This window comes from Ralstonia sp. GX3-BWBA (assembly GCF_003290055.1).
Taxonomy (GTDB): Bacteria; Pseudomonadota; Gammaproteobacteria; order Burkholderiales; family Burkholderiaceae; genus Ralstonia; species Ralstonia holmesii.
Map to the genome: position 1 here is coordinate 1 of NZ_QMKS01000028.1, position 55,397 is coordinate 55,397.

63 protein-coding genes (1 of these 63 running past the window's edge) are annotated in these 55,397 nt (G+C 58.1%); 3 read left to right on the top strand and 60 right to left on the bottom strand.

Annotated elements, in window-relative coordinates; genetic code table 11:
• Window positions 1–324: 324 nt before the first annotated feature.
• The 14 genes from DOD19_RS25605 to DOD19_RS25665 all read right to left on the bottom strand — a co-directional run bounded on the left by DOD19_RS25605 (window position 325) and on the right by DOD19_RS25665 (window position 10,119).
• The gene (locus DOD19_RS25605) at window positions 325–1,095 is read right to left on the bottom strand and encodes a PRTRC system ThiF family protein (RefSeq protein ID WP_024979627.1); all 771 of its coding nucleotides are present in this window, start codon (window positions 1,093–1,095) and stop codon (window positions 325–327) included.
• The gene (locus tag DOD19_RS25610) at window positions 1,085–1,723 is read right to left on the bottom strand and encodes a PRTRC system protein A (protein WP_024979626.1); all 639 of its coding nucleotides are present in this window, start codon (window positions 1,721–1,723) and stop codon (window positions 1,085–1,087) included. The genes DOD19_RS25605 and DOD19_RS25610 overlap by 11 nt, the downstream gene beginning before the upstream one ends.
• The gene (locus DOD19_RS25615; protein ID WP_231973466.1) at window positions 1,723–2,454 is read right to left on the bottom strand and encodes a PRTRC system protein B; all 732 of its coding nucleotides are present in this window, start codon (window positions 2,452–2,454) and stop codon (window positions 1,723–1,725) included. The genes DOD19_RS25610 and DOD19_RS25615 overlap by 1 nt, the downstream gene beginning before the upstream one ends.
• Before the next feature lies 1 nt (window position 2,455).
• Entirely contained in the window at window positions 2,456–3,343 is an 888-nt protein-coding gene (locus DOD19_RS25620; protein ID WP_231973468.1) for a hypothetical protein, read from the bottom strand.
• 155 nt (window positions 3,344–3,498) lie between these two features.
• Complete coding sequence (locus tag DOD19_RS27620; RefSeq protein ID WP_162634492.1) at window positions 3,499–3,726, bottom strand: hypothetical protein; 228 nt, start codon at window positions 3,724–3,726, stop codon at window positions 3,499–3,501.
• A gap of 3 nt (window positions 3,727–3,729) precedes the next feature.
• On the bottom strand, window positions 3,730–3,942 hold the full coding sequence (locus DOD19_RS25625) for a PRTRC system protein C (RefSeq protein ID WP_024979623.1): 213 nt from the start codon (window positions 3,940–3,942) through the stop codon (window positions 3,730–3,732).
• A gap of 12 nt (window positions 3,943–3,954) precedes the next feature.
• Window positions 3,955–4,458, bottom strand: a complete 504-nt coding sequence (locus DOD19_RS25630) for a PRTRC system protein E (protein WP_024979622.1) — start codon at window positions 4,456–4,458, stop codon at window positions 3,955–3,957.
• A 116-nt stretch (window positions 4,459–4,574) separates the two neighbouring features.
• A complete protein-coding gene (locus tag DOD19_RS25635; RefSeq protein ID WP_024979621.1) occupies window positions 4,575–6,350 on the bottom strand; it encodes a PRTRC system ParB family protein in 1,776 nt (591 codons plus the stop codon).
• A gap of 176 nt (window positions 6,351–6,526) precedes the next feature.
• Window positions 6,527–7,267 (bottom strand): A24 family peptidase, encoded by a 741-nt coding sequence (locus tag DOD19_RS25640; RefSeq protein WP_024979620.1) that lies wholly within the window; start codon window positions 7,265–7,267, stop codon window positions 6,527–6,529.
• Window positions 7,268–7,287: 20 nt separating this feature from the next.
• The gene (locus tag DOD19_RS25645; protein ID WP_024979619.1) at window positions 7,288–7,614 is read right to left on the bottom strand and encodes a hypothetical protein; all 327 of its coding nucleotides are present in this window, start codon (window positions 7,612–7,614) and stop codon (window positions 7,288–7,290) included.
• 53 nt (window positions 7,615–7,667) lie between these two features.
• Window positions 7,668–8,501, bottom strand: coding sequence for a hypothetical protein (locus DOD19_RS25650; RefSeq protein WP_024979618.1), 834 nt, complete (start codon window positions 8,499–8,501; stop codon window positions 7,668–7,670).
• A gap of 1 nt (window position 8,502) precedes the next feature.
• Window positions 8,503–8,676 carry a hypothetical protein gene (locus DOD19_RS25655; protein ID WP_235193286.1) on the bottom strand — a complete coding sequence of 58 codons (174 nt, stop codon included), beginning with the start codon at window positions 8,674–8,676 and terminating at the stop codon, window positions 8,503–8,505.
• 105 nt (window positions 8,677–8,781) lie between these two features.
• Window positions 8,782–9,375: a hypothetical protein gene (locus tag DOD19_RS25660; protein ID WP_024979616.1), complete on the bottom strand. Its 594-nt coding sequence runs from the start codon at window positions 9,373–9,375 to the stop codon at window positions 8,782–8,784.
• A 117-nt stretch (window positions 9,376–9,492) separates the two neighbouring features.
• Entirely contained in the window at window positions 9,493–10,119 is a 627-nt protein-coding gene (locus tag DOD19_RS25665) for a hypothetical protein (protein WP_231973470.1), read from the bottom strand.
• 369 nt (window positions 10,120–10,488) lie between these two features.
• Between DOD19_RS25665 and DOD19_RS25670 the strand changes: the two genes are divergently transcribed.
• The 3 genes from DOD19_RS25670 (at window position 10,489) to DOD19_RS25680 (ending at window position 15,410) form a co-directional block, all read left to right on the top strand.
• Window positions 10,489–11,310 (top strand): hypothetical protein, encoded by an 822-nt coding sequence (locus DOD19_RS25670; RefSeq protein ID WP_024979615.1) that lies wholly within the window; start codon window positions 10,489–10,491, stop codon window positions 11,308–11,310.
• 114 nt (window positions 11,311–11,424) lie between these two features.
• Window positions 11,425–12,246, top strand: a complete 822-nt coding sequence (locus DOD19_RS25675) for a hypothetical protein (RefSeq protein ID WP_024979614.1) — start codon at window positions 11,425–11,427, stop codon at window positions 12,244–12,246.
• A complete protein-coding gene (locus DOD19_RS25680; protein ID WP_024979613.1) occupies window positions 12,243–15,410 on the top strand; it encodes a helicase-related protein in 3,168 nt (1,055 codons plus the stop codon). The genes DOD19_RS25675 and DOD19_RS25680 overlap by 4 nt, the downstream gene beginning before the upstream one ends.
• 460 nt (window positions 15,411–15,870) lie before the next feature.
• On the opposite strand, the gene DOD19_RS27795 is transcribed toward DOD19_RS25680, so the two are convergent.
• The 46 genes from DOD19_RS27795 to DOD19_RS25935 form a co-directional block, all read right to left on the bottom strand.
• Complete coding sequence (locus DOD19_RS27795; protein WP_182557887.1) at window positions 15,871–16,008, bottom strand: hypothetical protein; 138 nt, start codon at window positions 16,006–16,008, stop codon at window positions 15,871–15,873.
• A gap of 77 nt (window positions 16,009–16,085) precedes the next feature.
• On the bottom strand, window positions 16,086–16,613 hold the full coding sequence (locus DOD19_RS25690; RefSeq protein ID WP_024979611.1) for a hypothetical protein: 528 nt from the start codon (window positions 16,611–16,613) through the stop codon (window positions 16,086–16,088).
• Window positions 16,614–17,019: 406 nt separating this feature from the next.
• Complete coding sequence (locus DOD19_RS25695; RefSeq protein WP_231973472.1) at window positions 17,020–17,346, bottom strand: hypothetical protein; 327 nt, start codon at window positions 17,344–17,346, stop codon at window positions 17,020–17,022.
• Between the two features lie 197 nt (window positions 17,347–17,543).
• Window positions 17,544–18,218, bottom strand: coding sequence for a hypothetical protein (locus tag DOD19_RS25700; protein ID WP_024979609.1), 675 nt, complete (start codon window positions 18,216–18,218; stop codon window positions 17,544–17,546).
• A gap of 112 nt (window positions 18,219–18,330) precedes the next feature.
• Entirely contained in the window at window positions 18,331–19,371 is a 1,041-nt protein-coding gene (locus DOD19_RS25705) for a phosphoadenosine phosphosulfate reductase family protein (RefSeq protein ID WP_024979608.1), read from the bottom strand.
• 81 nt (window positions 19,372–19,452) lie between these two features.
• Entirely contained in the window at window positions 19,453–19,995 is a 543-nt protein-coding gene (locus DOD19_RS25710; RefSeq protein WP_024979607.1) for an NADAR family protein, read from the bottom strand.
• 652 nt (window positions 19,996–20,647) lie between these two features.
• On the bottom strand, window positions 20,648–20,992 hold the full coding sequence (locus DOD19_RS28040) for a hypothetical protein (RefSeq protein ID WP_231973473.1): 345 nt from the start codon (window positions 20,990–20,992) through the stop codon (window positions 20,648–20,650).
• 113 nt (window positions 20,993–21,105) lie between these two features.
• Entirely contained in the window at window positions 21,106–21,612 is a 507-nt protein-coding gene (locus tag DOD19_RS25725; protein WP_024979605.1) for a membrane protein, read from the bottom strand.
• Window positions 21,613–21,712: 100 nt separating this feature from the next.
• Window positions 21,713–21,958: a hypothetical protein gene (locus DOD19_RS25730; protein WP_024979604.1), complete on the bottom strand. Its 246-nt coding sequence runs from the start codon at window positions 21,956–21,958 to the stop codon at window positions 21,713–21,715.
• Window positions 21,959–22,337: 379 nt separating this feature from the next.
• Window positions 22,338–22,520, bottom strand: coding sequence for a hypothetical protein (locus DOD19_RS25735; RefSeq protein WP_024979603.1), 183 nt, complete (start codon window positions 22,518–22,520; stop codon window positions 22,338–22,340).
• 165 nt (window positions 22,521–22,685) lie between these two features.
• The gene (locus DOD19_RS25740) at window positions 22,686–23,162 is read right to left on the bottom strand and encodes a hypothetical protein (RefSeq protein WP_024979602.1); all 477 of its coding nucleotides are present in this window, start codon (window positions 23,160–23,162) and stop codon (window positions 22,686–22,688) included.
• 206 nt (window positions 23,163–23,368) lie between these two features.
• The gene (locus DOD19_RS25745) at window positions 23,369–24,226 is read right to left on the bottom strand and encodes a ParB N-terminal domain-containing protein (RefSeq protein WP_231973475.1); all 858 of its coding nucleotides are present in this window, start codon (window positions 24,224–24,226) and stop codon (window positions 23,369–23,371) included.
• A gap of 177 nt (window positions 24,227–24,403) precedes the next feature.
• Complete coding sequence (locus DOD19_RS25750; protein WP_024979600.1) at window positions 24,404–24,721, bottom strand: hypothetical protein; 318 nt, start codon at window positions 24,719–24,721, stop codon at window positions 24,404–24,406.
• Window positions 24,722–24,916: 195 nt separating this feature from the next.
• A complete protein-coding gene (locus DOD19_RS25755; RefSeq protein WP_024979599.1) occupies window positions 24,917–25,645 on the bottom strand; it encodes a hypothetical protein in 729 nt (242 codons plus the stop codon).
• A gap of 240 nt (window positions 25,646–25,885) precedes the next feature.
• Window positions 25,886–26,377 (bottom strand): hypothetical protein, encoded by a 492-nt coding sequence (locus DOD19_RS25760; RefSeq protein ID WP_024979598.1) that lies wholly within the window; start codon window positions 26,375–26,377, stop codon window positions 25,886–25,888.
• A gap of 12 nt (window positions 26,378–26,389) precedes the next feature.
• The gene (locus tag DOD19_RS28045; RefSeq protein WP_239498109.1) at window positions 26,390–27,448 is read right to left on the bottom strand and encodes a DUF1643 domain-containing protein; all 1,059 of its coding nucleotides are present in this window, start codon (window positions 27,446–27,448) and stop codon (window positions 26,390–26,392) included.
• A 114-nt stretch (window positions 27,449–27,562) separates the two neighbouring features.
• Window positions 27,563–28,717 carry a hypothetical protein gene (locus tag DOD19_RS25775; protein ID WP_024979596.1) on the bottom strand — a complete coding sequence of 385 codons (1,155 nt, stop codon included), beginning with the start codon at window positions 28,715–28,717 and terminating at the stop codon, window positions 27,563–27,565.
• Between the two features lie 110 nt (window positions 28,718–28,827).
• Complete coding sequence (locus tag DOD19_RS25780; protein ID WP_024979595.1) at window positions 28,828–29,262, bottom strand: hypothetical protein; 435 nt, start codon at window positions 29,260–29,262, stop codon at window positions 28,828–28,830.
• Window positions 29,263–29,312: 50 nt separating this feature from the next.
• A complete protein-coding gene (locus tag DOD19_RS25785) occupies window positions 29,313–30,197 on the bottom strand; it encodes a DUF5131 family protein (RefSeq protein WP_024979594.1) in 885 nt (294 codons plus the stop codon).
• A gap of 66 nt (window positions 30,198–30,263) precedes the next feature.
• Entirely contained in the window at window positions 30,264–31,766 is a 1,503-nt protein-coding gene (locus tag DOD19_RS25790; protein WP_024979593.1) for an AAA family ATPase, read from the bottom strand.
• A gap of 80 nt (window positions 31,767–31,846) precedes the next feature.
• Window positions 31,847–32,416, bottom strand: coding sequence for a hypothetical protein (locus tag DOD19_RS25795; RefSeq protein ID WP_024979592.1), 570 nt, complete (start codon window positions 32,414–32,416; stop codon window positions 31,847–31,849).
• Between the two features lie 128 nt (window positions 32,417–32,544).
• On the bottom strand, window positions 32,545–34,644 hold the full coding sequence (locus DOD19_RS25800) for an EAL domain-containing protein (RefSeq protein ID WP_024979591.1): 2,100 nt from the start codon (window positions 34,642–34,644) through the stop codon (window positions 32,545–32,547).
• Between the two features lie 9 nt (window positions 34,645–34,653).
• Window positions 34,654–35,892, bottom strand: a complete 1,239-nt coding sequence (locus tag DOD19_RS25805) for a site-specific DNA-methyltransferase (RefSeq protein ID WP_024979590.1) — start codon at window positions 35,890–35,892, stop codon at window positions 34,654–34,656.
• A 1,115-nt stretch (window positions 35,893–37,007) separates the two neighbouring features.
• Window positions 37,008–37,766 carry a phospholipase D-like domain-containing protein gene (locus tag DOD19_RS25815; protein WP_024979588.1) on the bottom strand — a complete coding sequence of 253 codons (759 nt, stop codon included), beginning with the start codon at window positions 37,764–37,766 and terminating at the stop codon, window positions 37,008–37,010.
• Window positions 37,767–37,977: 211 nt separating this feature from the next.
• Window positions 37,978–39,606: an ATP-binding protein gene (locus DOD19_RS25820; protein ID WP_024979587.1), complete on the bottom strand. Its 1,629-nt coding sequence runs from the start codon at window positions 39,604–39,606 to the stop codon at window positions 37,978–37,980.
• Window positions 39,607–39,940: 334 nt separating this feature from the next.
• The gene (locus DOD19_RS25825; RefSeq protein ID WP_024979586.1) at window positions 39,941–41,755 is read right to left on the bottom strand and encodes a hypothetical protein; all 1,815 of its coding nucleotides are present in this window, start codon (window positions 41,753–41,755) and stop codon (window positions 39,941–39,943) included.
• A gap of 118 nt (window positions 41,756–41,873) precedes the next feature.
• A complete protein-coding gene (locus DOD19_RS25830; RefSeq protein ID WP_024979585.1) occupies window positions 41,874–42,329 on the bottom strand; it encodes a hypothetical protein in 456 nt (151 codons plus the stop codon).
• Window positions 42,330–42,512: 183 nt separating this feature from the next.
• Window positions 42,513–42,731 (bottom strand): hypothetical protein, encoded by a 219-nt coding sequence (locus DOD19_RS25835; protein WP_024979584.1) that lies wholly within the window; start codon window positions 42,729–42,731, stop codon window positions 42,513–42,515.
• A gap of 278 nt (window positions 42,732–43,009) precedes the next feature.
• A complete protein-coding gene (locus tag DOD19_RS25840; protein WP_024979583.1) occupies window positions 43,010–43,195 on the bottom strand; it encodes a hypothetical protein in 186 nt (61 codons plus the stop codon).
• Between the two features lie 108 nt (window positions 43,196–43,303).
• Complete coding sequence (locus tag DOD19_RS25845) at window positions 43,304–43,642, bottom strand: hypothetical protein (RefSeq protein ID WP_024979582.1); 339 nt, start codon at window positions 43,640–43,642, stop codon at window positions 43,304–43,306.
• A 420-nt stretch (window positions 43,643–44,062) separates the two neighbouring features.
• Window positions 44,063–44,347: a hypothetical protein gene (locus DOD19_RS25850; RefSeq protein WP_024979581.1), complete on the bottom strand. Its 285-nt coding sequence runs from the start codon at window positions 44,345–44,347 to the stop codon at window positions 44,063–44,065.
• A complete protein-coding gene (locus DOD19_RS25855) occupies window positions 44,344–44,622 on the bottom strand; it encodes a hypothetical protein (RefSeq protein WP_080693756.1) in 279 nt (92 codons plus the stop codon). Before DOD19_RS25855 ends, DOD19_RS25850 begins: the two co-directional genes overlap by 4 nt.
• 179 nt (window positions 44,623–44,801) lie before the next feature.
• The gene (locus DOD19_RS25860) at window positions 44,802–45,317 is read right to left on the bottom strand and encodes a hypothetical protein (protein ID WP_024979580.1); all 516 of its coding nucleotides are present in this window, start codon (window positions 45,315–45,317) and stop codon (window positions 44,802–44,804) included.
• Window positions 45,318–45,441: 124 nt separating this feature from the next.
• The gene (locus DOD19_RS25865; RefSeq protein ID WP_048932974.1) at window positions 45,442–46,428 is read right to left on the bottom strand and encodes a hypothetical protein; all 987 of its coding nucleotides are present in this window, start codon (window positions 46,426–46,428) and stop codon (window positions 45,442–45,444) included.
• Between the two features lie 453 nt (window positions 46,429–46,881).
• On the bottom strand, window positions 46,882–47,442 hold the full coding sequence (locus DOD19_RS25875) for a hypothetical protein (protein ID WP_024979577.1): 561 nt from the start codon (window positions 47,440–47,442) through the stop codon (window positions 46,882–46,884).
• Window positions 47,439–47,813, bottom strand: a complete 375-nt coding sequence (locus DOD19_RS25880; protein ID WP_182557885.1) for a hypothetical protein — start codon at window positions 47,811–47,813, stop codon at window positions 47,439–47,441. Before DOD19_RS25880 ends, DOD19_RS25875 begins: the two co-directional genes overlap by 4 nt.
• A gap of 76 nt (window positions 47,814–47,889) precedes the next feature.
• Window positions 47,890–49,143, bottom strand: a complete 1,254-nt coding sequence (locus tag DOD19_RS25885) for a hypothetical protein (protein ID WP_024979576.1) — start codon at window positions 49,141–49,143, stop codon at window positions 47,890–47,892.
• Between the two features lie 553 nt (window positions 49,144–49,696).
• Window positions 49,697–50,392, bottom strand: coding sequence for a hypothetical protein (locus DOD19_RS25895; protein WP_024979575.1), 696 nt, complete (start codon window positions 50,390–50,392; stop codon window positions 49,697–49,699).
• A 54-nt stretch (window positions 50,393–50,446) separates the two neighbouring features.
• The gene (locus DOD19_RS25900) at window positions 50,447–50,641 is read right to left on the bottom strand and encodes a hypothetical protein (RefSeq protein WP_024979574.1); all 195 of its coding nucleotides are present in this window, start codon (window positions 50,639–50,641) and stop codon (window positions 50,447–50,449) included.
• Between the two features lie 254 nt (window positions 50,642–50,895).
• A complete protein-coding gene (locus DOD19_RS25905) occupies window positions 50,896–51,216 on the bottom strand; it encodes a DUF1294 domain-containing protein (protein WP_025584864.1) in 321 nt (106 codons plus the stop codon).
• A 290-nt stretch (window positions 51,217–51,506) separates the two neighbouring features.
• Window positions 51,507–52,004, bottom strand: a complete 498-nt coding sequence (locus DOD19_RS25910; protein ID WP_024979572.1) for a hypothetical protein — start codon at window positions 52,002–52,004, stop codon at window positions 51,507–51,509.
• Window positions 52,001–52,489: a hypothetical protein gene (locus DOD19_RS25915; protein ID WP_024979571.1), complete on the bottom strand. Its 489-nt coding sequence runs from the start codon at window positions 52,487–52,489 to the stop codon at window positions 52,001–52,003. The genes DOD19_RS25910 and DOD19_RS25915 overlap by 4 nt, the downstream gene beginning before the upstream one ends.
• Before the next feature lie 165 nt (window positions 52,490–52,654).
• Window positions 52,655–53,026 (bottom strand): hypothetical protein, encoded by a 372-nt coding sequence (locus DOD19_RS25920; RefSeq protein WP_024979570.1) that lies wholly within the window; start codon window positions 53,024–53,026, stop codon window positions 52,655–52,657.
• Between the two features lie 388 nt (window positions 53,027–53,414).
• The gene (locus DOD19_RS25925; protein WP_080693754.1) at window positions 53,415–54,191 is read right to left on the bottom strand and encodes a hypothetical protein; all 777 of its coding nucleotides are present in this window, start codon (window positions 54,189–54,191) and stop codon (window positions 53,415–53,417) included.
• 553 nt (window positions 54,192–54,744) lie between these two features.
• Complete coding sequence (locus DOD19_RS25930; RefSeq protein ID WP_231973479.1) at window positions 54,745–55,074, bottom strand: hypothetical protein; 330 nt, start codon at window positions 55,072–55,074, stop codon at window positions 54,745–54,747.
• Between the two features lie 180 nt (window positions 55,075–55,254).
• A protein-coding gene (locus DOD19_RS25935) for a hypothetical protein (RefSeq protein ID WP_024979567.1) crosses the window boundary here: on the bottom strand, window positions 55,255–55,397 show its 3' portion. The gene runs 85 nt beyond the window's last position; 143 of the gene's 228 nt are visible here — the last part of the coding sequence; its start codon lies off the right edge, out of view — the gene reads right to left on this strand; its stop codon occupies window positions 55,255–55,257.

Genomic DNA, 55,397 nt, shown 5'->3' on the forward strand with positions numbered 1-55,397 from the left:
CCCTCCAGGAGTTGGCGTTAGCATCTGGGTTTCCATCCAGCTATTCTCACGTCACTGGAGCTAAATAGATACCCCTTATATTTATACAGTATCGGGGCGACACCCTGGCCGGTCAATGCCTGGCTGATACGCGTGCCCGACGGAGCACATAGGATCGTGTAATCCGACCTCCGCCCGTTGGCCACGCAGACGCGGAGGAACGTTGGGCCCGCCGGGTTAAGCCCAGCAGTGGCGAGAACAATCGTGGGACCAAAAAAAAAAGCCCCAGCCGCCCCCAACATCGGGGAAGGCTGGGGCTGGTAGCCAAATCGAACTTCGATCAGGCTACGCCGCTTTCGGCAGTGGCGAATATCCCATCCGCGTCCAAACTTCGTCATCCACCGGGATCGGGGCAACTCGCCCTGATACCAAGTTGACGAAATTGCCGTGGAAAGACAACTTGCCATTGCGAAACATCTGCCAGAGAAGCTCTGACGCCCAACCTACGATCATCCGGTTGATGAACAGGTTCTGCCGCTCAAGCGCCTCGGCCATCGAGCACGACGGTTGGTCGTCCTCAGGAAGGGTCGTATCGGCAATCTCGGGGAACAGGTCAACCGCGTGAGGCAGTCTGTCCTGGCGCCCATGTCCTTTGCAGAACTCTCCCACGACAACCTGACCGCTCGCCGCGTTGTTGCCGAGGTCCATGTAGTACCCCTGCTTAAACGACTTGGCGATAAGGTTTCGTGCACGCCGCGAATCCACACAGGAAATCACCATGTCGGTCTTGAAGATGTCGACGTTGTACCCGTCAAACATCACCGGCATCGACCTCCACTGAGTACCAAACCCCATGTTGATTCGCTGAATCATAACGTCGGTCTTGAAGTGTCCGACGTCGCAGGGGTAAAAGCCCTGCCTGCCCACATTGGACGGCGAAACCGTATCACCGTCGATTGCCGTGACTTCGAGTCCTGGATGACCAAGCTCGCCGATCGCGTAGTTCAGCGTGGCCAGCGCAGCGAGCATCGCACTACCATTCCCGCCGGCACCGACCACAACGATCTGAACCTTTCTCGATAGGAATTCCGAACGCACCATGTGATCACGCTGCATGACGCACCTCCTCAAGCGAGAACTGCTCGCTCACGGGGATCGTGATGCCGAGAGCGCACAGGCGCGCGGCAACGTCGAACTCCGAGAGATCGCATCGGTGGCAAAGACCATATACCACCGAAAACTTGACCTCGCCTCGATCGTCCTTGTTGTCCGTCGAACTGAAGTACGCCGGCGAACTACCATGGCTGTGCAGGTCTACGACAAGGTGCTCACCGGGCTCGAGCTGCGGGCGTTCTACGACAACCTCCGCCGAAGATGCCTTCCGCTCGACCAGCGGCCGATATCGAAACTTTCGGGTGTGCTCACTCCATGTGATCCACGCCGCGGTCTCAATTTCGCCTGCCTTGCTGGCCTGCTCCGCAAACTGCCAAAGCAGATCGCGGGGCACCTGGCCACACAGCAACTCGAACGTTTCCGACACCTCCCCATAGGGAAGCACCAACCCGCTCTCGTTCTTCATGGCCAGCTTGCGCATATACAGCCACGGGCGACGGACTTCGAGCGCCAAGCCGTTGCTACCGACCAGGAACCGATGCCCAACGCCTGCGAGCCGCTCGAAATCGGCGAATTTCGACATGGGAAGCGTCGGAAACTGTGATTGAAGGAACATGTCACGAGAATCCATCACTCGTCCCCCCGAACCAGCTTGTCGAACATCTGACCCAGCGTAGCGCCAGCTGACTTGAGCACGCGCGTCGGAAAGGCTTGATGCTTGCCTTCCAGCAACTCCTTCCAGAGGACAAACGGGTTGGCCCCCTTCTTCAGCAGCTGATCCTGCGGCACATTCGGGTGGGTAAACCACGTTCCGAAAAACGCGTCTTCCCACTGCTCGATTGGGGCATTCACTCGCTGCTTAGGCAGATCGATATTCCCGACGCAGATGCGCCCCGCCTCCCACACGTTGAAGAAAGGGCTGCGCAGCAGCCGAGTCTTCTCAGTCGGCCTCGCCTTACCTGCATAAGCGAAGACGAACCAGGCGTCATTCTTCACGAAGAAGACGAGGCCCGGTAATGGACACCTTCCAGCTTTGTCACCGTCGAAGCTCTTATTCCGAAACGCCACGTGGCGCGTCTCTGGACGGGTGTACCAGACCATATAGTCCGGCCCCCTACCAAGGACACGCTGGTGGAACAAGGAACGCGAGCTCGAGCGATCGGCGAACTGGTCGAGCGCTTCAATCAATGCCGCCTTACTAGCCGGCTGCCCGGGTGCAATCACTGCGTTGTCACCGTCGATCCGTACAGGATTGATAGTCACAAGGCCTTGGCGGCCGTCCGCGGAACTGCCCGAGTACATGAGGATGGCGTGGTCCAAACGCAGCGACCCGCCAACACCTCCAACTTGGGTATTGATCATGTCAATTTCCATATTCAACGGGATCCGTCATCGACTGCAGCAGGCGATCAGTCGCGCGCAGCAATTTCAATTTCGCATCCCAGGTTCTCAAGGTGCCTCGCAGTTGTGCGGGGCTCTCACAGGACAGCACTTCAGATCCGAGTCCGTACGACCAGCCCTCGCCACCCGAAGTGAGCAAGTTTGCGTAGTCGTCCCAAACCCGAAAAATGTTGTCCCGCTTACCGTCGTATTGCGCTTCCGGGTGATCCCATGCCAGGGAGAACACTGGGTACATCGACGTGAAGTCGGTTCCCCACATGTTCGGCCAAGCTGCTTTCTTGGGCCGGCGCGCCTTGACCAAAGCGACAAGGTCAGCGAGCAGTGGCGGCAGAACTTCATGCCGCGCTGCCACTTCCTGCACGAAGCGATCCATCTCCTTGGTGCAGGGCATCTTCAGAAGATCCGGCATCGGGCAATCCCTTCGGAAAGCCCGTGGCGTGTAACTGAAGAACGCATCAGAACCATCCTCGTTCTCCGGTTCACCTCCCTCTTCCTCCAGCTCGTCGTCCGAGTAGCACTCTTCCCATCCATACGTGCATGAGCCCGTGTTGGACAGAATGTGCTTGTGATCGAACGTCCAGCCGATTTGATGACCAGCGGCAGAGAGAATCGTGGTTGCCGCGAGCCCCAGCCCATCAGCGATCGCATTCATCGCTTCAAAGCCACGGCGCAGGCTACGAAAGTTAGGACCGCACCGGCCGATCTCCACAAAAACGGCAAGACCGTCCGATTCCTCCTCCATAGGCTCAGCGATCGCCCCACTGTCATAGAGATCGCTGACCGTGGTGAAGACCAGATCGAGGTCGATGACCTCAACCCCGGCGGTACGCTCAGCGAACCATCGGGACATTGCCTTTTCGAAAACCTGACCTGGCGAATACCAGCTACGCAGGTCAGAAGATCGAATCATCTTGCAAGCATTCAACGATTGAACCGCGTCTAGCCACTGCGGCCCCCGATGCCCGCCAAACTCGACCGGAACATCGCTATGTAGCCGCGGTAGTCTCAGCCAAGAATGGGAAGATCCAGGGGCGCGGGGCAAAATCGGCCGGCTGGCTGATCCCGCTTGGACTGGGCGATCATCGCCATCAAAATGCACACGCATTGGGATACCTCCTCAGGTGGTACGGGCACGGGTGCAGCAGACCCCGAAGGTTCTGCCGCGCCCATCACCTTTTCCACCGATGAGCCTTCAGCCTGGGCAAACCAGGCGTCAAACGTCATCGGCTTCATGGTTCAGCCCTTTTGTCCCACCTTGCGGCGGACGTTGTACACAACGGTGCCATCCTCCCGCACGTCCCCTTGTTCGATTTCCGCCGTTGCAATGTCCGGATGCGCCATGGAAAGCACATCACGGACTTGTTCGAGCGTGAGCGAGGGGCCCGGGTCGGCGAACTGAGTGCCGTGGTACATGAAGACGCGCTTCAGCGTTTGGACTGTGAGTGCCATGGTTGGTCCTCCTTAGCCCACCAACGGCGTGCCGCCGAACAGGCCGCCGGTAGCGTTGGACTGGTTGGTAGCAGCGTCATCAGACTGAACACCGGCAGTGGTAGCACCAGCCGATTCTTCAGAGCTCTCATCGTCATCCTCGGCGCCGATCAAGTCGCCAGCGGAAACGATGCCCGAATCAGCCTTAGGCGCCGGCTTGGCGACACCCTTGGCCTTATCGACAGCCTTCCCCTTCGCCACATTGAGTGCGGCGCTGGTTTGGGCAAGTTGATCGACAAGCGACTGACGTTGCTCCGTGAACTCCGAGAGGCAACGGACGAACTCGAGATCGAGCTCCTCCGGGGTACCCGTCAGCACCAGCGGCGTCAGCAGCCCGCTCTCGCTGGCATCCTTCTGATCCGACTTTGGCATTGCGGCCACCGTCAGTTTTCCGGACTTGTCAGCGACGATCGAGAACATCAACCGGCCGCCCGATTGCTGGGCGAGCGACTGCAGCTGTTTGAACAGCGTGGACATATAAACTCCTTGGGATGCATGTGCGAATTCCGCCTCTCGGTAGAGGGGAAACCCGCGAACGGAAATAGAAAATGCTGGCCACCAGAACGGTGGACAGCGACAGGAACCACGGCTGCTTAGTTCAGCAGCATGACGGCAGGAATCTTGCCGTTGAAATCGAAATCCGACGTCGCCAGAAGCCCCTTGATCATCTCGTCTCGCTTGCCCGACATGATCTTGGAGAACTTCTTGTCGAGGTGCTGTTTCAGGCCGATCTCTTGGCACAGGCTTTCGATCTCCGCCTTCGTCATCACCTCCATCAGACCCGAGCAGACTTTCCAGTGACTGGCGAAGTCCACACCGAGGAACGATGCAAGCGCCTTCACCTCGGACATCTGGATCTTATCGACGACCGACCAGGCGACCATGTCCAGCAGGCGGCCGCGCGGCGTCTCATCGAGGCCTTGTACAACGTCCAGGCTGTCTTTCAGCTTGACGCCGTTACCAACCTTACCCCCGCTCGCCTTGCGAACCTGCTCAGCGAGAGCGCTGTCGTCGATATGACGCAGCAGCCCTTGCGCGGCGAGAGTGATGATGAGCACGTCCGTTTTGGCCGAGCTGCGCAGAATCACGGTGCGCACGACCTCCCGCCAGGTCTTCTCGCGATATTCCTTCACGCGAGGCGACACTGCCGAGATACTCGGTTTGGCACCCGTCTTCCCTTTCTGGGCGGCGCTGCTGCCAGCACCCGATTTCCCGGATGTCGACGCAGAACCCTTGCCCGGGCCGGTCGAAACCGGAGCGAGCGTGGCCAGATAGGCCTTGTTCTTTTCCTTGTTGCATGCAACGTCCATGCAATAGTTCGGGAACGTCTGGCCAACCTTGCCGGGCACCGCAGAGATCAGGGCACCGAAGTTCGCACACCCCTTGCAGGCATCTGCCTGTTCGGCGCCGACGCCCGTGTCGCCGTCCGCCTTGAGGGCGATTACCGTCTGGTTGTCGCCGGGGCGGACCACCTGGATGCGTTGATACTGCCCTTCCAGGCTCTTTTTCACGGATTCGATCAGCGCTTCGTTCTTCGCATCGAAGCACGATTTCTTCGTGCAGCGACCATCGTCGATAGCCTCCGCAAAAAGCGCGCGCTGATTGGCCGAATTGTGATGGCAGGAAACGCACTCGCTCTTGTCAAAGCGCGCGTTGTCGAGCCGCAAAGCCTGCGCTGCCAGCTCAGTCCTCAGATCGGGGACCGAGACTTTCTTCTCGATGATGAGCGGAAGAATCTGGGCCTGTACGTTCTTCGGAACGGCTGCGAGCAGCTCAGCATGACCGAGCAGGATCTTGCGCTCATTCAACGCGTCCTGAACAGCGGGGATGCAGTTTTGCAGCGCGAGGCGGCTTTCCAGCTTGGGCATTGACCACCCGAGCCGCTTCGCCACCTCATTGCGATCACCACCGTAGAGGCCCATCGCCGTAACCGCGGCACCCGATTCTTCGGTGGCCGACATACCTTCGCGCTGGATATTTTCAGCGGCGGCAGCGGCAGCGGCCTCCGCATCGGTCATCTCCCGCGAGAAAGCTGGGATTACCCCGTCGGGCCCATACGCTTCGTGCGCGCCACGTAGGCGACGTTCGCCTGCGATGAGTTCGAGGTACCCATCCTTCGGACGGACCAAGATGGGCTGCAGAATGCCCTGAGACTTGATGGACTGAACCAACTCAGCCATCGCCTGCGGCTCAAAGAACTGACGTGGGTTATAGACCACGCGAACATCGCCGATGCGGGCAAAGATGAAGTTCGCGCCCCCCGGAGCCAGTTCCCAGTTAACTGCTTGTGCCCTGTCTTCCGGCATAACAGCGCCTGCGTCTGGCAAGGGTGCAGTGGGGACCAGAGAGGTCTCGGTTGAGAGTTGCATGGATTCTCCTGAAGTACAGAGGCAGAATCCATGCCCCGCGTGGGATCATGAATCCCACCAGGGTTGAAAGTGTCGACTTGTCGTCGTTTGGCTAGTTGCGCCCAGCTGCGCATTCTGACGGGACCATTGCTGCTTCCCGCCAAGAAATTAGACCGATTTTAGGGCAAAAAACTCGTTTACGGCAACAGATGGCCGAAAAGGCTAGCGGTGTCGCACAACGCCAGCACCGCTACTCCTGCGATGGCCAGATATGGCCCGAAAGGGGTCTCCCTGCGACCAGCGCCCCGAGCCATCAAGCTCACTCCCGCCACTAGAGCGAAAAGCAGCAAGGCCGTCGTCAAGACGGCCAACAGCGCCGGCGCACCGCTCCAGGCACCGATGGCGGCAAACATCTTGAAGTCGCCTTTGTACATACCGGACTGTCCAGCGGTAAGCTGGAAAAGTAAGTTCAGCCCCCAAAGTGCACTGTAGCCAGTGACAGCACCAATCACGGCTGACTGCAACGGGACGAATGTGCCCGCACAATTGGCCAGCAGCCCACCCCACAGCAGCGGTAACACTATGACGTCTGGAATGATTTGATGCTCTGCATCGACTAGCGCGCAGGTCGCGAGCATGGCTGCATACAGGACAAAAAGTCCGATAGTCGCCGGCGAATCCCATCGCCATGCTGCTAGCAGGCCTGCACCTGCGAGGAGAGTGCAGCAGACTACAAAGGTGGACCAAGAAGCCCACGTACTCGGAGGTTTCATGCGGGAGAGCGCCGCCAGAAATACACCCAGCCCCTCCCCAACGCCGTCTTCGTCGACACTCCATTGCGCTTCGAGGAATCGTGGAATCCATCCCGCCAATGCAATGCTGCAGCCGCCGGCCACCAGGCCCAAAATAGTGGCCCCCAAAACGACTGGAACTTCCATCCGGATCCTCGCCTACTAGCTCAATGCTCCGCGAGCAAGAACCCTTCTGGCATGCTCGCAAAAAAGTCTGAAACTTCCGCTTCTTCAGCTTCGATATGGCACCGGTACATACCAGCATCGTGCTGTAGAGTGATTTGGCCACGTCTGCAGCGCATTCGGTTGGCCATCTCGCCTTGCCGGATGCGCAGCGCGTAACTTTCGCGCCCGCCCTTTTCGATCACACGGAGCGCCAGTTCGCCTTCGACCGATTCGGCCATGAGAATCTTGTCGTCGGCCAGCAGAAGATGACCGGGCATGGTGGGTCGGATTGGCGTCGAACCGACCTTGAATCGCTTCTGGATCTGCATCTAGCTCCCTTGGTTTTGGAACAGCTTACGCCGCCGACGCCAAGATACCAGCCCTACTGGTGCCCCCAAACAAAGCGTGCCCGAAGGCCAGCCCACCAACGGCCAATTCGCCGCGAAAGGTCATTGGCGGCGATGATTGCCACCGTCGCAACAGTCAACAACCCGGTAACCAGTATCAGGCCACTTGTTACGGCATTCGGCGCGAGCTCCAACGCAGCAAAGGCGAACGCAAGTGTCGCCAAGCACGCCCAAACCGCCAGCGTGAAAAGCCCGTCTCGCTGGGTCTTGACCAGATCCTCCAACACAACCCGGTCAAGCACGGTGATTCCACCTGTGGACTGCTGGGGAAACGCCTTTCTGACTTCACGCGCCAAGAAGTCAGCGCTGGGATTGGCTCCATCCTCCCACGTGAGGCGAGCTTTGATGCCCTCGACTGCGGCACGGGCGTCTGCAATCGCCTTCGCCCGGGTCTCTTCGCGAATGTATTTTGGCCAGTCGTCACGGACAGTCGCCTCAATCACATCCGGGACCTCCCCTTCCCAGTAGAACTCATAGAAGAGTTGGAGGAGCGTGAGGAACGGCGTTCCATGGTAGCCACGGTAGCCCCCGTAACTGAGACACGCCCAGTGAGCGAGCTCATGCAGGAAGAACTCGTCAGTCGGTACCTCATGGAAAGCGGCCACGCGGAAACGGTCACGCCGGCGCCAGTCGCCGACCACGATCTTGCTCAAGAGAGATACTTTTTTGGCTAGGCGCAGTTCCGGCGCCCTCTTGATACCGAGTTCAAGGCAGATGGCTTCGTACCGCTCGCGTGCCGCGGCAAAGTTGTCTGGCTCGATAGCACCGGACGCAACGGCGCCCCATTCAACTAGTCGTCCGAATAGCATGTCAGTTCAGCGCAGGCTTGTACGAGCAAATGAAGTTGTGCATCAGGGCGAAGCCCTCGACATCGCCATCGAAGTAAATGTGGCCCCCGCTAATACTTCGCACGGTGACCTCACCGCCCAACTCCCCGTCTGTGCACTCGTAGGTGCGATCCACGACCACGTCTGCTGCCGTCATAGCCATGTGACTCCTCCCACCACCATATTGAATATTTCGGGTATCCGGGTCTCGTGGTTGATATCAACGTTGAGACGTCACCTTGTCTTCCCGATTTCCAAACGCCTAGTCGATATCAGCGTGCCGCTTATTCGTCCACAATCCGGATGCGATCTGATTCCATTCAAAGAGGTCAACCGCATTGATCCGCATCGCCCATCCTGAGTATCGGCCGTAAGCCGGATGCTCGGGAGTAGTCCATTCCCATTCGTTCGTCGTGACATGGACGCCGAGCCGATTCATGGCCTCGCGTTGCCCGTCGTGCCCGGTGTGAATTAGCGGGAAGTCGTCGGGGAAGTTAGCGAGTGCTGCGCGTAGCTCGCCGACGGTGCGCGCGTAGGTGCTCTGCCAATAGCGCCTCGAGAGCTCTTGGTCTGGCGATAGCGGGCGAGGCCCGCCAAAAAACCGGTAGATCGTGTCTAGGGATTCGAACGTGCTGAACTCCACGTGCCCGGGAAGCTTGCACCGCTCGACGGCGGGTTGAACGTTGAATGCGACCAAAGACTTGTCGCCGCGAATCAGGTCGACGGCCGCCTGATAGTCGCCGTCGTAGCTAGCCGTCACCAAATACGGCAAGTCTTGCCCGCCGACTTCATCATCGGCGTCAGTGTCGTAAATCTCTATTAACTTTAGCAGTGAGGAACCCGTGGTTGCATTCATGCTTTTCGACTCCAATCAGGTCATCCCTGGTTATCGGTTGCGGAAACTAAATTGCATTTCGTGGTTGATATCAACCGAGGGCCCATGCGCCGTACCTGTGAGCCAATCAATAGTTGTTTAGCGATTGCCTAAAGGTGCACCGCCGCCCTGTTGCGCAGAGAGCGCACGAAGCTCTTCGGCGACGCTCTCGCAGGATTTCGGCGTGATGCGCCGTCCTTTGGCTACGATCTCCGCGTACTCAGCAGAGAATCGGATGTCGTCGGGGACGTTCCCGCCAACGGTGAGACTGAACGCCGAATCGCCGATTGCCGTGTACACAATCGGCAAGTTCATGACGGTGGCCACCTTGCGGTTGACGAGCTGCGGCGACATCTCGACTTCAGGCAAAGTCTTGCCAGCTTTGGCATTGATGAGGCAGGCGGCCATGTAGGCTGAATAGAACTGCTGACGAAGGAGGCCGCCCGCTTGCGCTGGTAGCGTCGACTTCGCGCCAATCTTTACCTCCGGTTGAGGGGCGTCTCCACCCGCGACCGCCGCAACAGAAGAAGAGTCGCTTTTGGTGTCAACGGGCGCTCCGGACGGAAATTCGATGTCGGGGTGAGTACCGGTGTACGTGGTCCAAGCCACTAGGATCACCACAGCCACCATGAGCACGCGCAACGGTAGATTCACGTCGAATGAACGACCGAATAGGGTCATCCTTGTCGGATCAGAAGCTGGGAAATCGTCTTCCAGGTCCATCATGTAGGTTTGCGCGCCACGAAGATTCAGGGTGGAGATCAGGTTTGCGACCGATTCCCCCGCTCGCGCGCAGTTCAGCCAACCTAATCTTGGATAGTTCAATTATCTGGTCGCGTTGGCTCGCCAACCACTCGTAAAGAGCCCGCATCCCGGCCCTCTTTCGGTCCCAATAACGTCGATTCCACTGGCGAGGCACAGCAACGAAACTCGATTTCCTGGTAGGAAATTGCTGGTATACTCGACCTCGATCCTTGATCCGGTAGCTGGACCGTACCTAGCCCTTTCTAGGCGCACCTTGCGCCACTTTCCCTTCGGGGGGACATCACGCTCCCCTCAAGGGGCATGGTGTCTTCCATCAATCAGGAGACATCAATGAACCATTTCATCGACTGCATGGAGCAGTACTGGGCGTCCTACAAGGATCTCATGCTGCAGCAGGCTCGCGACCGTCTGGAGCTTGACCATCGCTACAAGGTAGAACTGGCAATGGCCAGCGACGCCGCTCACGCGAGCCCCTCTTCCGAGTACGTAACACGTGCCGCGGAGGACGGGATCGAGTCAGCGGCCTGGCGGCTTATTCAAGAGTTGCTCGCCCATGCAGTCCGGGAGTTTTCTCCAAACCCAGCGACACCTTTAGAGCTGCACAGCAAAGAACTGATCGATGAACTTGGGTATCGGGCAAAGCCCGGATCCTTTAGCCCAAGCGGCCTGTGGAGCGCACTCGAGGCGAAGTACAGGGATGGCATCGGTCACACACTCGCCTACAAGAAACGCGGCGAATCGCTTGGGAAGTACTTCTCTCTCTCCGCGGGGGACGACGTACTCACCAAGAATGGCTGCATTCAGCTCACGCGGGATATTCGCTACGTGGACAAGTCCTACAGCGTGCCGGTGCTCGGTCATGCCGAGAGCGAAACACTCCGGCTGGAAGTGCTCCCAGCGCTTGCTAGCTTTGCAATTTGGGCGGGCAAACCTGGATTGGCAGAGGACATCGCCAAATTGGTACCGCATTTCAGCTACCCAGCTGGCGTTAAGTCCCGTGAGGCTTTCAAACTTGGCTCCGCGCAGGAAGGTCGAATCAAGCTCGTGACCTACCAAACGTCATTCGAGTGGATGTTCGAGCGCCCTGTTGCAGAACCGCTTGCCCTCTTCCTGGGCGAGTTCTATTTCGCGCCGCTACAAACGGCAGATTGAGTCCGGGTAGGACGCTTCTACCAGACACTGCAAGGTGCATTGCACCGTAACCCTAGAGGGACACATGCGCCCTTGGGGGGCCGTGTGTTTCTCCCAAAACCGCTGGAGAAAAACATGGAAGTTCGTGAACTGATCGATGCCACCCAGAAGTACTGGGAAGAAGTTGCTCAAACAATTCTGGGGCATGGAAAGGAAATCACTCGTCTGCGCAAAGTCGAAACTGCGATGTTCGGAAGCGAACGCTTCATGACCGCTCTTCCGGAGTACGACGAGATCGACCAACGCAAGCATCTGCGTAAAGCCGCAACCGGGCTGATGCAAAGGCTGACTCAAGTCGCGATCAACGAGTACTCTCCGAGTTCCTCGTCTCGACTCGAAATCAACTGGAGCGAAATCGCTGAAGCTGTTGGTTTTTCCGATGAGAAGCGGACGGAGTTCGATGCACACGTCTTCTGGCAGGAACTTGAGAAGCGGTACGGTGGAGGCAATGGCGCAAAGAATGCGTACCAGCAAGCCTCTTCTGTCCTTATCGATGAGTTCCGCATCAAGCCAGAGACGGGCGTCGAGCGCCGCAGAGGCGGGATCGTTCTCAATCTCGACATTCGTGCCACGCAGAAGTACAGCACTCGCTACACCATCGACTGGGGTAACGCCCAACGGCTGACTCGTACGCTGATTGCCCTGAAGTCGTTTGCTTCTTGGGGCGACATGTTTGCGCTTCAGCACGGCATGAGTACGTTCCTGAACGTGTGGTCACAACGTGGTGATCAGGTGCACTCGCGCGAGGCATTTACCTACGGCAACGTCGAAGGTGGCCAAATCAAAATAACCACCTTCTACAACCGGTTCGAGTTTGCATTCGATGCTAAGGCGTCCGAGAAGCTGCAACTCTTCCTCGGTGAGTTCGGCTTTACGCCGGTATCGGAGGCAGCATGAGCTGGGCAAGCAGCTTGCTCGAGATCCGATCAAAAGGATCAATGACGGCAAAAGCGGGCTCACTTGCCGGGCTTCACGAAGCTCGACAAGTCCACCAAAGTCAGTTCTTCACCACTGTGGCACTGTCGCAGTTCTGTTGGCGCCTTGTGGAACCGTCGATGAACAGGATCGCGGAAGAAGAAGGCATTGCTGAAGGAAAGGCGCTGAAGCTGAGCGTGCTCGACAACAGCGTCGGCAGCGGGCGATTGCTGCACTGGGCAAACCCTGAAATCCACTCGCTGTACGGGGTGGACGTCGATGAGGGTTGTATTGCAGCGCTAGGAGAGGCTGCAAGGGAGGCAGGGTTCACGTATGAATTCATCCATACAGGAATGGAATCGATCCGGCCGAAAGATTTTGACGTTTGCCTGATCAATCCGCCCTTCTCTATCAACCTTCAGAGCCCGTTCCTGGCGCCATACGAGTGCACTTCGTACGGGGCCTTTGGCCCCAGCACGAGCGCGCGCAGTGATGAGTATGCACTTTACCAAGCGCTTAGCGCGGCAAAGTGGGTTGTCGCGATACTGCCAACGACACTGGCCGACGAGGTCTACCTCAAATCGGTCAATGAGCACTCCAAGCATCAGTTCCGACGACTGCTGGCGATGTACGACATGCCGCAAGACGTTTTCCGGGAGGAAAACGCAACTGTTCGCGTGACCGTGGCACTGTTTGACACGGCCTTTCACGCAATGCCCGCCACACGGCAACGCGTAACTGACCTTAGCGCAGCTGTGGAGGCTCCAAGCTTGTTTGGAGGCATCCGCCGCGAGCCTCGGCTCAAGCACTTGGAATCGGAGAAATCGGGGCCTGCTATCAGCCGGCCCGTCACAGGCGATCCCGCTGTTCGGGTGTGCCATGACGGCCGTTGGATCAAGCTGAAGTTCAGGTGTGGGCTGACAGAAGCACTCGTGCTGAACGCGGTATACCAAGACCGCATCGGCGCCCACAGGCCCCACGAGGAACACCGATATCCGCGCGAAGTGAAATACGTTGGTCAAGGTGTCCTGGACCTGCAGATCCATCTAGCACAGCCGGATCCGATGAAGAGCTTTTGGGACTTCATCGCAGTCATTGGACGTGCGGGCGGTACTCCGGTAGTCGATGCCGGCTTGCTTCGCTACCTGCGGAGTCAGATCAAGGTGACGGCGACGCAGAAGACGCCTTTCCGACATACAGTGCTGATGCCTGGCACGGGTTCCGACACTGAGGGGCCGATGCAGGGAACCGCCAAGAAGGATCATCTGGTCGATCCTACGAAATGGGGATCTGCAGTGATCAAAGCCGGTACCACGGTCAGCTTCGTGGAGGTCGAGCACGGCAGGCATCGTTTCGAGTACCAAGGGAAGCAATACGTCCTGCCATACGAGGACATCTTGGCGCGCTTCGATTTGATCCAGAAGGAGGCGGCATCAGAATGGAAAGAGGTCTACCCAGGCCTCGCCGTTCAGAATCCGGAGCTTGCTGCAGTCTGGCGGGCTCGGATCCGCTCTCTCGGGATCGATACCTGGCTGACTCGCGGATATCAGGTCGACGACCTGGTGGAACTGGCACTGAAGCGGGGCGGCGTGGTTGCCTGGGCTATGGCTCTAGGCAAAGCTCGCGCAGCGCTGGCGATTGCCTTGCTTCTTGGGGGCAAACATTCGCTGGTCGTTCTCAAGGCGGCCTTGGTCGACGAGATGCTGATCGAGATCCGCAAGATTTGCCTTGATGGCGAACTCTGGCAGGTGATCGAGACGCCGGCGCATCTGCAGTCCCTGCGTCGGATCAACATCATTTCGGTGGATCGGCTGAAAGCTCCCATTACTCCAGAGCGGCCGCGCATGACGTACGCCAAGAAGTTGAGGCGACGCGTCGGCACGATTATTCCCGACGAGGCTCATTTTCTCGGGAACATCGATACCGATCAAACCGGCGCCGTTTGGCAGGTGTCGGCGAAGCGCAAGTTCCCACTCACCGGTACGCCGGCGGGCAACTATCCGCGCGACTGTCACGGTCTATTGGCATTCGCAGGGGGAGATGGAACAGCGGCCCAGCCGTACGGGTATCGCCGGTACTACCTTGACCCCAGTCTGCGCCACTCCATGGCACTGGCTGAGCGAGGTATTGATCGCGTGTTGAACACGTTCTGTGAGTTTGTCTGGGTCACCCGCGAGTTCGAAGATGAACTCAAGGGTGCAAAGCGCGAAGTACCCCGGATCGCCAACCTAGCTGAATACCGCAGGATGTTGGCACCGTGGATCAAGCGCCGCGTGGCCAAGGAACCCGACGTAGCTTCGTGCGTCTCGATTCCTGAGCCGACACCAGAGACACACCTGATTGAATTCGACATGGACCATCTTCTGCATTACCTGGTCGTGTCGGAGGACTTCTCCAAGTGGTATCTGGAAGGTCTTGACGAAGGGAAGCGAAACAACCTCGTCACCATTCTTGCTCGCATCAAGGCTGTGGAGATTGCCAACAATTTCCCGCAGCATCCGAAGGCGACCAAGGGGTATGCACCTCTGACGAGCAAGCAACGCTTCTGTATCGACAAGATTGAAGAGCTCGTGGATCTGCGTAGGCGGCCAATAATGTTCACCGGCTACCCCGGGAATGCAGAACTGGTTGCACGCCACTTAGCCAAGCGCCACATCGATTCAGTGGTGATCCACGGCGGCAAGACGATCAAACGTCGGAACGCCGAGTTCGAGGAGCGATTTCGGAAAGGAACAGTTCCGGTTGCTTTGGTGACATACGGCAGTATCGGGGAAGGCACCAACATCCCTCAATGCAGTGACGTGCTACTGGCTGACAAAAGCTGGTCCGCACGAAAGGAGAGTCAGGCGATCGCCCGGGCGCTGCGCGACGAGAACGAGTGGGATGAAGTGAAGGTGCACCACGCCATCACCGAACACTCAATCGATTCGTATATGCAACAAGTAGTGTCCTATAAGGCCGACAGCTTCAACGCCGGCTTCGATTGGGGCACGCCGACCACGTTCGATCAGGAATTCCTGCACATGGACGTGATCTTCCGGCGATTCTGCAGTGACCTGTCCAAGCTAGTGGGCGTTCACGCGCTCGATCTACGCAAGTATCTCGAAAAGGAGGTGTCGCATGCTCAGCAACGCATCGCGGCTTAAGCCGATTCTCCCCACGGTCTCAATCGGGAGCGAATCGGTTGTGATCCGGAGACCCGGTCAGTCCCAGCCCGTTGTCGCCAACATTCTTGGCACATTCAAGGATGGGAACGGCCAGGTGAGCCGGGTTGTACTCGATCGGCTGGTCCACCGGCTAGCCGAGAGCGAGTACGAAGGTTGGCGGTGCTCCGGTGCAGTGGTAACAGAGCTACACCGCGCGCAGGAAGCCGACGACTAGCAACAGCAGAAGCGCAACGCCCCGGGGACATCCCTGGGGCGTTTTTTTTGGGCGAGCGAAACTACAGCTCAGATTGCCGCGAAAGCAGCAAAGCGCTGGGGAGGGAAAACATCTGGAAGTGGGGGGGACTGCAGGTAGGAGGAGAGGAGGTTTCAATTGTGCTGGGAAGGACACCACCATCCCGCAAGCGGGATGGTGGAGACCTGAACGGCACTGGCCAACAGATCAGGCCACGGAAACGGTCACCCATTTGCCGTTGACCTTGATATCAGTCAGCACAGAACCATTGAGCCGGTAGACGCGGCGCGAATCCGTTGTCGAAATCACGTGCCTGCGGCTTTGAGCCTCGAACGAGGTGTACATGGTGGAACTCCTTTCGGTTGAAGGGAGCGCCACTGCCCCTACCGGGACAATGGAGCCCCGGATGGGAACGACGTACATCAGCGCAAAGCGAGTGTTGCAACCTGCGTGATCTTGCCCAGAATCCTCTTGTAGAAGGGTTCGGACTTGATAAACGGCGCGGTGTAGACCCACTTGCCAGTTTCAGCCAGTTGAAGGTGACGCTCGCGCGCCTCAGCAACCGGTTCTCGGAACATCTGCTCGGCCATCTTCGGTGCAACGATGACCTTCGTCTTCGTTGCAGTCGTTGGGGCCGGTTGGAACCCGAGATAACGGATCCACGAAAACCGCAACTGCTTGCGATCTTCAATGGAATCCACGAAGGCGACGACAGTCGCACCTTTGATCGTGGTGTGGAAGACCTGCAGTCGACGGATCAAATCCGCGTCATGCGTGGACTCCAGGCACCACTCGACAATCACCCCTGCCTGCTCATCCGAGCTAACGAAATTGCGGTACCCATAAGGAGCACCGCTGGATGTCATCGTCCATACGCGCTTTTCGCCTGATTCCAGAGCCTGACGAACGACAAAGGAAACCAAGCGAGTGCGGAGCAATTTCTGAAACATGTGGTTCTCCAAAGGAAACTTGGAGCCACCACGTCTCCCCAGGGGAAAAAGTGGCGCCCCGGGGGTGACAGACACACAATGGATGTGCGAGAAGACGATGCCAAACCGCGCAAATGCGATCGGACATCAAACAGGTGAAGAAGGCAGGTTGACATGCTCCCGAAAAAGGGAAAGGCAAGTCGCAACTACCAAATGGCTAGATCGCGGCCCAGCTACCGGACGCCGTGACACAAAGGTCAGGGAGGCGTCGGAGTGAAACAAAAGCACGCCAATTTTACCTCGATGCGCTTCCAGATGGGAAGTGGAAACGCTAGATCGTCAACACGACTGGATGCACCTCCCCGGCCCGAAAAAGAAAACCGCTCGACGTGGGGACGTCGAACGGTTCTAAGGCGAAAACTTGGGACTACTCTACTTCCGGTGGCGAGATCAGACCAAGGTCGATGCCTTCCTTGATGATGGCAACGATGGCTTGATCTTCCGCGCCACCCTCCTTGCGCCACTCTTGCCATTGCTGCTGCCATTCTGCCTTCTGCGCGTCGGTTGCCGTTGCGAAAGCTGGATTGCAGTCGGCTGCCAAGAAAGGCGGATGATTCTCGAGCAGAGCCACACTCGGCACCTCCAAATAGCGAACATCGAAATGCTCCTCATCGGTGGTGCTGTGGGTCGTGTAAGAGTACCTACACGCACCCTGGTCGAAGTCATCGTCCTCGTAGGCGTGGTAGACGGTCACGTCCCGGTGCGTCAGAAACACTAGGGGCTTAACCCAGACTGTACTTGTCGGCATAACAGACTCCTTGATGTATAAAAAGTCGCGGAGCTGCCCCTTTGCGGGGGATGCAGCCTCCCGCGAAGGATTCGTATTGATAATCGGGCTCACTGCACCCGTACAGCAAGCACTGCACTTATGAAGTACCGCGCTCCGGTTGGTTAGGAAAGCAACTTCGCCACGGCGAGCTTGATTTCCAGTTCACTCAGAACGAGACCGAGGATGTCACATGATTCTTCGAGCACCTCTTTGGCGTGCTCCTCTCCCGTGACTGAAAAGCCGTACTGCTTGCTTCGACTCTTCACATCTTCAACTGCAGAGTCGACATCCTTAATCGAGACGCCCCCCTCCAGGTTCGAGTAGCCCGCCAGAACGTACACATCTGACCAGCTCGCCTCGCAAGCATTGCAACCCATCTCTTGCGAGGCGGTACCTCCGTCCGCGTTGAACGAGTCGCCGCTGAGGTCCTCGGTACTTCCACACGACGGGCACTTACAGCCCTGGTGGGCAACGTACTGCTTGCCAGTCATTGCTCCAGCGAGCGGCGACCATACATCATCGATCACGTTCGCCGCAGGCAAGATGCTTTGCGCTTTCTCTTTGAACTTGGTGAGCGTGGAGATGACTTGGTCGACGTCAGCAAGGAACTTGTCGGAATTGCCGTCGGCTACCGCTGCGATCCAGTTCTCGACCAGTTCCTTTGCCGCGGCACGCGCAGCATAGCCAGGGAGATCCGCACCAAACAACGTCGCGCCTTCGGCACTACCATCACTGATGCTCACAACTGCATTGAGGCGAGCCGCAACGCTCTCCGCCAGTTTGATTACTCGATTCATATTGCTTCTCCATTTTGTTTGCGAGAAGCGGCTCCCTTTGGGGGCTCGCCCCCGCATGGGTTGAACATGATGATCTACGCAGATCTGACGACCTGCGCAGGCACCCAGTTTTTCAAATCGGTCCGGTTGCCTCACCGTACGCGCCGGCGGGAAGCTCCCAGTGGCCATCGATAAGAATCGACTCGGTGTATTCGGTCCGTCCAGCAAGCTCGAAGTAGCGTTCGTCTGCCTGGTAAGGCGTTCCTTGAGCCGCACGGATCCGCACCGAATCTCGGCGGTGGATCGTGACGCCGAACTGTTCCTCGTACTTAGCGATCCGCTCAAAGGCAGCCGGATAGTACTTCGCAATTGTCGCCCACTGGTCAGGAGACCCGAAGATGCAACTCCTGCACGAGCATCGTCCAAACCCACAGTAGTAGGCAGGATGTGCACGCACCCTATGCCGCTCGAAGATCTCCCAAACCTGGCGTTCGGCCCAGCGATGAACAGGACGCCAGTGATCTACGTAACGCTTCACGCGCTGCCCGTCTCGATTGTCCGTGCGATCAGGCTCGAACATGCTGTAGCGGGCCCTAGAAGCCGACTCTTCCGCTCGTTCGCCCGTAACTACCAACGTCTTTCCCGACTGGAATCGGGATTCGGTTGTCATCACGCGCGCGAGCACATCAATCTTCGTGTAAGCGCTGCACCAGCGAGTTGTTAGTGACGCAGAGACCTGGGGAAATTTCCTTCTGGTTCCCAGCTTTCCCCCATCACCGCCGCAGATCACCACTTCGCCGGCTTCGCTATCGAATGCAACCGGCGCTGTCCGCTGCTCCAAGCGCAACATTTCGCGCTCAAAGCCACCGACCTTCCAGCTGAAGTAGAGCCTCAGCCCAAACGCGCGTGCAAACGCTGCACAGTAGGCCTCGGTTACAGGCCAATCCATCAGTTCCGAGCCTTCTCGACCGTCAACCAGGTGGTGGTGGAGTTCGATCCTGTCTGGATCTACGCCCCGCTCGAGCAAGTGGAGGACACAAGCAACACTGTCCTTTCCCCCGCTGAATCCGACCACGAATCTGTCGTACGTAGCGAGGTCCGGTTCGACCGGCTCAGGCAAAGGCGTGACGACTTCGGTGATTGGCCAAAAGCCCATCTGTAAGTCGATGGACATGTTTTTCTCCGTCTGACGCGGAAGCCATCAACCCCTGCAGGGAAGATGTCCCCGCTTGGGTTGAAATTTGAGAGCCTTCGGCTAGGCGCGCGCAAAGCTCTCTGGTTTATGCACTGTGCCCGTCACGGTGGCGCGTACGCTGCCTTTCGACAGCCAAGAGCGAACCTCCATGAGCACGTCTCCGAGAAGGTTTAGGCCTTGCCACTGGCCGACGTCTCGGATACGCGGATCATTCCACGCGAGCCCCACACCATAGATTCGATCGTATGGACTGGCCTCGACCAAAAGTGTGTCCTCTGTCCCGAGCAGGATTTCGCCAAGAGGCGGGTTCTGCCAGAACTTCTCACGGCAGCCAACGATCACGATTGATTTGCGCTTCTTGACCCAGACCGCTTCATCAAACCCTCGGACTTGGCGGCCTAGTCGTTTTTGCTCACGCGGTTGAGAGGCCGAAAGAATTTGCCTTGCGGTCTCATCGTCATCGAACAGTCGCGCCTTGGAGTACATCATGAACTGCTCGACTGAAGTGAACTCGACCCCGCGGAACGTGAACCGAGCCGGATGCCAGTTGCTTAGTGCATCTTCGGCGCCGAAGAACAGAGTCATTCCTTGGATCTCATGCATTGCACACCTGGTTAGGTTGGGCGCCATTGCCAGGGCGGCGACGGCAGAGTTGAAGGAAGACCGGCCACTCCAGCCAGCGGTGCGTAATAACGCGCCCATCCATCACAATGACCCGCCGACTGCCTAGGTAGCCGTTTGCGAGCGCGTAATCGGTTAGATCCGACGCGCTGCCCGCACGAAGCATGTTGGAAATATTCTCCCGCGACATGAAGCGGCCGAGTTCCCCCTTTCTCGAGGGACGAATTGCCGTGGGACGATTGGAAAGTTTATTCATAGCTACCTCAATGTGAAAACAGAGAGGCAACTCCCGCTCAGGGCAAGGTTGCCCCGAATGGGTTGAATAACTGGAGACTGGCTGCAGAACAGCCACAAGGCACCACCCTTGACGGGCGGCAGGGTTGAAAACGTACGCTAGATGCGGCCCAGCTGCCGGGCGACATCACAAGGATGATCGCCGGGAAAGATCGACCAAATTCTACCGCCTTCTGTTCCTGGTGAGAAGTGCGGCGAATCCGGTCGGTCGAAGTTCTGCACTCGGCGTCAACTTGATATCGCGTGCCGCCTCTATGTAACTTTGAAGGAAATCGAGAGGTGCGCCCGACCCGCGGGGCGCGCGCTGTCCCTCGGGTTGCTCTGGCGGGAGCGTCCGGGACTATTTGGCCTTTGCCAGGGCCAGGATTGCGTCGCTGAAGAGTCGCTTGCGCCAACCCCGCCTGCTGTATTTGCCATAGGCCATCACCATCCGCTCTCCAAGAACGAAATTCCGCATGGTGATGTCAATCGTGACACTGCCATGCGGTGCCGTGATGACTACGCCAAACTGAGTGTCCGGCCGCAGCTTCCACCCTTTTGGTAGTTCAATATCCTCGATCACGTAATTTTCCTGACCACGCCATTTGGCGTGTTGGACACCGTGGTCCGCCCTATTTTCAGTGCCGAGGCCAGTTAATCGAGCCCCGCACCCAGACAAAAAACTGAGTTTTTCAACGTCGCCCATTATATGTTGGCCTTACCGCCTACTGCCAGCGAATGATGCCCCCCGCACCGAGGGGTGCGTAGGTCAAAAAAAAAGCGGTCCCCGAAGGGACCGCCGTTGCCACTGTGACATCGTCACATGTGTTGGACGCGCAAACGCCCGTTGACCTGAACGATTGCAACCACCTGGCCAGCTCGAAAGACATTGCCATCGCCGACCTCCTGAACAACCGGGATCATCCGGTTGTCTTCGGTTCGCACGATCAGCTCAACGGCCTGCGTTTTGCTGATCGCGCCACCCGCAGCGTAGCCAACCAACGTGCCCACACCGCCGGCAATCAGCGGTGCAGCGTTGGAGTTGCTGTGATGCATGCCGAGGACGACACCAAGGATGCCGCCAACGGTTGCCGAAATTTGGCGCGCGGTGCCCGAATCGAGTTCAATCGGCCGCGCGTTGATAACGACGCCCAGAACTGCGGAACCACCACCGCGCAGAGCGTCACCCGAGTTGTACGTCGAGTTCGATCGAGAGACCGGCTCGCCTACTTGGTTGACTGACCCATACCACTGAGCATGTGCGAAAAACGGCACCAGCGCAAAAGCGACGAACCCTGCGCGGACGATTTTTGCGAACGATTTCATTTCTATTCCTTTTCAGAAAAGATGGCCCACCGCCAACAGCCAATGGCCATCGGAAGCAATGCCGTTACAGAGCAAATGACGCAGAGCAGCGTCGAACGAGTTAGTACTGGCGTCTGCCACCTCGAAGGCTTCGGCCAACAGCGTTGGCCATGCCCCCAAAGCAGCGGATCAGCAGAACACACACACACACAACAGCGAGCACGATACCGATCAACGCAAGTCCTGAAAGGGCGTGACCACGCATCGCATTACCCACCATGTTGTAGACGACCGAACGAATTACGGCGTCGACGATCATTGACCCGATGCCGTAGTGGCCACCGAACAACGCGTGAAACTGAAGCATGCAAACCTCCTGGTAGCGAAATACCTCGGAGGCCTACTTCCGTACGGGAGCAAACACCCCGCAGGAAATTAAGGTAGGAAGAGCCGGTTCGGAACGAACCAGCCGGTCGGTTCTCGCTCTAAGAAGCGAGGGAAGCGCTCACCAGAAAACACTGGCGAGGCAAAGTGGCTAGAAGGGCCCAGCTGCCGTTACAAAGTCGCAAATGACTTCGTAGAAACGAGGCTGATTCTATACCTGATGTTTCCTGTTGGGAAGCAATGAAGCACGGCGTGCCCAAAAAGCAAAAAAGCCGCACTCCGATTTCGGGGAGCGCGGCCTAAGGCCGTTCGACGCAATCAGGAAGGAGGACTCAACCAGATTCGTCTTACAGCGCTTCAGATCAAGCGAAGGGATGGAAGACCACCCCAATCACCTGTGCGGCAATAGGAATCCCCGCAACACCGGCCAGAATGGCCCATGCGCGAATCGCCTCTTGCTTGGATTTTCCTCTCTTCATTCCATACCTGGCTACGAACACAAGACATACGAGCACGACGACGTAAATGGCAAGATTGCTTCCCATAAATCGCTCCCGGTCGAACTTGCTTCGAATGCCTCGCCGGCGGCATTGTTTTGGGCCGGCGCGACGGTTCGCTGCTGAACCCATCAAGCAGCGAATTCTATTGTCGCGCAAATCGGTGGGATTTTTCTGTCCGCCACTTGGCCTACAGCCGGCGCTCTCAGGCCGTTACTGCTCAATCCCCCTGAAGACCCGAATCTGCGAGATGGCACGGATGTACCAGGACTTGCGCCGGGCGGTCGGGTGCGACGCAGCATCTTCTCTGAGGGTCTCCTGCTCAACCCAAGCCCGCATACCTTCCCAGGCTGATGAGGACAGAAAGTACTCTTCCCGCACGTCGGGTGAGTCGAACCGGTCGCCTGCCGGCGGGATTCCAAACTCATCGCCAAGCCGTGCTGAGTCGTCTGCGGTGAACCCGCTCAGGAAAACGACTGGCTCGTTCTCGCCGCGGACCAGCCACCAGCCCTCGCGCTCTTGGCGATCATGAGTAGGGGGCGCTTTCGTCCACTGCAAAGACGCTGCGTACAGCGGCACACCCTCGCCTGAGGCCTTACAGCAGATGAACAGTGAGCCGGTCAGAGCGATAACCCCCTGGAATTCCCGCCCGGCCACTGTAGTTCGAAAGAAAACGTCAGTCTCATTCATTGGTTCTGTTGGCCCTAAGGGCGATCTCCACAACTGCTCTGGACAGGTCTGTGGACAAGTCAGTTACGCAGCGTAAAGTTGCCCGCTATCATCGGACAACTTCTTATGTTGCCTATAAATTAGGCATGCCACACACGCGTTTGATATGGTCATGCCCGCCGGCGCGCACGACGCTATGCGGCACGCCACACCGAGCACCAGACGATCTATTTGTCGACCGGATCTTCCTTCTCTGCCTCGCGAACCTTCTCGAGCAAATCGCTGATCGATTCACGCGTTTCGCGCCTAAGGCGTTTGAATCCGGGATCTGCTTCTATGTCCTTGATCGTCAGTAGCAGTCTTGCGCCCACTTTGCGCATGACCCGCTTCAGCCGCTCCCCGGGTAGATCTCGTGGTCGGACCTTGCCTTTCCCCGCAGTCACTTCCACCAGACGCTCGGGAGCACCGTCCTTGTACAAGCGGATCGCTTTGATGGCCGTTGTCGCTGTGGTCTTGTCTTCAATGACCAGATCCTGGATCCGCCGGTCGGCGTTGGCGAGCAAAAGCAACCCTTTGATGTGCATCTCTGAGCGCTTGAACTCCGAGGCAATCTCCATTGTGGACATGCCGAGCTTCACGTGAGCTCGAAAAGCAACGATCGCGGTCTCGAAGACGGTCAGGGCAAGCTGATCGTTCCGTTGCATTACGCTCAGCGTGAGCGACCGCGGGTCCGCCCATTCTTCGATAATTACCGGCAGCTGATCGATTTGCCGATTCTTCCCATCGTCGAGATAGTGATTGGCGAGCCGCACTGCCTGCAGTCGTCGATGCCCGTCCCGCACCGCAAGCACCGTCTTACTGCCCTCGCGGATCGGGAACACCAGGAGCGGTTGACTCTCATCAAAACCGTTCTCGGCAATCTCGAGGGCCAGACGCTCGATGCCGGCCTTGTAGGCGGCCGTCTCGATCCGAGGATTGAAGCCGCGAACCTCACGAATCTCGTCGACGGCCCACCGGTACTGGTGGCTCGCTCCCGTACCCAAGTTCAGCGCTTGACGATCCCCAAATTCCAATTGGGAGTCCATCTCAAATGGAATAGTCGGAGCAGCTCCGTCAAGGACAAGCTGAGGCTGTGTCTTCGCTCGCACACCCTGACTCCGTTTTGTTGCCACCACTTGCATACTCCTGAACTTAGCTATGGCGCAAGTGCCCGAGCGCTCATCGCACGGACAACCCATTCCTTCCGAAAACTCAGTTTTCCTTCACGGCACTGGAGAGGACTCTGCTCGCCCACCATCCGCAACCAGCTGCCAGACAACCAGGCCGCCCTCGCTGAGAGACCAGTCGACGAACTTGCGATCACGAAGAGCCACAAGCACTCTTGACGCTCGCATCAACCGTTCGCTCTGGCTGATGAGCTGCCCGGGAAAGGCCGCGCGGGCGACCTTTCCTGTTCCTTCCACGGCTCCCCGGCTCGCCAGCACTTCCATGACGGCGCGCTCGTCGTCACTGAGTTGAGCCTTGGTCAGCCAACAGAGTGGAAGTCGCACCTGACTTTCCGAGCCAGTCCATACGGTCATCAAATATTCCCAATAGCCACTGTTTCTACGCGTTGCCGTCTCCGCAACGAAACGCAATTTCGTTGTCCAGCCAGCAACACAGCCAACATCGAAGCGAGACGTTTGAAGGAGAACCCGTACTTCGACTGCGCCCTACGAAATGGAAGATACCGAGTGCGAATGCCATTTCTAGCCCTCAAAAATCGGCCGGCTTCCTTACTGATGTACGCGCTCCTCGGCCCCTGGGATGATTTCCGCTCGGGAAATTTTCATTGGGGCGAACGTCACGGGCCCAGCCTGCGGCGAAACTTGAAGAACGCCCTTGTTGCACGCCAGCCAGAGCACACTGTCCACGGTGGCAATACTGTCGCCGGAAGCGTCGGAGAGCACGCGGCACAGTCGCATGCAGGCGTCAAACCTCTCAAGCCCGCGGCGTCGCGGCTTGTCTGGAAAGCCCGTGAGACGGCAAAGCCAGATATCCGGCTTACAGACGTCCTCACCGAAGTTCTTGGCCAACTGGTACTTCGTATCGACTCCCACCCACGGAAGAGCGCCGCACCATTCGACTAGTCGAATGGGGTTGTTCTGGCTTAGGACGTCCTGCAGCGAATGAAAGTCGGCCGCGCGCTCGCGCCACACTCTTTCAATTGCCTCAGCTTTGGCACGGAATCCAAATGCACTGACGACGGGGCGCCCTTCCTCGATTGCATCCCAGACGCGCTTTTCGATGGTGCGTGCAGCCTGGGCGGAACGACCCGCGCAAAGTACGATCCAGATGATTTCTGCTGCCATCTTTTCAGGAGTTTCCGGGCGGCAGCGGCTTTGGTTCGACCACTCAATGATTCGTCTGGCGTCGGGGTCATTCTTGAGCAGCCAGTCACGCAGCTCGAGATACAAGGCGCTCGGAATCCGGCTCTCGGGGTTCGGAATTTCACTCTTGGCCAAGATGCCCTCCGGCATTATTTGGCCGCACAGCGCAAGCTGCCATCCGCGGCCGTTTTGTTAAGGAAAGCGATAATTAGTGATTCCCAACGGGAAGCACTAAAGTAAGCCGAATGATACTCCCTTAGTCGCCCCTAGGAGGCGTTCCCTACACCCACGGCAACCCTTACCCGAGACGCCTTAATCGGCACCGAAAAAGCAAAAAGGGCCGCAGATGCGGCCCTTTTCATTGATTATGTCGGTCTAGTCTGTCCGGCTACATCTGGCGTCCTGGATCGCCCAGCCAGCGCCGATCAGGTCCGTGCCTTTCGTCGGCAGCAGTCGCAACTGGCATCGTTCTTTCCCTGCATTCGCAACCGTAGTGGCTTGTCCATTCCTTTCCAGAGATGCACCGGTTACCTGAATTTGATTGGGCGGAGGCGCAACGTTGGCTTGAAACAGGAAAGGAGACGCAGCCAGGTAACCGGCGGTGAGTTGCGCTGCCGCAGCGAGCGTGCCTGGCTCCAAAGTCTGCACTAAGACGCGCTTCACCCTGCTTTCTGGATCGTCAGCCGAAGCCACCAAGGTACCGATGCCCTGTCGGACTTTCTGGAATCCGCGCCCTTGATCGTCGATCCATTGGGCGAAGGCCGCCTCATTGCCTGCAATGACCTTCAGGCCTGCACACGAGACGATGCCAAAGATAATCAGGACGCTGACCGCCTGCGCAGCAATCTCTCTACGTGTTCGGAACATCACCCTCCTCCCTCATCCTTGAATGCAACTGCGCGACCGTTCCAGCTTTCCTTCGGTGTTACCGCTTGCGCGCGACGCAACCACCAAACCTCCCATTTGCACCGCCCACCACACTATGGCTGCAACGCCCCCACCGATTCCGGCGAGGAACAGAAGAGCGTCGGCGATCGCCTGTGGGACTACGGCAGCAACTCCAAGCCCGGTGTAGCCGCTCAGGCCGAAGACCGCAGCGCATGTCGGGCCAAACACCGGACTTTCCGATCCGGTGACACCAGACACCATCGCCAGTACCACCAACATGCAGAACGTCACCCCAACGATGCTGGCCGATCCGATGCCGACCGCCATACCCAAAGCGAGTGAACTGGCCAGGCAGCTCACCGCCTGAACGCGCTGTCGCGTTGTGTTGAAACACTCTTTGCGGATCGTGTTCGCAATACGCATCAACTGATTTGGCATCGTGTGGTCAGGCGACAGGGATGGAATAGCGCCACGGCACGGGGCGCAGCTCGGCGGGCAAGTACAGCGGGTGTTCGGGGTACCCGGAGGAGGTAATTCGCAATGCGTGCACGGCAGATTGAGCCGGAGGATGTCGTTGAACCTGGCATCCATTAGGCGCCGGGTACTCGCCTTTCCCTTCGGTGTACCCCAAGCGGCAATCAGGACGCCACCGCGCGACAGACAGAACTCGGCGGCAACCTGGAGCGCCTCATCGGCCATTGGTCCGATTGGGTCTTCCATTTGGGCAAGCTCGTTCGCATCAGTCGCTACTCCGGTCGCGGCGTTCACGATGATTAAGTCGCTAGCACCGAGCGCATTAGCAAACCCGACTCCCCGCCGCGCGGTTGGATCGTTGTCTACTGCATCAGCCGTGCTGGGGTTATGCAGAATAAACGCGACTGGGACGCCAAACATGCTCAGCTGGCGTCGCAACCACACCCGATGTTTCTCACCGGAAAAATACGCGTTCTGCTCGGTCCAAGCCGGAATTGCTGCACTCACAGTTTTCCTCTCTGACATAGCACGCGCGCGTGCCGCTTCCGCCGCCTCATGCTTCTTGCCAGGAAGCATTCTACCAACACGCTCCCCAGACCAACGGGATCAACGCGCTCTGGAATGAAAAAACCCCGCTCAAGGCGGGGATGTGTGGTGCAGAAGCCCACACCGTGGGCCTGCTAGCGGACCTTACGAACCGGCGCCGACCACCGGCACAGTTTGCGGCACATAGCCCGGCGTAGTAACGAGCACGTGACTGCGATTGTTCGTGCCAACCTTTCCGTCGATGGTGTTGACGTAGTTCTTGTAGGTCGGGCATTGACCGGAAGTGAACAGATCCGGCTGGCCGGCTTGCAACGGGAAGCGAGCGTAGTACGGCGCGCTGTTACCGCTGTTGCAGTCCGCAATCACGTATTCCCAGACCATGAACTGATGCATCTGGGCGTACGGCGGAGGCGCACCGTTCGCTTCCAGCTGGCCGAGCGTGTATGGTGCTGCCGGATTGAAGACGCCGCTCTGCCATTGGCCGATGTTGATCGCATTCCCGTTCGGCAGCGTGCTGGATGCCGTGCCGGTCAGTTGGCTTTGTGCCAGCACCTGCACCGAGACCGAGGACGGGAGGTCGTACTGGACGCCGTACGCCTCGACGGAATTCAGCGCGTCGGCGTATGCGGACAGGGCATCACCGGACGAACCGGGCACCAGGGCCAGGTAGTTGACGCCAGCACTCTGGTCGCTCGGGAGGATTGCGTTGGTGAAGCCGATCAGCGACAGCACCATGCCGGCACCCGTCGTATAGGCCGTCGCAATCGCCGCGCCGCCCGACGCGACCTGTGACATACGTTGCGAAGCAACATGCGTCAGCGACGTGATGACGAAGTTGTTGAACTGCGTCGTGATGTACGGGGTCACCAGTTCCAACGTGCCGTTCGTCTGGACCGTATGGTCCGCCGAGGACGTGTAGGTGCCGCCCGTCGCCACGAAGCGCACGTAGCTGGCCGAGTCATACGGCGCTTGGCTCAAAGTCATGCTGAACGTGCCGTCCGCGGCCGAAGTAGCCGTACCGATCACGGTACCGTTCGTGCCATCTGCGTTCAGCACGTAGGCCGTCACCGTCGCGCCAGCAGTCGCGCCGCTGTTGAAGACCTGGCCGGTAACTGCCGTCGTCTTGGCCCCAGGTGCAGCTTGGCCCGTGTACGGGTTCACCGGCGTCCTTTGATTCCCCACCGTGCCGGTGCCAGTACCGTCGGAACCACCGTTGCCCGCAGCCGAGCCGTCGCCGCCACCACCGCACGCCGACAGCAGTGCGACAACTGCCAACGATGCCAAAGTCAGTTTCTTCATAGTTTCTCCGTGTGAAGTGTTCGAGTGAGTCCAGTATCTCAAGTCGAACATGTATTTCTAGCCCCTTTGTGCAAGCGCCAAGGAGGCGGTAGAGGTGCTCCTTGGGATCCCTATTTCCTATCCAAGATGCGACACCCTTCCTCATGAGCTGCCTTGCAAAAGCGGATCAGGTCGATTCTTGTGGTTCGACGGATGACGCCGCTTTGAAGGTTGGCGCCTTGATAGACGGCACGGTAGAGGTAGCCGCCCGCTGCGGAGCGAGCAAACCAGACCTTCTCGATTCGGCCAAGGCGACTGTCATCATTTCCAATGAGACCGAGGCTCTGTGCAAAGCGAGCTGTCATAACCCCGTCTGCTTGTTGCTCGAACTGCACTTTGTGGAATACCCACAAGGCAATCCCTATTCCAATCGCAAGCGAAACGGCGAGCCACACCAGTGACGCCACCCGAGTTGGTTTCCTATCGGGACGGGCTGAGGCGTCGACGCTCATCTTCTGGGCGCTGGGGGATTCAACTGCCGTTGTTCGCAATTCTGCGGCTGTCATCTGTACCATCGTTGATGCCTGCTGTTTTCCTATCTGGACGGTGCCGCCATTCACACCACGGCAAGCTGTATGACCGCACCTGTGATCGACGGGGAATCTGTCCCTTCCGCCAGCGTTTTCCCACCTGGAAATTCTTGGCGCTGTAAGGCAGTTGGCCATTCGCCAACCACCGCCCCTTTTCCGGTCAACGTAACCTTGGCCCCATTCCTGGTCGGAAAATGGCCCGCTTGCTTCATGAAGAACGGCACGTCATACCGGCTTGCTTGCTCCGCCAGGCTTTCCGCCCACTCCAATTTGTACTCACGTGCAGCCCAGCTACCTTGCCGGCTTTCCCCTTCAGAAATGATCCAGTCCAACTCCTCGATCGCAGCCTTTCCGGCATGTCGCCCAGATTTCAGTTGGAAAGTCAGATCCATGGGGCCAAGGCCGGGCCCGTGGCTGATACCTTTGACGCATGCATCAAGGTCTAGGAGCTTTGGGATATCGCGCTCTGCCTCTTCCTGATTGACCACGGTGGCGATTAGCCAGACGTTGGGATAGCCGGTCCCCCAGTCTGCAGGCAACATGCGCTTTGCGTTCCCGATGCGTTTCGTGACCACCAGCCAGGTCAGGTACGGCGTTTGAGCCATGAGGTCCCATGCATCGGCCCGCCATTGCTCGTCAATCTCGTTGTCGAACATGTCCGACTGGGTGTTCCAGAACACCGGCCAGAATTCACCGCTTTTGGCTGCGCGGCGGTTCCAGGTGAATGCCTTGTTCCAGTTCGAAGGCGCAGTCCGCTGGCGTGGCGCATCTGGACCCCAGTGCTTTCCGCCGTGAAACCGTATGTCGCCCGCTAGCGCGTAGCACCCGTCGCAGCCGGGTCCGATCTGCGTGCAGCCAATCCATCCGTTGATGGTGGACTTCGCATAGGAAATGCCAGTTTCGATTGCCATGTTTGCCTCTTCACTCAAACCGCAGACTGTTGCAAGCCCCACAGGTCTTGGCCGCTCCAGCTGGCCTCACATAAGGGAGTCCTCTCTGGAGCCAATAATCTCGGCATCCGCAAGCATGGCTTTCAATTGCCCCTGGATGGCGTAGATGTCCAGCCACTCGCGTGCCCGGGTGAGCGTCACATAGAGCAGCCTCAACTCCTCCGGTGTCATCTCAACCTTGCCGGTCTCTTCGTCGGTATAGAACCGAAAATCGCCTTCCACCCTCACCGACTTGAACTCAAGGCCTTTGGCTTTGTGCGCGGTACTTATGACCATGTCCGCATAGGAGACGGGTACCGATGCCCCCACCATCTCCTCGAGCATGTCGGGCCCGATATCGTTGATGAGCTTCACGTAGGGCTTGATCTCTTTCCCAGCGAACGTGTCTGCGTAGTCGCAGACTTCCATCCAGTCCTGAAACAACGTGAGCGCTGAAGGTGATGCGGGCGATATACCGCACATCAACTGTCGAGAGGCATTGCAGAAATTCAAGATCTCGGAAGAGTTTGCCCGGAGAGCGACACGCTTTCCTGACCGTAGTTCATCGGCCATTTGGGCAACTGCTGTAGCGTTCGTGCGGCACAGAACGGCCTTGAACGGGAAGATGAAGTTCTCTGCTGCTTCGTCGATCACTACAGACGAGATTGAGTCTTGCCCCCTTATGGGTGTCGTCTCACCGAGCTTCCTAAGTACAAGGGATGCCAGATCAGCAATGCTCCGGCCGAACCGGAACGATTGCGTCAAATACACCTCTGGGGCCTCAATGCGCTGCATTGCATCTACGCTGCCGCGGAACTCCATGATTTGCTGATATGGATCGCCGACGTAGATCACCTGCGCGTGATACTGCCCCTGAAGGATCGCGAGCATGACGTCATCGCTGTCTTGCCCCTCATCGAGCAGGATGTACCGCCCCTCAATTTCAGGTGTGGAAAGCTGCCAGATCTTGAGGTAGACATCGTGCCCGATGCGATACGGACTCTTCTGACTGCAGAACTCCTCCCACAGCGTCTCTACATACGGCAGTAGCTCACCCTGCAGCTGCTCCATCGCCCTGCGCTCAATGATGGGATTCGCAGCAATGTGATGGAGAGAGGGTGCGTGGTCAGCCGATTTGCAGAAACGTACAGCCGCATCATTGACCATCTGCGCCAAGTCCGAACCTCTGAGCTCGACCGTACGGCCGAGCACGCTTGGCACGGCAATCGCCCGCAATCCCATCCGCCCACTGAGCAGGTCAGTGGTCTCCATAGCGTTGTTGACCTTAGCCGTGATTCCCGCTGGCAATGAGCGGTGCGCAAGCGCATGGAACGTGCTCGCGGATACCGATTTCGGAAGCTTTCGCTTAGCCTCGGCGGCGTTTTCCCTTCCGAATACAAGATAGACCCCGCGCGTATTGCCCTTCGTGTGCGCGATCATGTCCAGCAGCGACGTCTTGCCGGAGCCTGCGCGCGCGATCACCTTGAAGGACGCGCCAGTCATGGATAGATCGATGGCCTGATTCTGCTCGGCGGTCGGCTTCAATCTCATGTGGTTGGGGAAGTGCGCGGGCGTCTGGTGTTCATCGCAGGGGCCTCGACAACGTGGCCGGAGCGGAACAGCCCTCAGATTTAGTTCGTCGCCTCAGCGGCCGGGAGCGCGTCACCGGAGCCGGCCAGTCGCGCCGAGACTTGGAAGGCCCGCTTACCCGCGTCCTGAGCAACCATTACGGGTACCTCCTCGCCATCTTTAACGACCAGGGTCGCTTCGCTCACATCGCGGGAGATATCGGCAAGTTGGAATGCACGGTCACCGAGCTTCACAGTCTTCAATGCGTCGAGGCGGGAATTGTCTAGAGCCAAGCGCACTACCAGTGCACCGTTTGGCATGATCGCGACCGGCACCGCAACGACGCGGAGCCCCACCGATTCTTGCATCGGCTCAACCTGGCCGCTTTTCGACAACCCCATGTAGCCAAACACCTCCTTCGATTCGAAATGCGTCGGGTTGGCGTTCAGCGCGAGCGTGACATGCGTGGTCTTCCCAAAGCTCTGCACGGTCAGGTTCAGCGCCTTCGGATTCTTCTCCAGGGCTTCCAGCCCGGGCAGATGAGACTTCGGCTGAGGCGCGCCAACGTCGGCATGCGCAACGGCGCTAGCCATCACCAGAACTGCAGCTGCGATTGCTCGAATGGTCTTCATGGTGTGCTCGATTGAATGGGATTGAAATTCCTTCCAGCAAGGTCCAAGGGACTCCTTGCCTACCCTGCGAGTACACCACTCAGCGTGGACGGGAACAATCGAGAAACGGACGCCATCCAAGGGGGGATTCAAACAGGCGCGAGGTTCGATTCGCTGGCCTGCTCCCGGACAAATGCAGCGAAATCCTCTGCACCCATGGGCTTCCCGAGCAGGAACCCTTGCACTTGGTCGCAGCTCAAGTCACGAAGCTTCTGCAGTTGAGACTGGGTCTCCACACCCTCCGCGACAACCTGCATTCGGAGCGTATGCGCGAGGCCGATGATTGCCGAAACGATGGCATAGCCCTCATCGCCATGCTCATCGAGGCCTCTAGTAAAGAACCGGTCGATCTTGAGCTGCTTGGCTCTGAACCGTTGGAGGTAGGCCAGGCTAGAGTAACCAGTGCCGAAGTCATCGATCGCGATATCGAATCCCGCTGCCTGGAATTCTCGAATGTTGGCGGTGGTTTGCTCGGCCACTTCCATCGCAACGGTCTCGGTAATCTCGAACATAAGGCGATGTGGCTCCACGCCGTGCTGACCGACAATCTCGTTGACCGTCCGTATATAGCCCGGCTGCTGAAGCTGCTGGGGCGAAAGATTGACCGCTATTCGCACCGGCGGGAGCCCCGCACGATCCCACTCCAGAATGTGGCGGCATGCTTGCCCAATCACCCAATTTCCAATCTGGGAGATTAGGCCTGTGCGCTCGGCCAATGGAATGAAATCCAAGGGCGGCACGATACCGAGTTCCGGATGCGTCCATCGAATCAGCGCCTCCGCGCCCTCGACTGACTGACCGTCACATCCGAACTTTGGCTGAAAATGGAGTTTGAACCCTCCCTTCTCGACCGTATCTTGCAGAGCCTGCATGATCTGGAGTCGCCGGGACGAGTTCTCTCTGATGTCGGGACCGTAACAACGGTAGCCATTCCCACCGGATGCCTTCGCCGCCGACATTGCCCCATCGGCGTTCCGCAGTAGGACTTCTGGCACGTCCCCATCCTTAGGGAACGAGGCAATGCCCACAGACAGCGTTACCCTTACCGTGGCTGCGTTGTCGACCGCGATTCCGCCGCGCATGCTTTCAACAAGTTTGCCTGCAAGTTCTTGCCCCCCACCACTGCCAGCGTCACGAACAACGAGAGCAAACTCGTCAGCACCGAGCCGCCCCACAACTGCGCTCCGGCCAGCCGCCTCGACCAGCCTCACCGCGACAATCCGCAGCAAGCTATCACCGATGGCCAATCCGTATGAGTCATTGAAAACCTTGAATGAATCAAGGTTGACGTGGAGTACATGGAACGCTGACCCGGCAATGGTCGCACTGTCGATCTGCTCCTGAATGCTCCGGTAGACAGCCTCCCGGTTAGGCAACGAAGTCAGGGGGTCAATGGAGGCAAGCATCGTCAAACGCTGCCTGACTTCCCGGAGCGAAGATGTCAGACCGATGCGTTCACGCTCGTGGCGGAATCCAATCACTGACAGCAGCAGCGCGAAGGAGACGATAAATACCGAGCTCACCACTACTGCGATTAGCGCCTCTCCCCCTGCTGACGCACTGGTCACGAGGAGCGATCGGCTGTTCGGCGCCACCACAACCGAAAGAAGCGAAAGGTAGTGCCCCCCGCCAATCGAGGCCCCGATGAGGCCGCTCGCCACGACGCGGATGGCCATGACTTGGTGTGCACCCGGGCGACCGAGCCGAATGCGAACGAGGAGCGCAGCCGTAGTGGCAGCAATGGCAAGGATCATTGCGCTGCCGAAGACGCCAGGAGAATACGTTAGCCCCGGCTCGACGCGGATCGCCTGCACTGCGGTAAAGCTCATCAGGGACAGACCGACGCCAGTAACGATGCCCGTGAGTACGACAATCTGACGCGTTGGGTTCGCACGGGTCGCTGCATCGAGCGTCAAATAGGAGACCAACAGTGCGAGCCCAAACGACTTGAGGGTGATCCATGTACCCTGCGCCACCGGAAACGGTAGGGTAAAGGCAAGCATGCCCAGGATATGCGTGGCCCAGAGCCCAGTGGCGATCGCGAAGGTCCCACCAAGAAGCCAGGACAAGCGCTTTACAGCGTCAGTCGAAAGACGGATACGTGCACTGATATCGAGCGCCGTGTACGACGTAAAGGCGGCGACGAGGACCGAAACCGCGACCAGTGCGTAGTTTTGCGAACCTGTCACCACCACTCCTTATGCAGCGTACTTAACCGGCTCGAACAGCGGGTTTAGTGAATACCCGTCAAACTGCTCGAAGTGCGTTGCTGCTCCGCGGATGTACTGCAGCATCTTCTCCGCCATTGCCCAGCGCCGGCCAAGTCGCTCCGCGGCAAGTGCGGTCTTTCCTGTGCCGCCGAACGGGTCGACCACCAGCTCACCTGGCTCGGTCAAAAACTTGATGAAGAACTCAGGAATGCGTGTGGGCATCATCGCGCCGTGCAGGGGCAGCCCGAGCTCTGCAGCTCGGCGGCGATACGCGCGAGTGTCGGCGCAAGACGTGCCCACTTCGAGCACGTTCGAAGGCAGGCGGCCTTCCGTCACCGTTCCGTATTGACCCAGACGGTGCACTTGCGACCCGTCACCGTAGGATGCCGTCCTCTTGACGCCCCCCTCCTCCATGAACCTCAAGTGGCGCTCGGTGTGCGGCAACAGGACCTTTCTGTTGTTTGAGCGCACGCGCGACGGGTCATTGGTGAACCAATAGCAGTGCTCATAGGCGGTCTTGAGCTGGATCGGCCTCAGGCATGCCCACTGGGTCGGTCCCGGTGCCTTTGAAGACTTCCAGACAATACGGTCCATCAGGTGAAGACCCAGTCGGTCTTCAAGAGCCAACACCAGGCGCTCGAGATATGTCGAGCGGGCCGGCGAGCCCCTGACATGGGCGTCGTTGGTCAAATTGATGATGATGCTCGCGCCGGGGGCAAGATGGCGGCACACCGGTTCAATCGTCTCGCAGACGAAGTCGATGTACTCCTTCATCGTGGGGGGATTCCCATATGCACGCGGCTTGGCGAGCAAAAACGGAGGAGACGTTATGACCAAATGCACCGGCTCGTTGAGCCCCGCAAACACCTGCTTGCAGTTCCCGAAGACTGCGATCCCGAGCTTTGTCGAGAATGCGATCAGCTGAACTTCGTTCCCTGCCTCATCCAGCTTCTTGCCGGCCGACTCCGTGAGTTGCCAGATACCGCGCTCACCGGCCACGCGCTCGAGAATACCCATGCGGCGAAGCGACTGCTGCCCCCACCGCATTTTCCGGTGAACGAGCGAGTAAAGCTTGCCGTCATCACCGATCGGCGTTTTCTCGTGGAGCTCCTGGATGGAAATGCCCGCGCGTACAGCGACGGCTTGGTAGAACTGCTTATTCGTCAGGCGACCGCCCGGAGCATCCGCGTAAGCGCTCGCGACGTGCGAAAAGAGGTCCAATTGCATAGCTGGAAGTTCTGGAAGTAGGACGCGCATTGGCGTCGACCCTTCCAGCTTGTCAGAGACGGTGCCTATTTCTAGCCCTGCGGGAAACCAACACCCGCTGCAGCGTCTATTGGGCCAGAATGCCCCACGCCGAACCACTCCGAATTAGCGTGCATGCGGGCCATCTTTCTGTTGAAAAGTTCGCCCTGCATCGAGAAACAGGCACGCCCATGCGCGCTCGCCTGTGATCCACTGCGCGAAGGCATCCGCTCGCATCGCTGGTTCCACCGGCGCGAGTCGGCTGCTAGTCCCCTACAGGCGCAGCAGCCGGATTCGCATTAAGGATTCCGCTTGCAGCCCTCAAGAGCCGGGCCGCGACGTCCGCAGATACATTCTCGGCCCCCAGATTGAGGGCAAGTGCATCCGCCATCGCCTTGAGTTGCCAGTCCGCCAGTCTGAGCGTCCTAGGGTCGCGCAAGACGTCCCCGTTGAGACCAATCAATGGCTGGAGCGCATCTCTCGGGTATGTGAAAGTGCAGCCGGCCGCGCCTTCAACAGGGTCTAGCCATACCTCAACATCGTCGTGAGCGCCAATTGCGCTGACTGTTCCCAGACGTCCCCGCGTGGCGTTCTGGTGGCATTCCGAGCCAAACTCGACGTCAGACCGCACCCGCACGCGACACCCTTCGTCGAGCCCAATCACAGTTGAGAGCAGATCGGGGAAGAGAACTCGATCAACCGCTGCGACCGCCGTCCCATATGCAAGCTTCGCGCCCCTTTTAGCTCGCTTGGCGTTTTCGGAACGGACCTCCTCGTAGAGGTGCAAGAGAGCAGCGGAGAGTGCGTCGTAGGGCCTGAGCCGCATCTCTCGAGGAGCACCCCGCATGATCAAGTGCATTGCCTTCACGGGAGCGCTGTCTTCACCTGGCGTCGGGCCATATGAGCCCCAACCGCTTCCGGCGGGCGCCCCGCTGCATCCGTCAAAAGCCATGTCTTTCTCGACTCCTCTGTTTCGACGCTGCAGAATGGCTCAAGGCGGCAGGGATCAACTCTGCTTTACCGGGAAAGGAAGGCAGTTCTGAAGCGCCACAGCATCCCCTCCCCAATCCTGACATTCTGCCGTCCGCTGTCTATACTTAACGCCAGGGATGGCCGTTTGCCCACATACCGTTGAAGTCGCCCATGTACTGTTGAGCCAGTGCACGATTGCGCCAGTCAGCACGGAAGTTTTCGTGGTTGTACTTCTCAGCGCGAACGGTGAAATTTAGCGATCCGGTCCCGACCGTCTCTCCGTCGCTGATGAGGTACTTGTTGTGCATCAGCGGTGCGTCATCCACATACCGGACCTGCGCGCCGACCGCAGCAAGACGTCCGGCTATAGAAGCTCCCTTGCCGACGTTCTCCTTCGCATCGACAACGATGCGCACCTGCACACCACGACGCATGGCGGCGACGACTGCCTTCTCAAAGCGCTTGTTCGTGAACTCGTAGGCTGCGATATCCAGGGATCGCGTGGAAGCCTTTACGACATGCAGCGCCACATTCATCGCCGAACGATTGGGCGAGAAGCCGACTTCGATCGTGCCTGCTGCCGGTACCGTCACCGCACTTTCACCCGACGAACTGGCGGCATCGTCTTGATTTTCGTCGTAGCCGCGAGAACCGTGGTACCCCCTGCGGCCCTGGTACGAAGTGTTTTGGTAACCGCCCTCACGGTTGTCTCGAGACATTGCCGCGGCGATCTTGGCCAGCACGTCAGGGGATGAATGGGAAGTCGGTTGCTCGACGCGATTGCCATGCCAAATGCCAATGCTGTCGAGAGCCGAATCGACGATCCCCGCTTGCGCGAATGCAGGCGCAATTAGGAGTGCTGCGCAGATGAATAGCTTCTTCATGGTCCTGTCCTGTTCTGGTTGTACCTACGACGCCAATGCTACGTACCGCTACACCGATTTCTACTGGTGACGATGTTGGCCAGGTCAAGGCGTCTCAACTTCCTATCGGGAAGTTATGGTCTCACTGATGCATGTTCTTTGCCAGCCTTGCGCTGCCGTGCAGGCAAAAAAAAACCCGCGCAGCGCGCGGGTTAAAGGTGAGATAGTGAAACTAAGCGACCACGGCAGGCAACTGCTCTACGATGTTGAGACGACCGTGTGCGTTTACCTCCAAGACAAAACGCGTATTGCGTACTGAGTCAGTGTCCACCCAGACGTCCGACAGAAGATCGGTTAGAAGATCCTGCGGCTTCACGTTCCGAGCCTGCTTGATCCATCGGCTGTACTTCGCCAGGCACTCGCGCTCGTACTGCTCATCATAGCGATCGTCGTCCGAGAATGCGTTGAACTGCAAAACACCTTCACCTTTGCTTGCGCTGGGCGGGCTGTAGACGGTAACGCTCTCCAACGATTTCTCTCCGTGACCGATCGCGATTTCGTGATCGGCAACCTTGACATCACCCCAAGGCCCCTTGATAAGCACCCCGTCGCAGACCTGTATGTCGAATGAGTGCGTTTCATGGTCGGATCCCGCTGTTGCTCCAGGACTCACGATCTCGAAGCTGACTTCGAGATCGTCAATCAGAGGCGCGTTCATGAGCCAGTGACCTTTGGGGACCTCTCCCCGAACAATAAAGGCTTCCATCTTCATAACGTAGGCTCTCTTGACTGCGCTGAGGAGGTCTTCCTCGAGATCCACACTTCCGGATCCACGAACCACTCGTACGACTCCCTTCTCGAAATCCGACCTCTTAAGAGGCTGGGCATTTGCACCCCTGTGAGCATAAGGGCTGTGCCAATCCGCAAAACATCGCAGATCGTCCAGGATATCCACCTCGCTCGCCGGTACAACAGGAAGCTCGCGGAGCAGATCCGGCGCACATTTGGACGCAACCCTCCAGTAGGCATTGGCAAACTCGACGGGGTCCATCTTGCCTTGCAGCTCAGCGAGCATGGAATAGGCGACTGCGGACACCTGCGCCTCGATTTCCTTGGCTTTGTCCTCCGCATCGATCAGGCAGTTGCGGTCAGGCAGCTTCGCTTTGTACCTTGCGCTATCGAGGTGAACGATAGCGTCGGGGCGCGAGGAATGGCTTCCCAGTACGCGAATGCCCTGAAGATACACTGCGGTCCGCCGTCCAAATCCGAAGCCCTTGAGGTCGCGAATCGAAACGGCCCCGACCGGTGTTGCGACGAACGTTTGGGCGTCCTGAGCGTCTGGTCGCTCCAGTTCTTCGCCGTTAAAAAAGATAGGAATCGGGTAGCCGCGCGCGATCTCTCTCAAGGCGCTGCCTATACGATTCTCGTCGAAGGTCAGGTTGCTCAAGGTCAGCCGTGTGCCACTCGCCACCTCACCAGCTTGCAGCGAGAAATCACGCATCTCGAGCAAGTCGAGAGTGCGCGCCTCGAGGCGTTGTCCGCAGGACTCGACCTTCAGCACCTCGCACGCAAACAGTGCACTTGTGAACCCCATACCAAATGGGTTTTCGAGCGACTGCGTTTGAGCATCCCAGCCGCTCTCGGCGATCGTGAACAGCTTCTGGAAGTCCTGGACCCCTTGACCGTCATCGATGACAGTCAGCGATTTTCCTTCCAGGCGGATGTCGACCATGCTTGCGCCGGCTCGACGGCTGTTCTGAATCAGCTCGGCCAGGAAGGTCGAGAAATTCGAGAACGCGAACTTCAGGTTCTTGACCAGGTTGCCCTGGTTGACTGCAATACGTACGGAAGAAGAGGACATGTTTGCTCCAAAGAAAATGCGGAGCAAACGACCCAGCGGGACGAAAGCCCCGCGAGGGTGAGATAGGAATTCGCACCTCCAACCGAAGGCGGTTCCAAGAGTTGAATTGCTGCTGTGTCGAAAGCGGACAACAACAGCCTGGCTGGGCACGGTCCAGCTACCGTGATCGAGGATCGGGATGGATTGTAACTCAGTTTCCCGATAGGAAGTACAAGCGGGCCGCTTCGATGGTGCCATCGCAATTACCAGCCACCTTTGGACAAAAAAAATGCCCCGGCCCCTTGTGGGGTCGAGGCGGGGAAGCGCAATGAAGTCGCCATCGCAAGCAGCTTGCTTACGCTGCCTCCTGGAACAGATCCCTTTGCTGGTCGTCCCGACTGAGCAGCATTTTGTGTTCTGCATCGCCGATTGCGTTCCGGATCAGATGCTCATCCAGTTCGGTTGGCGTAAGGTTCAGCCGCTCGGCGAGGCGGGTGAAGTACTGCCCTCGCTTCGCCATTTCCTGATACCGCTGAGCCATGCCTGACGGCAACCGCAAGATCCCTTCGTTCAGCCAAAACCGCGCGGAAGAGATTGCGGGTTCAGACTGAGTTTCAAGCATCAAGCGCGTGTCGAACGTACAGGTAACAAATGCGCACGCGGCCTCGGCGTCCACTTCAAGCTGGTCAGCTTCTTCGAAGTAGACTACGCGTTCGCCGGCCGTCGTTGCTGCATAGTTTGAAACCCGTTTGCCGTGACGATATCGGTTCCACTGTTCCGCCCCGTAATCACGCAGGCCGTCCACAGGTGCCTCGGCATCGTACTGTCCAACCCGATACCACCCATGAAGCGGGATCGGAATCTTTGGGTATGTCGCGACGACCGGAACCTCATAGCGTCGGCCCAACGTGTGCACGTCGTGCCAAATCGCCACCGCTGGGAAGGCCTGCGGCGCATAGTGGTGCATCGACAAGAAGAAGTCGATCGCGACCAATTGCTGCGGCGTCACCAACTGGAACTGAATATCGCAGAGCTCTCGGTTCACCGGGGTGTCTTCCAGTTTTCCCGTGGCCAGATCAGCTTGATGCCGGTCTGCGCGCTCGATTTCAGTCGCGTCGAGCGTCAGGAGGTATCTCAGAAGCGCGACACGGTGAGAGTATGAGTAGACGTCGGCCTGCACTCGCGTATAGCCGGCTTCGCTGACCGTACGCCCGACCAACTCGCGTTTGCTGAGATCCCACTGCGTCGCAAGTAGATAGTTTCGGACTCGATTGATTCCGGCCAAATGCGCATGCTGTGGCTCTTGAATCATCGACTCCATCGACTTGTCCCGCTCACCTGAAACGCCGCATATCGAACAACCGAACCGGCTACCACATGCTGCCTTGTTGCCGCTGTCGCCGACCGTCACACCACACGTACCTTCATTGCCCGCGCGGTAGAGATCGATCATGCGGCCGATGCTCCGAACGCTCAGAGGAGATGGGAACGGTGCGAATCGCTCATCCGAGAACATTGCAAGCATGTCCCAGACATCTGACAGACTCCAATCACAGATCGACGATAGCGTGAGGTAACCATCCTTATGCCGGACCGCATCCAAAGCAATTTCGCCTCGGAGAGACATCAGGCTAGATCGCGCCGCGCTTTCGTCGTAGCGAGTACCGAGTAGCACAATGGTTTCGCGAAAGCCCGCGGCAACCGCCTCTTTCTCAAGCAATGCACGCAAGCGCCCAAGCGGTTTGACCTTCCAGTCGTCCGCGCAGGCACGGATCACTTTCCCATCGCGCACACCGTTCTCAGGTGTACGGAGCAAGGTGCCACGCCCTACTGTCGAAACAACAAACTGCGCAGCAAGCGAAGGTTCCGCGATGTGCACGCCGACGTCCAGGTCGTTTTCCTCGCAGAACGCACGGAACTCCTCGAGCGCGATATGCAAATGGTTGGAAATGGACGGGTTCTCGATCGTCGTGTTAGACGTTGCGATGTAGTGCCGGGCCTGTTGCACGCCGGCCAGACACGATCGACGAACAGCCTCGAGCATCAGGATTGCGACACAGGTCGAATCCTTGCCTCCGCTGTAGCCAACCTGCAGGCCATGGCCAGCAGCGATCTTGTCCATCAGGATCACGATCACCGCTTCCATCTTGTTTCGGATCTCGTCAAACATACTGTTCTCCAATTAGGAGGAGAACAGCCCCCAGCGGGAGAAGTTCTCCCGTAGGGGTTGAGGTAGCGCCAAGGCCAGTAAATCCGGTGACCAATGGCGCCTGGTGGGCGCTGATTCGTTAGAACAGCGCCGGCTGAACGCCTTCACTCGACCAGCCGCATTGCTCAAAACCCTTTCGGATTCTGTCGTCGGCAACGTACGCGCGCAGGCCTTCTTTCACTTGCTCAGCATCACCTTGCTCGAAGATGGAGTCGAACTGACGCTCCCCAAAATCGAACACGGTGAAAAACATGTAGCCCGGGTTGTAGAGGCCAGCCAGAAACAGACGGCGAACGATATCGATGCGCAGATCGAGATCGTCTTTACCACTCCGGAAGCGCTGCGTGAAGTAGTACAGCCAGCAACCGAGCTCGAAATGCTCCTGGGCAGCTGGGGCTTCAGACGCGTGCTCCCAGCGGTCCAGCGTGGTCCCCTTGCGCTTAGCTGCGCCATACAGGTCACGCGCATCGCGCTCCAGCATTGCTCGCTGGCGGGCCGAGATTGGCGCGTTGACGCGATCAACAAACGATGTCATTTACTTCTCCGAAGGTTTGCGAAGAAGCGCCCCCATTTCGGGGAGCGCGTCCCCGCGAGGGTCAATTTGATGCCGGCGCCATGAAATGGAGTCCGACAGAACGGAAGAAGACCTCCCGCTTGGATTGAAGTCCCGCTTAGGTCAGTGAATACGGTGACCTATGCGCGCCCGGTGGCTGCGGGCTCAGAAGCCCTCGACCGCCCCGAGTTGCCAACGCTGTTTTGCGTAGGCCACCGCCATGGTTTCGAGCGAACTTCGCTCGTCGGTTTGCAGCTGGCCAGTGGACTTGAAGAAAAAGTCGAGCAGCTCGCACAGTCGCGCCTTCGTACGTTCGCCGTGGGCGGAAAACGTCTCAAGTGCGCAACGCACGTACAGCGGAAACGTCGTTTGAGTAAGAGTCATTGCTTGGCTCCAGATTGATGCAAGGAGCAGCCCCCTACGCGGGGACTGCAACCCGCGAGGGTGTGATCGATGACAAAAGCGAAACTGATTCACCAGAACACTTCGTTCACCGAGAGGGATTTGCGGCGCCAGAAATGGCCGCAAGATCGAAGGATGTGAGGCTGATATTCACCAAACCCCAAAGGCTGGGTTACGTCCAGCTACCGGATCAAGGATCAGGGGACATTCTACACCCCCAATTCCCAATGGGAAGCGCTGGCGCGTTGAAAAGGTATCGGTTACGCCGAGCCAGTTGTCCCGAAGACTTCCGCCAACTTTGAGCGAAAGATCTCAGCCAAAACGTCGGCATCATTTGCTGCGTCTACCGGATCCCGCTCGAGCTGGGCCCGGAGTGCATTCTTGAGCCAGTCGGAAGTGCTGGGGTCATTAAGAACCTGCTGGACCTTCATGTCAGTGAGTGTCATGGACGTTGGCCCCGTCTGGGGCTCGAATTGGTTGGACAGAGGCATAGATAGAGCGCCCCAACTGCCTTCAGGCGGTCGGGGCGAAGGATTCAGCCGCTCAGCCGGCTATCAGTCGGCAGAGCCTTCGTGCTTAAGGGTGACTCGAGCACGGCCAGGCGTGAACTTGCCCGACCACTCGTACCCCTGTTCCCGAACCTTGTCGCGGACACGGTTCTTGAACGACTCGCCGTGTTCCTTGGCGTGCATCTCACAATGGGCGTCCTCCACCGCGAGGGCGAACGCGAGATCGTTGATGGCCGTTCGGAGATGGCGCTTTAGCCGTCGCTGGTTGTCAAACCGCTTACCAACGACTGCGGCGACTGCCGCGGCGATGATTGCAGCCGTGAGCGTGAATAGCCCTCCAATGAGGGCCGCTTGAACCGCTGCATCCTGAAGATGAATCTGCATTTTTGCTACTCCTGGGAAAACTGGAGAAGCAATTGCCCGAGGGGCGATTGCCCCTCCGGGTTGAAATAGATGACAGCGGCGGTGATACACCGCCGTGACGAAGTGCGCAGCAGCATATGGCCGGCACTGTTGGCTAGAAAGACGGTCCAGCTCCCGGATCGAAGATCGGGATCGATTGTAGAGGATTTTCTACGACACGAAGCACGTCGAGGCAACCTAAGCGCCGGTGCGCGGGCATGCACGGCCTTTGATGCATTGATGACCGTCCTGGAGTGCCGCCTCTCCGATCTTTCGTCGAAGGTGACGAATGAGTGCCGCATGCTGTCTTGGAATCAGCCTCATTGCCTTGCCAGAATGCAAAAGCGCCCAGCCAACCCCGTGTCGGGAGTTGATCTGGGCGCATCCCCCTAGGAGGAAAACCTACATCTCCGGCGGACTGGCAACTTCGCGCCAGAAGCCGGAGGCTCGCATCACTTCCGCACCGTCAGGCAACACGATGTAGGAGATGTCGATCGCAGCAGCCGAAGGGTCCTTCGGATCCGCGTCATCATCCACACCTTCTGCAGGTTTGAACGGATACTGGATCGACACACCGCCGTCGGCGTACAGCGTGCCGGCCGCGTGGAGCTCAATTGGGAAGCACGTGTCGAAGGCAACCACCTTCACGACCACAGGGAATTGCAGGGCCGTCAATGGATTCTTCATAGTGAGCCTCCGTTCTGAATTCGCTTCGGCATCAGAGCGGACATCGTGACGTACTCGCCCGTAATGCCACGAATCATGTGGCGATGGTGCCCCGCCGCGTGGCATTCGAAGATCTTGTCGAAGCCATTCGGCGAGTGGTGCGTCAGTTTGCCATGACAAACCGGGCAATCGTCGTGATGGACACGAGTGACGACGCCATTCTCCATTCGTCGAAAGCCTGGCGACAATTCACTGGTTGGTGCTGGCGTTGCCGCCATATCGACCGTTGTGGTCATAAATCTGCTCCTGAGAAAGTTTCCTCGCAGAGCGGCCCCGCGCGGGACTGTCGCCCGCGAGGGATTGATCGAAAGAAGCGCCCGAAATGGCGCCACTCTAGCTAGTTTGGCCCAACTGCCGGAGCAAAAATCACCGCGAGAATTACTTGCGGTGACCCCGGTCTAAAAGCTATGGCCAATCAACCGCCCAAGTCTGCCGACGACTCCCAACTGTGGGTCGGAAGGCCATCGACTATCGAGCCGTCAGCATCCAAACGGAGCCAGAAAAAGCCGCGCTCGCGAGCCCACGACCAGATCGATCTGATGTCTTCTGGTGCCGCCAGCGCGAATGCGTAGGCGCCAGTTATGGGGTCTTCCTGAGGAACCCAAATCCAGTAGCCCGACTCGTACTGGCCGTAAAACCAAGGGTTGCGATCGCCAGCCAGCTCGAGCATTCCGTTCGTCTCGGCCGTAATGTGACAGGTCGAGAGACAAGCCACCGCCGCGACATCGGCGAAACCGCCCTTGCTGGCAGCAAGCAGTGCCTCTACTTCTGGAATCGCGTTGCCTACCGGCGTAAGCCTCGAGGTAGCCTCGGCACCTATCGCTCCAGCGCCCCCTGCCCCAGGGGGGGCATCGCTGTGCTCATGTGCTTTCGCGAAAGCGAGCAGCGATTGGATCAGATGCGTTGGGATGAGAACCAGGTTGTTCTGCATGAATTGCTCCGTGTTTGGTGCGAAGCAAACCACCCAGCGGGGAGTTTGCCCCGCGAGGGTGATAAAAGAAAGTGATGCGCGAGCCCAACTACTGAAGGGCTTGAACATCTGACAATGAAAGGACTCAGTGCAGCTTGAGGCGGAACTGATCGCCGGTTGCCGGCATGGCGCGGCGCCTTGCAGTTTCCATCCACTTACTCATCTCGCGCTTCCGATGGTCGATGGTGTTGGAAATCCCAGCTTCAAAGGCCTTTCGACGCGCACCGAGGTCGAAGGACATCGAATCTGTCGACGCGATCCAGTCGAACATTTTCAGTTGGTCGATTGCAGTTCCCTTTATGCCGAACAAGTGCAATCGACTGGTTTCAGGAAGTTCTCCTTCGAGACTTGCGAGGATTGCGAACAGACCGTGATCTGGATGCCCCAAGCTTCGTCGGCAGACCGACCCGAGGCCAATCAGCGCCGGCGGCGCTGCCCAAGGTTGCCAGCGCTCCCATACCGCGCGCATGAGCTCAAGGCTCCTTGCGTAGTGTGAAATTCGCCAGCCCTGCAAGACAGGCACGGGAAGACGCACCTCATTCCGAACAGATGACTCAGACCACCCTTGCTGGACTAGCTGGTTCTGGTACTCGTAGGCGATCCGAAGGCAACCTTCCAACAGTGTTGCTGTGGCGTCGATGCGGTAGTCGATTTCCTCATCGTTGCTGCATATTTCGGGCTCACAGCACAAGTCGGGTTGCGCATACCAACTCGCGCGAGTCGATATTGCAAAAGCAAGGTACTGCTCCAAACTCCAGGGGTACACTCCCGCTATCCCAGATTGCGTGCCCTTCTTTTGCCAAAGCGAGATCGCGCTATATCCGGCCGAATCTAACGCGTAGTCCAACTCGGAAAGGTCAGTTGCGGAAGGAAACGCGAACTGACGTGCAGCCGGATCCCAAAACGCATTTGCACTCACCATCACCGGGTAACCTTCATTGAAGGCGTGGAACACGAGCTTGCCACTGCGATGAGGGATGCCGACACGGGTAACCAACCCCGGATCGAGATACGCATTGACTTGGTCACGCGGCATGCGCGACTCAAGCAAACGGGTCAAAGACGGATTCATTTCCTGCTCCAGGATACGTGCGAAGCAGGACCCGGAGCGGGATGCTGCCCCGCGGGGATTTGAACAAAGACGCCGCGCTGGGCGGCAAGAGAGAGGCACTAGGTGCCATTGGCTAGATCAGGTCCAGCTGCCTTGCGAATGTTGCTGCGAAAGTATAGCGCGAAATCTAGCTTGCGCTCTTCGCCAACTTCCATTCCATCATCGTGACGCCCGTGCGCGCATCCAGGATCCTGCAGTAATCGCCCTTGCCATACCGGAACGTGGCGACCAGCGAGGCCAACCAATACCACGGTGCCGAGTACGAGGGACAGCTTGTTCCGCTCCGTGAAAACACCTGAAAGCGTAGAGTCATCTGAGTCCTATCTGAGAACCGTGACGTCTTGTCTGGCCTCAATTAAGCGCTGAGTCGCCCGAAATGGGTCCCGTCACTTCGATTTTGATTGCGGCACAGCGTTAGATCACCGGTTCGACGTGCCGTACGCTAAGAACGTAATCCTTGCCGTTGACGCCGTGAATGATGGCTCCCTCGCCGCCGGCGCCAATCCGGACTGACAGTGTTTGCGACGCGGCATGCTGGCGCGCCTCCCGCGAATCCAGCGTAGCATCCACCATTGCGACGCCGCTCTGGTCGAACGTGACCTTACTGATTGTCAGCCGCCAGAACCCGCTGAAATCATCCGGATTGATCTGTTCGCCAATAGTCGCGATGGGGAACGCGTAGCGTTCGCCGATCACTGCGTACCCCCCATCGCGAATGATGACGTTGCGCTCGACTTCCTGAGCCCCTTTCCGCAGCACCTTCACGCTGACTGCTGTCATTCCGCCCAACGTTCCATTGGGCCGTTCCTTCGCCGCTCGCACGTCCGCAATCGATGTCTCTTTGTGCCCTTCGGGCGACGCTCGGCCCTCCGTCCACGCATAGACCTGTCGGTATTCTGCATTCGCGGGGCTCGCAGCGGCAAAAACGATCAGCAACGTGAGCGCGGCTGCGTTGGCCAGGAAGTTGATTTTCATTTAGAGGTCGATAGATCTTTGGTTGCAACATTTGGACTCGCATTACCGGTGTGGAACGGCAAAGCGTGGCTCGCGTCAAATGGCGACGTAGGTGGATGGACTTTCCAATGGCCCACCCCCTCCCATACGCCATTGGACTCGCGGTACACCAATCCGCCTTTCCTGAAGCCAAAAAATATTGGCCAGTTGTTCAGATATAGCGAGGCAAGCTTCAGCACGGTCGGGTAACGGCTGGCACCGCGAAGTCGCGCCGCACGGCACACGAATCGCAGCCAACTGGCAGTCGTAATTGACGCCCAGATCAACTCTGCAATCAGCCAGAGGACGAAATACAACACCAGGCCCCAAAATATAATTCCAGTGGCGAACATGGCACTACTCAGCATGAAGCCCCCTTTCGTTCAATAATGGGTTCGCCCGTTTTCTGGACCGCGGCCGGCGCCCTGCTTAAGTGGTGACTTCATGAGCCGCCGTGGACATTCTGGCGTTGACCCACAGTTCCTCAAGACCAACCAACGAGTAGTACGCTTCGTCAGTCTCTTCGAGGGATTGAGCTAGATCGTAGGCAGGGACGCCATTGGCAGAAAAGATCACAGTGCCGCCAGATTCTTCGGCATTGAACGCACGTCCGCGCAAAAACCAAACGAGGACTGTGGGCTGTCCAACCTCTTCGAAGAGGGCAAAGGAGCGCAGGTTTGCCGCCACGTTGGCTTGCATTGCAGGCTCTTCCGGATCACCTGCAACGAACGTCATATCACCGGGATTCCAGCGATATACTCGGAACGCGCCGGCAAATCGCATCTCCTCGGGAGCGTTGGCGTTCCACCAATCGCACAACGACTTCACAGCGCCATTCGCTTCGTAGTCTTGCTTAATCTTGGACCAAGGAACTGTATCCGTGAGCAGATTTAGCGCAGCACGAAGCGCAGAATAGCTCCCGGAGATCGCCATATTCTTCCGGACTTCGACCAACCCTGGTCGTGACGCTCGCTTAGCTCTCGACACGCGAGTACCGTGGAAGTCAGCAACGCTCGTCAAACTGAAGGTCCCGCCCAGCAGTGCATCCTTCGTGGGGTTGTTCCAGATCCCTGAGAACCACTCAATGTCGCGGTAAAGCACAACGAACTTCTGCCCACCTGGGGACTCTGCCGTCATGGAGATTGCCGCCTCCAGGGACTCCGCAGCGATGTCGGAGTCTTTGAACCATCCGCAGTACTTTTGACGGGGCGCCAAGGCCCCCAGCATCTTGAGAGCGGTCTCCACCTCTTCAGGCTCGACGTAGTCCGCTGTGAATCCAACGTACGTATATGACCGAGCCTGGCGCATGAGCACACCCTTCACTGAACCATCGGCGTATTCGCGCACTACCAAGGTTGGGAAGTCTCTGGAAGGGTGCTTCGCTGTAGCGTTCCAATCGATCGGCCACTCGTCGCACAAGTAGTCGTGATGCACGCATGCGATTGCACGACCCTTGTAGGAGGTGCTGCCAATCAGCTGGGCTACATACACGTGGTGGTCGGTGGCACAAGCTGACCGTTCCCACACTGGCGGCGCGAACGAATAGTGAACCACCGCCTCGGCACCGTCCTTCTCTCCTGGCACCACCGCCAGCAGCTCGAAGATCTGTTCCTTGTGTCCTGCTTGGAAGCGCTTCGCGAAAAGCTGGTCACGCAAGTCGAGGCGTTCCACTTCTGTCAGCATTTCGTTCTCCGTTGCTCGTCACTGCATGTGGTGCGGCTGCGCCGGATAATTGCCAGGCGCGCGCGATCACCACTTGTGGAAGATGGAGATGACGATACCTGCGCCCGATTACGCGAACAATCTAGAAAGGAGCCACAAACGGGAGGGGTTTCAAGTTGAGCGCTGCCTGTGGTTCCCGACATGGGGCCCACGAGGCGGCCCAGATATGGAGGGGCGAGTACGTGCGCGCTAGGTGCTCTCTGCATCGGGATCCGCAGGCAGCAAAACAACGCTCTCCCGGCGATACCACTGCGGCTTCAATCTCCCATCCATTCCTTTCTGGAATTTTAGATAGTCGCCACTTGCATGCACCTCGACGATGGTGCCGTAGGCGTAGCGGCCGCTCCGCTGTCGAACCTTGCAAGCTCGATTTAGCGCGTGTAACGCTTCCTCCCTTGAGGTGCTCACAGATGGACTCCTCTCGTTGGCACCGGGTCCAAGACGAACGGCGTAAGGCGGCGACTAACCCACTGGATCGACGTACCCCGCCCGTGAACCATATAGGTCGAGCTAACTAATTGTCGCCCGCATTTTTGATGGGATTCAACTGGGCTGGGTCCGCCGGCACCTTCACAACCACATCGCCAGATTGGGCTGCCTCCAACAGGACCCTGTCGATACTGGCCTTCAGTGTTTTGCTTTCACCTTCCGTGTAGCTCGGCCAAGGAACGAACGGCTGCGCATAGTCACGCCCAAGGCGGATGGATTTCGGACAGCGGTACACCGCAGCTTGGTGTTCCATCCTAACGATCAGCATGTCTCCGCTACAGTCCAAATGCTCGCCCGAGAAGGTCACATCCATGACGCCTGAGTTCGCCGGATTGCGGAAGAAAATCAGGTGGTCAATAGGCGTGGCGCACATATAAATCGCTGCAAGTACAGCCCAAGTGGTCATACCGAATCGCAGGCCACCGCCGATCGCACCTTTTTGAGCACGTGCTGCCAGCACCAGCTTGAACCCGAACAGAATCAAGCTGATGCAGCCAAACAAGAGGTAGGCTACTGGGGCCCAGTTGTAGGCACCGCTGTCGATCCCTCCAGCAGCGGGAGGCAGAAATTCAATTCCCAGCAGGAACGCAACAGACGCTACCCCGCAGGCGAACAAGTGAACTTGGCCGAGCCAACGGGCTTTTCCCCCTCGAAGGAGTCCCCGTATCGCCGCGATGAGGTTCGCGTACATAAGGAAACAACTGATGGCGAGGAAAGGCATTTCGATTGAATCTCGGTTTTCGAGGATGGGATTGAACAGCGCGGCCGAGGCGAGCTAGATCTTGCCGGTTCGGACCAGGACGACGGCGTCAGCATACTTCACCGGCTGGCCAAGATATTCGCAAATACGAGCGTGCAGCAGCGTGGGATCCTCCCACGGCTTGTCGTTGAGCTTCCCCAGCGCCTCTTTCAAAAGATCGACAGCTGTCTCGTGCTTCACTGCATCAATCCAATACTGCGGAACCGGCATTCACTCTCCATAGGTCGGCGCCTCGTTGCTTTGGCAAGAGCTGCAATTCTCACCATGCGGCAATCCTCGAGCAACCGAGAAAGGAGTTCCATGCAAGGGGGCTTTTTACTGCGAATCTCGAGGTATGTCGATTGGATGCTGACCAGCTGTGCGAGCAGGACTTTCGCCCTCCCCTGTTGCGAATGATTGAACGATCTGTGGACCCGCGGCCAATGCACTCTCGGTCAAGCACACTCACAGCCAACCGGATCGGCTCAGCAAATGCCCATGAACACCGCGAAGGCCATCATCCAGAAGACCCAGGCTGTCGCGAAGACGACGTCGAACGACCACTTCTTTGTCTTGTGACGAGCAAGCGAGCGTCCGATCTGGCTGCCGACAAACCCACCGGCCAATGTAATGATGTGGAGGTACGCCTCAGGAATCCGGCGTTGCCGGGTTCTTGCAAGGATCTTGTCGACTGCGAACATCACGAACGCCACCGAGTTGATCAGAAGGAATGGCAGGCGGAAAGATGAAGGAAATATCGGCGTGAGGACGACAACGACACTTGAAGCGATCGCGACGATCTTCATGAGGCGGCTCGAATTCTCGAGCAGTCGAAACGACTGTTGTTGAGGTGAGTCCATGATGTTGCTCTTTCTCCCGCGGTATCCCACGGCCCACGAACCAGCGAATACGCACCCTCGAGCCCAGAAACTTCGTCGCTACGAAGATAGCCAGTTGGCGCTACAGAATACACTGGCCAGAAAAGCAGAAAGCCCGTCTCGCATCGGAGAGACGGGCTTCTGAACTAGCGACTGCTTTCGGATCAGTTTTTCCGTGTCAGCCCTCGCGATCCATGTGGCGCTCAGTTGTTTGAATGCTACCCATCAACGATGAGTCCGCGCTCAATTCCAAGCCGCCATGCGGCAAGATGCGCCGCATATCCGGCCTCGCTGAAACACTGTTCATCGAGGCCCGCCGTAGGTGGCCCTGCCGTGAAGTTGATGGATGTCCACAGAATCAACTCCGCGCCGAGTCCTTGACCTTGATACTCGTCTGCAATGCAAACAGCGCCCGGCGTGTTGTAGTAACCAACGACCGAGGCACCGCTCCATCCGCTCGATGTGGCGGAGCGGTGCAGAAGCAGAGCACTATCAGACGATGCAACGAAGCCATACTCGGGGCTCCTGATCGAGACCTCCACCTCACTCGCGTCGAATTGGACATCGATATCGCGGATGTAGTCTTCAAAACGTTGGTTGAGCCAAGGATCCGGGCCGTCCGACTGGCAGACGAAATCGTCCTCGCTGCAAACGAGGGGAGCTTCCGCCGGCGAAACTTGACAGCCTGAAGCCAGTGCAGCGGGGCATCGATTCATGCGACCTCCTGGAACGCCAGCGCCTCTTCGAGCATCTGCTGATACGTGATCAAGCCCTCCTGGAACTTCTGGCGAACTGCCGCCAGGCGAACTCCACGCGCCCATCTCTCCGATGCACCGATTCTGTCGAGCGCGCCAGGATCGGGCACCCTGAATCCCTCATCCAGCAGGGATTCCACGGCATCTTGGAGTGAGTTGTGGCACGTATGCCCGACAAATCCGTCCTCGTCGAACCGCTGGATGCGCCAAGGTTCAGTGCCAGACATCTCCGGAGCAACGAAGCCCCAGGCCTCGCGATGAATTGAACGGCACTCGATGCCGACCGGCTCACCCTTGTATGCCTGCATGAGCTGCTGATAGCAAATCTGCACGGGGCTAGCGATCTGACGAAGATGCCGCGCAAAGTCGGAGGCTACGCGCAGATGAGCGACCCGGGCACGGTCCCATTGAGCCGTGCGGAACCGCGTGGTGGTTGTAGATGCCATGTTTTGCTCCTAAATGGAAATTGAGAAGCAAACACGCCCCAAGGGAGTGATTGCCCCCCTTGGGTTGGATGTGACGCTGCCTGTATAGCAACCGGTGTTGGCCAATATCGCGGCGCCACTCAGATGAAGCCGTCGACAGCTGACAAGGACCTCTATTCCCAAGTCCTAGTGCGCGCGCTCAATCTGCACGCCGCCGGCTTCCTGGGAGTCGCCGGCGATGCTCGACTGGCGCGATTCCACAAGCACCGAGAGGTACTCCTGATAAGCCAGTCGATCGATCGGGGCGAAGGCGAGCCCTTTTGCATCGCAGTAGTGACGCAAGTCGGCGAGCAAGCACAGAACCGCGTGCTCAGCTCCTTCCGGAGAGTTCGGTACGTCGGATGAGGTCTCGTTTGCGACACCCCATGCCTTGAGTGCCTGTTCGACCCGGGCCACCCGCATGCGCGGACTGTAAAACGAATCCGAAGCGAACTCGCTCATCTCGGCCGGAATCCGGATCTCGATAGCAACTGCGTCGGAAACTTTAGTTGTGCTCATTACCTGCTCCTGATTGAAGTATCGCGAAGCAGGTCCCCTAACGCGGGAGACAAGCCCCGCAAGGGTTATTAGTTAGCGACAAAAGCCGCTTGGCTGGGGCGCGGTCCAGCTACCGTTGAAACTGAACTGATGTTACTACACGCACTAGGTGGCGCGCACTCTAGGCGAAGGGATTTTTCTTCACACTCGGGCATATCTCTCTGGGCTTACACCTTGGCGACATCACGTTTTCGCCTGGGATCAAGGGATATCGCCGGCACCTAACCGCGCACTGAAAGGCGAAGCGCTTCAAATACAGCTACCGCCCCATGAATGGAAAGGCCCGCGTCCTCCATGCGCGGGCCCAGGTACATTGAAACACGTGCGAACGCGCTACAGCCGAAGCTGTTCAAGCGGCCAATGCGGAGTAAGCACCGAATGCACGAAGGCGCTGGCAAACTTGATGCGCGGATTCCTCCGGGCTCGGTGTCGAGCCGCCAGCAATAAAGGTCCGAAGCGGGCCGGCCCAGATACTCCAAGTCCAACCGGGTCTGGAGCCGCCGGCACCAGATTCGAGCGACATGCGGCACGCGTAGCCACCCCAGTTCGCGGACAACATACCTTTCCCCGTCGGCTCGAACGTCAAGACGGGACCTGCAGCATCCAGCTTGAACGACGCCGATTCAGCGTTCGCAACCGCTGCGGCCAACACCGTCGCCGGCAGCATTCCGATCCACTCGTGTGCATCAGCAACTCCAACGCCGGAAGGACCAATGCGGTAACCGTTGTGCGCAGCTTGCACCGTCATCGCCTTCCACATCCCAGCACGATTGCGGAATGCTTCTTCTGCGAGTGCAACAACGCTCGAGTCGAGCAGCTTCGCGGTCGGAAACACCACTGCCTCTTTCGGCAAGCGCCCCGACAGCTGGGGACCAACTCGCCGAATCGACTTGATGCGGTACCGAGGGAAGTACTCGCTGAAAATGATCTGCTCTACAACGCCACGGTAGGTGACGCCGAGGACTACGCACCGCCCTTCAATTCGATCGCCAACGTTGATACGAGGCATTTGGGCGGAGCCGGCATCTTCAGCAGCAGAGTTCGATGCCAGATAGACGGCAGCGGGCCGGCTGCCAAGGAAACCCTGGAAAGAGGGAACAACAGTAGATTGAGTGGATGCTTGCAATTTCGACTCCTGGTAGAACGCCAGGCAGCCGACCCGTCATACGGGTGCGTGCCAAGCGCTAGGAAATGGGGTATGGGGGCCGGGAAGAGGCCATGGATTCACCTGCGCAAACGCGCAATAGATTTGATGCAACGCGAAAACGCACCTGCGCTGACCTCGATTCGAGGCGGCAAAGCGTATTTCGACTGGAGTGAGTGCGGGACGGTTGCGGCGCGCCGGGCAGCAGCTTCGTATCGATAAGTCGACGTCGCAAACTTCCGAAGGCGTCCAAAACGGCCGATAGCGACCGTAGTGTCCCAATACAAGCAGTGTGTACGCTCAGCTTGGAGCGTGCGGTCCCTTGAACCTCAAGGGTAAGTGATTCGCGACTGTGGAAGATCGCTTTGGCTGGATTAGGATCGGCCCAGCTACCGAGTACAACGGCACCACTATACTCGAAGAAATTCCTAACAGGAAGCTATTCCACCCCTACAAAAGGAGGGGACGGCGAACAGGCTTTCCGACGTAAAAGCCTGCGCCCCCCGTAATCCCGCAAACCCTGCATGGCTCCAATTCAGAGCTCGCGAATGTTCCAGTCGTCCATGTCGTCCTTGGATTCAAGCGGATAGCCGCCTTTCCAACCGGCCAGATTCGCCCGAATATAGGCGTCATTGTCCTCGCTCGCCTGCTCCGGAGTCAGGCTTGTCACGCGCCAAACGAGAAGCTCTTCATTGACCTGAAGTACTAGCTCGCTTCGATACTTTGCACGATTTCGATAGAACTCGGCCGGATCAATCTCCGACCGTGGCGGCAGGTTCAGTGCTACGGGAACGACTTGGCCTCCCGAAACCTCTTCCATCACACGGGCCGTGTAGCCTTCATTGGTCGACGTGATGCGAATCATGAATCTCCGCTCTCGCGCGTTCAAGAAATAGACTCTGCTCTTCATTCATAAATCCTTATGATTGCACTGCCGGAAGGTTAGCCGTTCTCTTGCGGTGGCAGAACGCCTGCCTTATCTCGACGGCGCGCGCAAAAGCCGACCGAACGGGCGCTCCGCCGGCGATCCAAGCCTGCGTTCCAATTACTTCCTACCGAACATTCTTCCCGCGCAGATAAAGAGCGGAATGCCCGTGACGACAAGTGCAACGCCGACGATGATGGGGTGCGCTCGCGAAGTCGAGACCAACCACGAAGCAAAGCCAGTCTCCACCATCAGGTAAGGGA

What these genes read in the sequence shown, in the direction of transcription:
- DOD19_RS25860 (WP_024979580.1), bottom strand. Translation starts at nt 45,317, where the DNA reads ATGCAGAACAACCTGGTTCTCATCCCAACGCATCTGATCCAATCGCTG.
- DOD19_RS25875 (WP_024979577.1), bottom strand. Translation starts at nt 47,442, where the DNA reads ATGAAAATCAACTTCCTGGCCAACGCAGCCGCGCTCACGTTGCTGATC.
- DOD19_RS25675 (WP_024979614.1), top strand. Translation starts at nt 11,425, where the DNA reads ATGGAAGTTCGTGAACTGATCGATGCCACCCAGAAGTACTGGGAAGAA.
- DOD19_RS25750 (WP_024979600.1), bottom strand. Translation starts at nt 24,721, where the DNA reads ATGACCGTATGGACTGGCTCGGAAAGTCAGGTGCGACTTCCACTCTGT.
- DOD19_RS25725 (WP_024979605.1), bottom strand. Translation starts at nt 21,612, where the DNA reads ATGAAATCGTTCGCAAAAATCGTCCGCGCAGGGTTCGTCGCTTTTGCG.
- DOD19_RS25635 (WP_024979621.1), bottom strand. Translation starts at nt 6,350, where the DNA reads ATGCAACTCTCAACCGAGACCTCTCTGGTCCCCACTGCACCCTTGCCA.
- DOD19_RS25835 (WP_024979584.1), bottom strand. Translation starts at nt 42,731, where the DNA reads ATGACTCTTACTCAAACGACGTTTCCGCTGTACGTGCGTTGCGCACTT.
- DOD19_RS25905 (WP_025584864.1), bottom strand. Translation starts at nt 51,216, where the DNA reads ATGAAGATCGTCGCGATCGCTTCAAGTGTCGTTGTCGTCCTCACGCCG.
- DOD19_RS25825 (WP_024979586.1), bottom strand. Translation starts at nt 41,755, where the DNA reads ATGTTTGACGAGATCCGAAACAAGATGGAAGCGGTGATCGTGATCCTG.
- DOD19_RS25670 (WP_024979615.1), top strand. Translation starts at nt 10,489, where the DNA reads ATGAACCATTTCATCGACTGCATGGAGCAGTACTGGGCGTCCTACAAG.
- DOD19_RS25840 (WP_024979583.1), bottom strand. Translation starts at nt 43,195, where the DNA reads ATGACACTCACTGACATGAAGGTCCAGCAGGTTCTTAATGACCCCAGC.
- DOD19_RS25735 (WP_024979603.1), bottom strand. Translation starts at nt 22,520, where the DNA reads ATGGGAAGCAATCTTGCCATTTACGTCGTCGTGCTCGTATGTCTTGTG.
- DOD19_RS25845 (WP_024979582.1), bottom strand. Translation starts at nt 43,642, where the DNA reads ATGCAGATTCATCTTCAGGATGCAGCGGTTCAAGCGGCCCTCATTGGA.
- DOD19_RS25660 (WP_024979616.1), bottom strand. Translation starts at nt 9,375, where the DNA reads ATGAATGCAACCACGGGTTCCTCACTGCTAAAGTTAATAGAGATTTAC.
- DOD19_RS25915 (WP_024979571.1), bottom strand. Translation starts at nt 52,489, where the DNA reads ATGGCATCTACAACCACCACGCGGTTCCGCACGGCTCAATGGGACCGT.
- DOD19_RS25705 (WP_024979608.1), bottom strand. Translation starts at nt 19,371, where the DNA reads ATGTCCATCGACTTACAGATGGGCTTTTGGCCAATCACCGAAGTCGTC.
- DOD19_RS25900 (WP_024979574.1), bottom strand. Translation starts at nt 50,641, where the DNA reads ATGCCGGTTCCGCAGTATTGGATTGATGCAGTGAAGCACGAGACAGCT.
- DOD19_RS25865 (WP_048932974.1), bottom strand. Translation starts at nt 46,428, where the DNA reads ATGAATCCGTCTTTGACCCGTTTGCTTGAGTCGCGCATGCCGCGTGAC.
- DOD19_RS25795 (WP_024979592.1), bottom strand. Translation starts at nt 32,416, where the DNA reads ATGAAGACCATTCGAGCAATCGCAGCTGCAGTTCTGGTGATGGCTAGC.
- DOD19_RS25655 (WP_235193286.1), bottom strand. Translation starts at nt 8,676, where the DNA reads ATGACGGCAGCAGACGTGGTCGTGGATCGCACCTACGAGTGCACAGAC.
- DOD19_RS25610 (WP_024979626.1), bottom strand. Translation starts at nt 1,723, where the DNA reads ATGGATTCTCGTGACATGTTCCTTCAATCACAGTTTCCGACGCTTCCC.
- DOD19_RS27620 (WP_162634492.1), bottom strand. Translation starts at nt 3,726, where the DNA reads ATGAAGCCGATGACGTTTGACGCCTGGTTTGCCCAGGCTGAAGGCTCA.
- DOD19_RS25780 (WP_024979595.1), bottom strand. Translation starts at nt 29,262, where the DNA reads ATGACAGCCGCAGAATTGCGAACAACGGCAGTTGAATCCCCCAGCGCC.
- DOD19_RS25760 (WP_024979598.1), bottom strand. Translation starts at nt 26,377, where the DNA reads ATGTTCCGAACACGTAGAGAGATTGCTGCGCAGGCGGTCAGCGTCCTG.
- DOD19_RS25650 (WP_024979618.1), bottom strand. Translation starts at nt 8,501, where the DNA reads ATGCTATTCGGACGACTAGTTGAATGGGGCGCCGTTGCGTCCGGTGCT.
- DOD19_RS25855 (WP_080693756.1), bottom strand. Translation starts at nt 44,622, where the DNA reads ATGACCACAACGGTCGATATGGCGGCAACGCCAGCACCAACCAGTGAA.
- DOD19_RS25615 (WP_231973466.1), bottom strand. Translation starts at nt 2,454, where the DNA reads ATGATCAATACCCAAGTTGGAGGTGTTGGCGGGTCGCTGCGTTTGGAC.
- DOD19_RS25820 (WP_024979587.1), bottom strand. Translation starts at nt 39,606, where the DNA reads ATGTCCTCTTCTTCCGTACGTATTGCAGTCAACCAGGGCAACCTGGTC.
- DOD19_RS25630 (WP_024979622.1), bottom strand. Translation starts at nt 4,458, where the DNA reads ATGTCCACGCTGTTCAAACAGCTGCAGTCGCTCGCCCAGCAATCGGGC.
- DOD19_RS27795 (WP_182557887.1), bottom strand. Translation starts at nt 16,008, where the DNA reads ATGTACACCTCGTTCGAGGCTCAAAGCCGCAGGCACGTGATTTCGACA.
- DOD19_RS25700 (WP_024979609.1), bottom strand. Translation starts at nt 18,218, where the DNA reads ATGAATCGAGTAATCAAACTGGCGGAGAGCGTTGCGGCTCGCCTCAAT.
- DOD19_RS25850 (WP_024979581.1), bottom strand. Translation starts at nt 44,347, where the DNA reads ATGAAGAATCCATTGACGGCCCTGCAATTCCCTGTGGTCGTGAAGGTG.
- DOD19_RS25805 (WP_024979590.1), bottom strand. Translation starts at nt 35,892, where the DNA reads ATGCAATTGGACCTCTTTTCGCACGTCGCGAGCGCTTACGCGGATGCT.
- DOD19_RS25910 (WP_024979572.1), bottom strand. Translation starts at nt 52,004, where the DNA reads ATGAATCGATGCCCCGCTGCACTGGCTTCAGGCTGTCAAGTTTCGCCG.
- DOD19_RS28045 (WP_239498109.1), bottom strand. Translation starts at nt 27,448, where the DNA reads ATGCTTCCTGGCAAGAAGCATGAGGCGGCGGAAGCGGCACGCGCGCGT.
- DOD19_RS25745 (WP_231973475.1), bottom strand. Translation starts at nt 24,226, where the DNA reads ATGGACTCCCAATTGGAATTTGGGGATCGTCAAGCGCTGAACTTGGGT.
- DOD19_RS25605 (WP_024979627.1), bottom strand. Translation starts at nt 1,095, where the DNA reads ATGCAGCGTGATCACATGGTGCGTTCGGAATTCCTATCGAGAAAGGTT.
- DOD19_RS25790 (WP_024979593.1), bottom strand. Translation starts at nt 31,766, where the DNA reads ATGAGATTGAAGCCGACCGCCGAGCAGAATCAGGCCATCGATCTATCC.
- DOD19_RS25930 (WP_231973479.1), bottom strand. Translation starts at nt 55,074, where the DNA reads ATGATTCGCATCACGTCGACCAATGAAGGCTACACGGCCCGTGTGATG.
- DOD19_RS25785 (WP_024979594.1), bottom strand. Translation starts at nt 30,197, where the DNA reads ATGGCAATCGAAACTGGCATTTCCTATGCGAAGTCCACCATCAACGGA.
- DOD19_RS25880 (WP_182557885.1), bottom strand. Translation starts at nt 47,813, where the DNA reads ATGTTCGCCACTGGAATTATATTTTGGGGCCTGGTGTTGTATTTCGTC.
- DOD19_RS25730 (WP_024979604.1), bottom strand. Translation starts at nt 21,958, where the DNA reads ATGCTTCAGTTTCACGCGTTGTTCGGTGGCCACTACGGCATCGGGTCA.
- DOD19_RS25895 (WP_024979575.1), bottom strand. Translation starts at nt 50,392, where the DNA reads ATGCCTTTCCTCGCCATCAGTTGTTTCCTTATGTACGCGAACCTCATC.
- DOD19_RS25680 (WP_024979613.1), top strand. Translation starts at nt 12,243, where the DNA reads ATGAGCTGGGCAAGCAGCTTGCTCGAGATCCGATCAAAAGGATCAATG.
- DOD19_RS25830 (WP_024979585.1), bottom strand. Translation starts at nt 42,329, where the DNA reads ATGACATCGTTTGTTGATCGCGTCAACGCGCCAATCTCGGCCCGCCAG.
- DOD19_RS25710 (WP_024979607.1), bottom strand. Translation starts at nt 19,995, where the DNA reads ATGCATGAGATCCAAGGAATGACTCTGTTCTTCGGCGCCGAAGATGCA.
- DOD19_RS25740 (WP_024979602.1), bottom strand. Translation starts at nt 23,162, where the DNA reads ATGAATGAGACTGACGTTTTCTTTCGAACTACAGTGGCCGGGCGGGAA.
- DOD19_RS25620 (WP_231973468.1), bottom strand. Translation starts at nt 3,343, where the DNA reads ATGTCCCGATGGTTCGCTGAGCGTACCGCCGGGGTTGAGGTCATCGAC.
- DOD19_RS25625 (WP_024979623.1), bottom strand. Translation starts at nt 3,942, where the DNA reads ATGGCACTCACAGTCCAAACGCTGAAGCGCGTCTTCATGTACCACGGC.
- DOD19_RS25640 (WP_024979620.1), bottom strand. Translation starts at nt 7,267, where the DNA reads ATGGAAGTTCCAGTCGTTTTGGGGGCCACTATTTTGGGCCTGGTGGCC.
- DOD19_RS28040 (WP_231973473.1), bottom strand. Translation starts at nt 20,992, where the DNA reads ATGGGCGACGTTGAAAAACTCAGTTTTTTGTCTGGGTGCGGGGCTCGA.
- DOD19_RS25665 (WP_231973470.1), bottom strand. Translation starts at nt 10,119, where the DNA reads ATGATGGACCTGGAAGACGATTTCCCAGCTTCTGATCCGACAAGGATG.
- DOD19_RS25920 (WP_024979570.1), bottom strand. Translation starts at nt 53,026, where the DNA reads ATGAGCACAACTAAAGTTTCCGACGCAGTTGCTATCGAGATCCGGATT.
- DOD19_RS25815 (WP_024979588.1), bottom strand. Translation starts at nt 37,766, where the DNA reads ATGAAGAAGCTATTCATCTGCGCAGCACTCCTAATTGCGCCTGCATTC.
- DOD19_RS25775 (WP_024979596.1), bottom strand. Translation starts at nt 28,717, where the DNA reads ATGAAGAAACTGACTTTGGCATCGTTGGCAGTTGTCGCACTGCTGTCG.
- DOD19_RS25885 (WP_024979576.1), bottom strand. Translation starts at nt 49,143, where the DNA reads ATGCTGACAGAAGTGGAACGCCTCGACTTGCGTGACCAGCTTTTCGCG.
- DOD19_RS25645 (WP_024979619.1), bottom strand. Translation starts at nt 7,614, where the DNA reads ATGCAGATCCAGAAGCGATTCAAGGTCGGTTCGACGCCAATCCGACCC.
- DOD19_RS25690 (WP_024979611.1), bottom strand. Translation starts at nt 16,613, where the DNA reads ATGTTTCAGAAATTGCTCCGCACTCGCTTGGTTTCCTTTGTCGTTCGT.